Below are 57,671 nucleotides of genomic sequence, written 5' to 3' on the forward strand. Positions count from 1 at the left end.
TACATAGCAAAAAAATTATGTGAGTCTCGATCAAGCTCCATGGGTAAATAATCGGGTTCATTTTTTTGTATCATGCGAAGCAACGGTTCGAGCGATTCCAGTGTATTGTATTGGTTAACTTTAATATTATATTTTTTTACCAGAGAATCAGGATACATCCAATTCTCACGTACTGCTAATTCTTTGTTGGTGGGGACGCCGTAGATGAACCCGTCATCCATCTCAGCACCCTTCCAAAAGATGGGGTCTATTGTTAGGTACATTTCTTTGGCTAGATCCAAGAAATAGTCATTTAACTTCAGCCATACCCCACGTTTGGCATATTTAGCATAATCCGGAGCAAAAGCAATATCAAAAGGGCTGTCAGAGGAGATCATTGTATTCATGCGATCATCATATTCCTGCCAACCAATTTTATTGTAGGTTATGGTAATTCCAATTTTCTTCATTAATATCTCGTTAATTTTGTCGTTAACAAGGGCAAGATCCTTATCTGGATCACCGATTGTATAATAGATCAGATTTACAGTAGGTTCTGCATTAAAGCTAGTAGCGTTCAAATTCTGCTTGCTGCAGCCAGTTAACATTGTAATGGACAGCAGAATTATACCACAGATGAAGCAGCTATATCTATTCATGACCCCGGCCCCCTAAATCACTTTGCGATATATATCCAGCCTTAACTTTTCATCCGTAAACTTGAGGGAGAAGTACCAAAATGATTTTGAAATTGTGTATAAAAATAGTTCAGGTTGTTGTAACCAACAGAAAGGGCAATCCAGTGTATTTTCTCATTTGTCGTTTGGATGAGCTCTTGTGCACGATACATCCGATAGCTCATAAGATACTCTGAGAACTTCATACTTGTTTCTTTAATGAAGAGTTGTCCAAGATAGGTGCTGTTCATTTGAAACCGGTCTGCAACGGATTTTAATGAAATATTATGAGCAAATTCTGTTTTAATCATAATTAAAATACGATTGACCAGCTTGGATAAGGAATCGTAATGTACTCCCAGTACAGGATCAATACTCATGGTGTCAGCATTCACATCTCTAATCGTGCCATGTAAGTCCTCGATAATTATTTTTTCAATGACCTCCTGCAGCTTGATTCGATCCACAGGTTTTAATAGGTAATCCTTGACTCCGCAACGAATGGCTTGCTGGGCATATTGAAAGTCACTATAGCCGCTAATAATAATATATTTGGTTGGAAGGTTCACTTCATTTAACTTTTGGATAGCATCATACCCTAGATTTTTGCCGATACACACATCGATAATAGCTATGTCAGGAATTAAATCTACGGCTTTAAACACGGCATCTTCAGTGGAGTCACTTGTTTCTATATGTTTGAATCCGTAGTGCTCCCAATCAAGAATACGTTTCATACCTTCCAAAATCTGAGGTTCATCATCCACAATCAAAAGTTTGTACATATCTAATCACCTCTTTTTAGAAATCTGTACAGAGATTTTGACACCAGCTTCATCATTGTTTTCAATGCTAATCGAGAAATTCTCTTGATAGAAAAATTGTAATCGGGCATAGACATTATATAATCCAATGCTTTTGGTGGTATGGTCATTATTACTCGAAAGAATTCGCCTGATGGCAGTTAGCCGTTCTTCATCAATTCGTACCCCATTATCAATGAAATCCAGTCTATAGTAGTCCTCATCTTCCCAGCCTGACACGATAAATAGATTAAATTCTTTATTAATATTAAACCCATGGACAAAGAAATTTTCTGCCAAGGGCTGCATCCAGAACTTCACAGTAGGGAGCTCTAAAATTGAATCTTCAACATCGATTTGATAAAAAAAATGTTCAGGATATTTAAACTCCATAATTTTCAGGTATTTTCGTAACAACTCTAGTTCGCTACCTATTGAAATGATATTTTCTTTCTTAACAATTTCTCGATACAACGCTCCTAAGGTTGCAATCGCATCTGCGGTAGGCTCATTTTGATGAACCAATGCAGTAGATCGAATGACCTCCAAGGTATTATAAAGGAAATGAGGATTGATTTGATGCTGAAGCGCTTTCATTTCTGCTTCCTGCTGTTTTAACTTAAGCAAGTATTCATTTCGAATATATTTGTCTAATTGGTGTATCATATCGTCGACTTCTCGTGCAATCATACCATATTCATTCATACGATAACGTGCAGGTTTATTGGGGGTGAAGTCAGCTGTTTTCGCACGTTTGATTGATTGTATAATACGGTGTAGAAATCTTGAATCATCACGAAGATTGTAGACTACGAGCAGCAGTACACAGATCATAGCGGTAAAGACGATCATAAATATATTGAGCAAAACCGTGCTGTGCTGGCGTATAAGTGCAGCCAAGTCTACGGTACTAACAAATTGATAATTGTATTTGGTAGATGAAAAAGTAACAAAGAAAATAGGAATATATCCTTTATTTACGATAAAGCCATGATTTTTATTATTCACAACCGCTTGCTGGGTGATTTCTTTTATCATGGATTCATTGTTACCAATAGTGAATATCTCCCCGGTAGAGTTGATTACAGCCGCATTACCGAGTTGATAATTATTTGCGATACTGAATATTCGCTTGCTGCTAATCTGAAAGCGGATTTCCCCTGCTTCCGTAGCACTTTGATTTAGTTTTTTGCGAGAGACGAAGCCCTTCTGTATACTTTCATCGAAGATTTCGTCAGTATTTGGAACGCCAAACTGGAAGCTAGGAATGCCAAAACTATTAAAATGGATAACATTTCCGTAATCCTTGGTATGAACGCTGATCTGAGTAATGTCTCCCTGTGCCCAGCTGTATAGATATGTTTTAATATCCTCAGGAAAAGAGAGCAGTGATTGTGATGAATAGGGACTATTCTCCAGTCTTTTAGTCAGATACCCTTCAACGGAAGGGCTCATGAAATAACGGACGTCTTTCATCAGATCATGATTAAAATACAATCTTTGCATGTAAGCTTCAATCCGATCGGCATCATTCTGAAAGTTGTTTTCAATGCGGGAAAAGGCATTCGCAGCTTCAATCCGCGCGTCACCAATCCATTGATTAACAAGGATCGCGCTGGTCATAGTGCCCAGTGTTAACCCAATGGCTAGAATGAAGATAAGGTAAGCCCGAAATTTATTGCGATATATTTTAATGTGAAAAAAAGAACTCCTCCAAAACTTCATTCGTAATGCCCCCTAAGATCAGACACATAATATAGAGGAATAAGTCTCTCGTTGCTATGGTTGAGAGCGCTTATAATTCACTGTAAATATATATGAAGTGTAACATTAGTTCAAATAAATTTTAGTGGATTAAAGGGAAACACATGGTATATCAGCGCTGATATACCATGTGAAATAAGGTTTATTTAAAGTAATTGTTGATTTGTTCTTGAGCTACTTGCATGATTTTGTCCATTCCGGCATTTTTTAGCTCAGACAGCAATTTAGGGATTACCTTCTCAGGATCTGAAGCGCCTGTGAGCAATTCATATCTATACTTATCATATACAGCCTGGCAGTTAGCAACCTCTGTCTGTAGTTCACTAATATCCAGTGCGAAGCCCAATACGCTGGAGGACGCCGCTTGTTCGTTCAATTTCTTCACTTGTTCCCACTGATCTAGAGGAGCCCCGTTTGTGACAGCAAGATTGAAGAAAGTACCTTGTGAGTACGCTGCTAAAGGCCATGTATCGCTGATACGCTCGACTGATTTTTCTCCGTCAATGTTCTTATAGTCGACGCCTAATTCACCAAATGCAAGCATATTACGTAATTTTGGATCTGTATTCACTAGTTCCAGATATTTTAATGCTTCCGCTTTGTATTTGGAATTTGCCGAGATTGCATTCATCGAGCCTTGGATTGTACTTGTTGTATAGAGTGGTCCAAAAACTTGAGTCATGTCGTACTTGTCAATCCCTGCGGTGATTTGCCAGCCGGCTTCAGCACCAGGGAAGGCTTGTGCGGAGAAGAATGCTCTGTATTTATCGCCTTCAGTTTTGGTTGGTGCATCCGGGTTGACAATACCATCTTTGTACCACTGATGCAGCAGCTTTAAGTCGGTCATAACTTCCGGTTGTTCAAACACTGAAACCACTTTACGGGAAGCATCATCAACTTTTACGCCAATAGGATGGAAACCTAATGTCATATCATCATAATTGTTTAAAAGTCCTAAGAAGCCTTCGCTTTGGATCAACGACAACGGGTAGAAGCTTTTGCCTTCCCCAGCTTTCATATCATGAAATGGCTTATCTAAATCCTGCATCGTTTTAATGTTTTGATAATCGATATTATACTTTTGGACAAGCTTGTCGTCGAATACCCAATATTGAGTTAATGAAGAATCCTTATACGTTGGAACAGCGAAAGTTTTGCCACCTATTTTTACACCATCCCATACTTTTGTGGGGATGAGCTTGTAAAGTTCAGGGGCTTCGCTTTGTACCAGATCCGTAATGTCAGCGAACGCTCCCATAGTAACTTGCTTACTATACTTTGTGTTGTTGGTAAACATCATATCAAATGGTTCACCTGTATTCACGATTGTGTTGATTTTTGTATCCCACTCGCCCCAGCTAGCCACCTTGATATCCACTTTGACACCGATTTTCTCAGCGGTGTATTCGTTCATTTGCTCAACTGCTTTACTAAAGTTCTCAGGAACCTGTCCGCCGATCAACCACCATACCAATGTAGGGATTTCCTTGGTGGCTGGTGCATCAGTAGCAGTTGTGCCACTCTCGTTTCCATTGGTTGCTGTGGTCGCTGGCTTCGAGCTGCCACATGCAGCGAGTAGAGACAGCATTAATGCGAGAATACACATTGTTGAGGCAAACTTGAGGGTGTTCTTCACTTTAACTCCTCCTAGTGTGGAATGATGGATTGTACCGTATCAAAAGTACGGTTATATATCATAAACCAAGCTTTGCTTGACTTACTTCGGAACTAGCCTTTGACTGCGCCAATGGTAAGGCCGCTGATAAAGTATCTCTGAAAGAAGGGATATGCGCAGGCAACAGGCAAGACGATAAGAATAGCAACAGCCATACGGGCAGATTCTTTGGGCATTGTTGCGACAAGCTCTGCAAAGCTTACACCCATGCTTATTGAGTTTCGGGCAAGCGCATCGGCATTGGTCATTAAGCTGTTAAGCAGCGCTTGTAACGAATAGAGATTCTGGTTATCGATATACAGCATCGATTGAAACCAGTCGTTCCAATAACCGAAGCAGAGGAACAGCCCAATCGTAGCTAGAACAGGCAATGAGATTGGCAGGATAATTGAGGTAAAGGTACGTAACTGACTAGCCCCATCAATTTCAGCAGATTCGATCAGACCATCAGGGATCGTGCTCCTGAAAAAGGTTTTACAAATAATAACGTTAAAGGACGATACTGCGAGCGGCAGGATGAGCGCCCAAATCGTATTCTTCAATCCCAAGAAATTTGTGTTGATAAAGTAACTGGATACAAGACCTCCGTTAAATACCATCGGGATAAATACAACCCAGGTGAGAAAGTTCTTGAGCTTGTAGGCAGGACGTGAAATGACATATCCCATCGTTGTGGTGAGCAGTACACCAAGTACAGTACCTACGGCAGTTACAAGTACGGATACACCTAGAGCGCGTAAGATCATCGTTCCTTGTTTGGCGATATAAGCGTATGCATCTGCGGATAGAGCGGTTGGGAGAATGCTGTATCCCGTTTCACGAATATAGGATTCATCGGTAAGCGATATGGATAACACAACGATCACAGGCACGACGCAGGCAATTGCCAGCAGCGTAAAAATTAGGGTAAACAAAGCATTTACGCTTGTGCTTGTGCGGTTGAATTTCTCTAAGCCTGATTGATAGGTTCTCTTTGCCATGGTCTCACCTCCTAAATCATTGCACTATCGGAATCGATTTTTTTTACGATCCAGTTGGCACTCAGAATTGTAATACAGCCTAGAACGGATTGGACGAAAGCGGCAGCGGATGCCATTCCTACAGTGGCAGTTTTTAGTTGTTTAAATACCAACACGTCTATAGTAGTGGTCACATTGTACAGGGAGTTTGAGTCGCGTGTGACCTGATAGAATAGTCCGAAATCTGTGTAGAATATGCGGCCTACTGCCAGGATGAACATCATGACAATGACTAGCTTTAACATGGGCAAGGTAATGAAGCGTGTCTGCTGCCAGATGGAAGCTCCGTCAATTACTGCAGCCTCATAATAGGTGCTGTCGATCCCCGTGATGGTTGCCAGATAGATGATCATGCCATAACCAATACTCTTCCAGATGTTTAAAAAGATAAGAATGTAAGGCCAATATTGCGGTTCCATATACCAATTCATAGGCTCTTGTCCGATACCCACAAGAAATTGATTGAGAATTCCTTTATCGAAGCTAAAGAATGCCCAGCCTACAGCAGAGACGACTACCCAGGAAAGGAAGTAGGGCAGAAACATCATAGTCTGATAAACCTTGCCTGCTTTGCGGCTATGCAGCAAGCTGATCATAATCGCGAACATTACTGGCAACACGATGCCAAGAATAATGAAGATAATGTTATATCCTATCGTGTTGCGAAGAATGATCCAGGCATCACTTGATTTGAATAAGAATTCAAAGTTTTTGAAGCCGACCCAAGAACTATTTATTACGTTGCTAATAAAGTTGCCGCTGATTTTGAAATTTTTAAAAGCGATAATCATACCGAACATCGGTAAGAAAGAAAATAAGATATACCAGATGAATGTCGGCAAGGCGAGCAGGGTTAACTCGGTATCTTGCTTTCGCCAATGTATGCGCTTTCTAATTTTGCTCCGTTCAAGTTTGGTGCTCATATCATCCGCTCCTTCATGTGTTTCATACATGCTGCTGTTTGTAACCGCTTTCCTTGAATTAATTTTATAAAGTACAGTGAGATGCTTCCAGTTAAGAAACATGATTCTTCAGTCAACAAACGTTAGATTCAGGATGAATTCCCTCTTAAAGCGCAAAAAAAACATGTGCTATGGAGATTTATACATATTAGCTCTGTTGAGCAGCGGCGGCATTGTATTACAACAGAATTATGGGCGGAAAGCGCAAGAATGACATACTGTTTGAACATCAGCATAGCGGTGAAACGCATATCATCCCGCAGTACAACACGGAATTTTTGATAAGCGAGAATGACATATTTACGATTCACTCGATTCTATATAGTGTGTATGTAAGCGCTAACAAGAATTGCGACAGATTCAAATGTGATGTTCACTCTTTTATCAGAGTGCTCTCATCATTACTACTAGGAGGGGATGTCACGATGCAGGAAACGGAAAAGATGCATTTGCGAACTATAAATTCGCACAAAAATGTAAAGCGCAAGTTTAAGAGCCAAACATGGAAGAAGATCAGGCGGAATTGGGAGCTTTACATTTTTATCGCCCCCGCATTTTTTTACTTCCTTATTTTCAGTTATGGACCTATGTACGGTATTCAAATTGCTTTTAAGAATTACATACCGTCAAAAGGCTATTTTGGCAGTGAGTGGGTAGGCTTTGATCATTTCATTCGATTTTTTAACTCGTACTATTTCTGGGATTTGCTGTGGAACACGCTCAGTATTAGCTTGTATGAATTAGCCATTGGCTTCCCAATTCCAATTATTCTGGCGCTAGCGTTTAACGAAGTGAAGGATGGCTTCTTCAAGCGTCTTGTTCAGACCGTTACGTATGCTCCACATTTCATTTCTGTCGTTGTTATGGCGGGGATGATTATTACCTTCTTGTCTCCATCGAACGGAATGATTATTCATGCCATTGAAGGCTTAGGCTTTAGTGCGCCGCAGTTTCTGACAAGTCCTGGTTGGTTTAAGACGATGTATGTATTCTCAGGCGTGTGGCAGAGTGCGGGGTGGGGGACGATTATTTATTTGGCGGCACTCTCGGGCGTAGACCCAGGTTTGCATGAAGCGGCAATCATTGACGGGGCCTCTCGCTTCCAACGTGTTCGCCACATCAATATACCAACGCTTATACCGACCATGACCATTCTATTAATTCTGAATATGGGTGGCTTGTTAAGTGTAGGTTTTGAGAAAATATTGCTTCTGCAAAATTCGTTAAATATGTCAAGCTCTGACGTGATTTCAACCTTTGTCTATCGCTCTGGTCTTGTCGATGCGCAATATAGCTTCTCAACAGCTGTTGGTTTATTTAACTCTATTGTCAATTGCATCCTGCTCATTACGGTGAATCAGATTGTCCGCCGTACGAGCGAGAACAGTCTATGGTAGAAGGAGGTTGGAATTTATGGTATCAGGTATAAAACTATCTAAGCGAGACCGAATATTCCTAATTTGCATCTATACGTATGTGGCAATTGCATTGCTGGTAGTCGCATATCCCATCTTATATATTATTAGCGCATCCATCAGTGATCCGAAGATGGTTGCTTCCGGTGAAATGTGGCTTATTCCAAAAGGAATTACCTTTAAGGGGTATGAGATTGTATTTCAGAACTCGAAGATTTGGACGGGGTATGGAAATACGATTTTGTATACATTGCTAGGCACAACGATTAACTTGGTCGTTACGATGCCAGCGGCATATGCACTCAGTCGTAAGGACTTTGTAGGCCGTGGGTTTTTCATGGGGATGTTCATGGTAACGATGTTCATTGGAGGTGGTCTCGTCCCTACATACATGTTGGTGAAAGGGCTAGGCATGGTCAACACGGTGTGGGCACTGGTACTTCCTGGCGCAGCGTCAATCTGGAATATTATCGTCTCTCGTACCTTCTTCGCGAACTCCATTCCAGCTGAGCTTCAAGATGCGGCTCAAATTGATGGTGCGACGAATATTCGATTATTCCTGCGGATTGTTCTCCCGTTATCGATGCCAATTATCGCAGTTATGGCCTTATTCTACGGGGTAGGGCATTGGAACAGCTATTTCGGCGCCATGATCTACCTGAATGATGATGCGAAGTATCCATTGCAGCTTGTCCTTCGTCAGATTCTCGTTCTTCAGGAAATGCAATCTCAAGTAGGTGGCATTATCGATGCGACAGCTGCTGCAGCCCAGAACAACAAGGCAGAAATAGCTTCACTTGTGAAATATGGGGTCATTATCGTATCTACGCTTCCGATTATTGCTGTCTATCCATTCTTACAACGTTATTTCGTGCAAGGTGTCATGATTGGCTCTGTTAAGGGTTGATCTTAAGATACAAATAACAAAAGGGAGGTTTTTATATGAAGATTTATCGTAAAACTGGACTCATGTTGTTATGTCTTTCCATGTCAATTTCTATTTTTACTGCATGTGGATCGAGTAGCGATAAGGGGACGGCAAGCACAGAAAGCTCAGACACAGCCGCAGAGGTTCATAAGACGGGCTTTCCTATCGTGGATAATCCGATTGAGCTTTCTATTATGGCACCGGATGTAGGGCGACAGGATTGGAACAAGATGCCTGTTATTCAGGAATACGAGAAGATGACGAATATTAAGTTAAAGATTCAAAACGCCCCACAAGACAGCTTTGAGACGAAAAAGAATTTGGTATTTGCAAGCGGTACGCTTCCCGATATTTTCTATGCGGCGGATCTAAAAGGATCGGATCAAGTTACCTACGGAAGTCAAGGATTGTTGCTGCCTTTAGAAAAATACATTGATGAGGGCTACGCACCAAATTTAAAAAAAATTCTCGATGCAAATCCGGATATTCGCAAATCAATGACAACACCAGATGGACATATCTATGCACTACGCAATATTCAGCCATCTGCGGTATGGTATCGTGGACCGATGTGGTATAACGGGAAGTTCTTGAAGAAGTTCGGCATGGAAAACAAATTACCGCAGACAACAGAAGAGCTATACAACTATTTGAAGAAGGTTAAAGAGGAAGATGCGAACGGAAACGGTAAAGACGATGAGGTTCCTCTATCCTCTGTGAAATTAGATGATTTACGGATGTTCTTCCTCGGATTCTGGGGGATGTATAACGAGGATATCTACGTAGATAAGGAGAACAAAGTACACTTTCCACAAGCTGAACCAGCCTACAAAGAATATTTAACCTTCTTGAATCGCTTATGGAACGAGAATTTGCTGGATCATGAAACATTCTCTCAAACCGATGAGCAGAAGAAAGCAAAAGGGAAAAACAATCAAGTGGCCTTATTCTCCGATTATTTCCCATACTTCACGCTTGGTGGTGAACCGAGTGAAGATAACCCGATGATGCAGCCTGTATCTAGTGATATTGCCGGAACACCTGTATACGGCAAGCATCCTGGTATTAACACCATTGGCGGTTTCGCGATTTCAAACACAAACCCGAACCCGGAAGCAAGTATGCGCTGGATTGATTACCAATTTAGCGAAGAAGGGTATTCCTTCTGGGCGTATGGACCTGAAGGTACGTTATTTAAATACAAAGATAAAGCAACAGGCGAGAAAGAATGGCTGCCAGTTCCAGATGGTACGGATCGTGAAGAATACCGCGGTACAATCACGCCAAACTACGGGATTAATACACCAGGTTCCTATGAGAACAGCTATGTTTTAGGTCTTCGTACTAGCTTTGATGACTGGATTGACAAAGAAACAGCTACAAAGCTTACACCTATTGCAAAGGCTCCCTTCCCATCGGTATTCCTGACGGTAGACCAACAGACGGAAATCAAAACACTCCGTTCCGATTTGGATAAATACGTGAAGGAAATGGAAGCGAAATTCGTTACAGGCGCAGAGCCATTATCCAATTGGGACAAATATATCGCTCAAATGAAAAAAATGGGGTATGAGAAGCTCGAATCAACGTATCAACAAGCATACAACACATGGGCTGCTAGCAAATAATTTGTGAAGCTTATACATTCTCATATTTTGAAAAACTTCCCGGTCATGCTAGGCATGACCGGGAAGTTATGATGAACCCTAAGCGAGGAAGGATTATACGGTATCGTTAGGCTCAGTATTGGGATGATTACTATTCATCTGTCGATACTGGCCCGGGGTATAACCGGTTTCCTTTTTGAATTTTCGAATAAAGTTTGGTGTGTCGAGGTAGCCGACGCGCTGGATAATATCTTTTAACGGATCACTTGTTATTACGAGCTGTTCCTTGACCTTATCTAATCGTTTTTGCCAAATATATTGGACGAAGTTGATGCCGACCTTATCCTTGAATGAACGACTGAGATGGGAAGGTGAAATCGTAAACGCAGCAGAAACAGATTCAAGGCTAAGTGAATGATCAACATAGTGCTGATCGATAAAAGCAACGATATGATCCATGAGTGAATGTTCTTCTTTTTTATGCGTTTGTTCCACCTGTGTACAAATCTGTGCAGCTAATCGACAGAAATTTTGCTCTATAAGGTTTACAGGACCATTCATGAAATGGGGTGGAGCATACTGCAGCATGTTATCCATCTGTAACTCAACTGCAGCTTTGAGCATGATATTCAGCAGGTCGAACAATACGCATCGCATCAGCAGGGTAGATCGTTGTTTATTTTCAAGCCCATGGATGGCTGTGAGAATGATTTGTTTGGCGACTTCGAAGTTGCCCTGCTTCAAGCTTTGTGCAAGCTTTAATAGCTCGCTACTAGGGAGTAACACCGTTTGATCATGGGTACTGGATAGCTTTTCGAAATACACGGTGGTTCCATGCTCGGTCGATTTACGCAATTCGAAGGCGGAGCAAGCCTCAATAAAGGATTGATTAAGCTGCTGAGTACTCTCATAGCATTTACCTACGCCGATCATCGGGTGGATATCTATCATACCTAGCGTATATTCACGGATCGCATCCACGATGTGAACGATTTGTGCAGCGAGCGTTTCATCATCTTCTAGCTGTAAGCTCACAATAAGTGCGAGCTGATCCAATTGCGGGAGCTCTACACCGTATACTTGTGCAGCAAGCGCTGGAAATTCAAGATACGCAAGCTTGCGATGTACTTCTTGTCGTGCCTGAAGGTGCTGCTGTTCTAAGTCATCCCAACCCATCATCATGACAAAATGATGACTTTGGTCAAAGTGCAGATGAAAGGTATCGAATATTTCTGGCGTCATCATTTGTGCATAACCGTGCTTTAATAGCATGGAGAGAACATGGTTGCGTGCATAGGGTTCTTGTAGATCAATCTTGGAGCTATACTGCTGCAATGTCGTTCGTATATACTCGAGCTCATTTCCGGAGGCCGGTGTATCTGTTTTTTTGTTCGTGAAGCGAACCAGCTCTGCAATCGGAAGATATTGCATCCGAGCGAATAATAGAGCGATGGCCGTTCCTACAATGGCGATCACAATGAATAAAATAATGATGAAGCTCCGAACATTAAGCACGCTGCTGAAAAATTGATTACTTGCCATTAATGTCACATAAGACCAGCCATTGATATCCGATGTGACGGAAATAACCGAATGTTCTTCGTTGTTTATCGGTAGGCTATGAATGCCGGGCGGAAGCTCAGATAACTGTTGGATGTCCTGTTGACTAGCCGTATCTCCGTGGCCGCTATAGGATAAAACACGACCATGATTATCAAAAATATACGTTAATCCTCGATAGTTGCCTAAGACGGAATCGATCAGATGTGCTAACTCTTTCTCTTTAATAAGATACATGACAGAACCATACGGATCTGAGCTGTTTGGAATGATCGGCAGGATATAGGTTAATACGTTTTGCTCGAGTGATGAATTTTGATTTAGCATGTTTGTAAGTCGAATGGATGGGAATTTGGACGTGTTTAAAGCAGTCACAAGCTCATCATTCTTCCAGCTACCAAACTGAAAGGAGCTACGAAATACATCCAGGCTATACATGCCATGGTTGGAATAAATATTAGGGTCATGATGATAGTACAGAAATATATTCTCCACAATGGAATTGGAAGATTTGTAGCTATTTAGTGCCGCTATCGCGTCACGGCTCTCATAAGGATCCAGTATGCGATAATGAGCGAGACGATCGTCGTATGACATCCGTGATGCCATATCTCTTAAATCATCCATGCGTCCATCCACCACCGTTTTAATTTGGGTGAGCTGGTTAAAGTGAGAGTTTTCAATCTCCTTTTGCAAATTGTCCGTAGCATTTCGGTAAATAAAAACGATTACAAGTACGAGCGGAATAAGAAGGATAAGTAGATACGAACCGGTGAATTTCAGAAATAATTTCGATTTCAAATAGTTATGGTTCAACGTGATTCCCCCTTTTCATGGCATATACATGGTGATGTTCCTATCAAGCTATGAATATAGCAAGATATAGATCAGCGCGCGCTTGAATGCTTATTTATTTTCCATAATAGGATGTTTATAATGGTAATTTATTTTTATGTCAAATTATTTTATTGCTGGATTGTATTAAATCAATAGAATCGCAGCCTCATAGAAGCTGCATGGAGGTCGTGCAAATGAGTGACACCAATGTTGTCGAAGAGCAAATTGTTGTTGAAGGAGTACACAATTACAGCACAGAGGAGGAGTACGTTAAGCCGGAGGATTCGCAGCTATTAGATCAGCTGGAATGGTTTCAGGATCAGAAGCTTGGCTTGATGATGCACTGGGGACCGTATTCGCAGCTCGGACTTGTTGAATCGTGGGCACTTAGTGATAAGGATGGGGATTGGTCACGAGATGATATTGATTGGGGAGTGGATTCGGCGGAGCTGAAGCGGCAATACTTTGGGCTGAATAAAACCTTTAATCCGCTTCGCTTCCAACCTGAGAAGTGGGCAGAGGTTGCGGCAGAAGGTGGCTTTAAATATTTGAACTTCACAACAAAGCATCACGATGGCTTCTGTATGTGGGACACGAAGACAACAGACTATCGTATCACGGGTAAGGATTGTCCTTTCCATGCACATAAGTACGCGGATATCTGTAAGAACGTATTTGATGCATTTCGGGCAAAGGGACTTGGGATCTCCGCCTATTTCTCCAAAGCGGATTGGCACACACCAACGTATTGGGCGCCAGGCATGGAAGTGGGCGACTTCATGAATCGAGGTCCTTCGTATCCAACACAAGATTATCCGTGGCTATGGGAGCAATTCGTACAATACACACATGATCAGATCATGGAATTGATGACGAAATATGGTCGGATTGAAATGCTCTGGTTGGATGCGGGGTGGGTATGCCCACAGAATAAAAATAATCCACAGGATATTCGGCTGGGTGAAGTGGTGGAAAAAGCACGTCAGCATCAGCCATGGCTGTTAAGTGCAGACCGCACCGTTGGCGGACCATATGAGAATGTGGTTACGCCAGAGCAAACATTGCCTGAGCATCCAATGCATATCCCGTGGGAGAGCTGTATTACGATGGGGACTGCGTTCTCTTATCGGTATGAGGATCATTACAAGACGACACGTCAATTAATTCATTTGCTCGTTGAAGTTGTAGCCAAAGGTGGTAACTTGGCACTTAATGTCGCACCACAACCAGACGGCCGCTTGTCACCAACAGCGATGGATCGGATGAAAGGAATGGGCAGTTGGCTCAAAGTCCATGGTGAGGCGATTTATGGAACACGCATATGTGCGCCATACTCCGTTGGAAATACACATTTCACGAAAAAAGGCGATGTCATCTATGCTATCCATCTGTACTCAAAAGAGCAGGAACTCGTGATCAGTGAGATTTGTATTTCACTCGAGCAGGCTGTGACGCAAATAGATCTTGTTGGCGGACAAGAGAATCTAACATTCGAACGAACAACAACTGGATTGATCGTTCATTTACCAGAGAGCGAGCTTACGGGAATTGCCCCAATTGCACATGTATTTCGCATAAAATAACGAGTTGAACTATGGGAGGAAGAGCAGATGCAACAATGGTTCACCGATGCAAAGCTAGGAATTTTCATTCACTATGGGATTTATGCGGTACAAGGTGTTGCAGAATCATGGTCTTTCTATAACGGGAGAATGTCTTATGAGGACTACATGAAGCAATTGGATGGTTTTACGGCCTCCAAATTTGATGCGAAGTATTGGGCAGATCTAATTGCGAAGTCAGGAGCCAAGTATTCTGTTCTAACGACGAAGCATCATGACGGAGTAGCATTATTTGATACGAAGTTCAGTGATTTGAGCGTTATGAAGGCGACACCTGCCAAGAGAGATATTATTAAGGAGTGGTCTGAGGCGATTCGAGATCAAGGTCTTCGCGTAGGGATGTATTACTCCCTCATTGACTGGTCTCATCCTGATTATCCTTCAGTCTATGAGAATGGTGTCGTACCAGATGACTTGAGCCAGGTAAATCGTTTTTCAAGTCCGATGGATGGTGTCCAAGATCCAGAGCGATGGGAGAGATTTCTGGCATTTAACCGTAATCAACTAGGAGAAGTGTTATCGAACTATGGTCAGGTTGATCTGTTATGGTTCGATGGAGATTGGGAGCGAAGCGCAGAGCAGTGGGGGTTACCAGCATTCAAAGAGTATTTAAAATCTTTTAATCCTGATCTAATTATTAATTCACGCTTGCAAGGGTATGGGGATTATAAGACACCTGAGCAAGGGCTTCCGATTACGCGTCCGGAAGGTGCGTGGGAATTCTGCACGACGATAAATACGTCATGGGGTTATGTGCATACAGACCACAATTATAAATCATTGAATCAAATGATCCGAATGTTCTGTGACTGTATCAGCATGGGCGGCAATATGCTGTTAGATATTGGGCCCATGGAGGATGGCACGATTGATCCTAGGCAGGAAGCGATCTTGCTCGGACTAGGTGATTGGATACGTACACATGAAGAAGCCGTCTATGGAACACAAGAGGGGATTATGACACGCTACTATTTAGGTGGCAGTACATTGTCTCCGGATAAGAAAAATTTGTACCTCTTCGTTTACGATACGCCGAGGGAGAATATTTGCCTCAAAGGGCTGTGTAATCCCATTACCAAGATTACGGTGCTTCACTCAGGCAAGGAGCTTACCCATGAAATTCACGGTGGTGTGCCATGGTTTCACATACCAGGTACAACTTGGATTCAGATAACACCTGAAGATATGCATGATCAAGTGACGGTACTTAAATTGGAATTCGATGAAGAAATTGAGATGTACGGCGGCTCAGGCGCAGTTGTAACGCACAACTAAAGTACATTAACGGATAAAGGAGCATTCGCATGGTAAATCGAAGTGGAGTACCAGAGCCATACATTGTTTCATACGCCCCCAAACATTATCTATGCAGACGATCGACGGAATCACTTGTCTTGGATGGGAAGCTAGATAAGCCTTTTTGGCAGCATGCAGCATGGACAGAAAAGTTTGTTGATATTGAAGGAGATTTGCGTCCGATGCCAGGAAAGGATACGAGAGTAAAGATGCTGTGGGATGATGAGTATTTTTACTTTGGTGCAGAGCTGATGGAAGATCAGATCTGGGGAACGCTGACAGAACGTGATTCCGTTATTTTTTACGATAATGATTTTGAGATTTTTATAGATCCAACAGGAGATTCCCATCAATATTACGAGTTTGAGATTAACGCCTTGAACACGGTATGGGACTTACTGCTTGTGAAACCTTATCGTGACGGGGGTCCTCCAATTAACGGTTGGGATATCCAAGGCTTGAAGACGGCTGTTCATATCGAAGGTGAGTTAAATAACCCGCACGCTGACAATCGGAAATGGACGGTTGAAGTTGCAATTCCATGGAATAGTTTGAAAGAATGTGCTACGGATCGGCGATCACCATATGCTGGGGAGTTTTGGCGTGTTAATTTTTCACGAGTTGAATGGTGCACTGAGGTTGTCGATGACAAGTATCGTAAGGTTCTCAATCCTGACACAGGAAAACCTTATCCTGAGGATAATTGGGTGTGGTCACCACAAGGAATCATTAATATGCATTATCCAGAACTGTGGGGTTATGTTGTATTCGTGGATGAAGCGGGTCCATATCAGTTCGACGTCCCTCGGGATGAACATATCAAATGGGAATTACGGAAGCTCTATTATCGTGAGCGGAACTATTACGAAATACACGGCATGTTCTCATCTGATTTTAAAGCATTGTGTGAAGAAGATACTTGGACCATAGAGCCGAGCATTGAAACAACGACTAAAACTTTTCTGATATCTGTACCAACATCTGATAAGACCGCTCGACTTTATATTCGTGAGGACGGATTTCTATGGAAGGAGTAAGTGGACATGGAAGTGATTGAACGTAAGTTCCAGGAGAAGAAGAGTTTGGCTAAGGCACGTGCAAAGCAGTTATTTCAAATCTTTGAACAGGACTTGACGGAAGAAGAAATAATTGCACTTAAGTATCTCTATGCGTATATGCCAGTGAATGATTTGGCGGATTACAGTGGTGAGCTTTTCTTGAATCATGTGAGAACGACATTTAAAATTCGCCGAGATATGCCATGGCATGTACCCGATCATCTATTTTTACATTTTGTGCTTCCATACCGTGTTAATACAGAAAACATTGAAGAACACCGCCTTATTCTTCATGAACAATTAGCAGAACGAACACGCAAGCTTTCCATGTCAGAAGCAATACTTGAGGCGAATTACTGGTGTCATGAAGCAGCAACGTATGTTGGAAGTGATTTGCGAACGATTTCACCATTAACGATGATTCGAAATGCACGCGGTCGTTGCGGTGAAGAATCCACACTAGCTGTGGCGGCTCTTCGCAGTATAGGTATACCTGCACGTCAAGTGTATACGCCACGTTGGGCTCATTGTGATGATAACCATGCATGGGTGGAGGCATGGGCAGACGGTGAATGGTATTTTATTGGGGCTTGTGAGCCGGAAGCCCGTCCTAATCAAGGATGGTTTGGACCTCCTGCGCGAAGAGCAATGTTAATTAACACGCGTATTTTCGCTAATTATCGAGGTCCAGAAGATATTACGCTTGCAGATGAGTGGTTCACTGAAATTAATGTATTGGACAATTACGCTTCCACGCGGACAATTATGGTTCATGCTAAGGATGAATCCGGACAGCCTGTGCAGGACGCAGAAGTACAGTTCCAATTGTATAACATGGCGGAACTTTTCCCGATTGCCATCATTCCTACCAATGCTCAAGGGGAAGCAACCTTCAAAACAGGTCTCGGTGACCTCATGATTCGTGCGGCAAAGGGTGGTACTTGGGGGGAAATGAAAATTTCGGTGGCGGACTGTGAATGCGTTGAGCTTGTACTGAATCAAGAAAGTCAGCCCGCTGCAGGAACGATGGTCGATTATGATATAGTTCCACCTCCAGCGTGTGAAGGTGAGATGCTAGAGGAACTGTCTGAAATTCGTATCCAGCGACATAATGAACGTTTGGAGGAAGGAATCTCGATTCGTGCGAAATATGAAGCGACTTTTGTGACAGAAGAAGCAGCGAGGAAGCTTGGGGAAACACTGGGTCTCCCGGAAGATCGTGTATGGACAGTGCTTCAGAAGGCACGTGGTAACAGTGTAGAGATAGCCGCATTTCTGGAGGCAGCCACATCCGTGTATGGAGAATGGGCTTTACGGTTATTGGAATGTAGTAATGACAAGGATTTAGTTGACACATTTATTCCAACCCTTACAGATCATGTGGCTGGTTCGCTTGCTGTACGTGGTGAGCTCACAGAAGAAGTGTTCGTTCCCTACATTCTGCGTCCTCGTGTTCACTACGAGATGATTACACCGTATCGTACATTTTTCCAACAAGCCTTCACTTCAGATGAAGTGGCATTGTTCCGTCAGGACCCAACGAAGCTGGTTCAATTTATAGATGAAACGTGGGATATATGGACAGACCTTCCGAATCTGAAAGGGAAGGGAACGGCAGTGGGTACCTTTGAATTGCGCGTAGGCGATCGCAGTTCCCTGGATATCATGTTCGTATCCATTTGTCGTAGTTTAGGAATCCCAGCGCGAATTCATCCCATTGAATCCAAGCCGCAATTTATGGTGGATGATATTTTCGTGGATGCTCAATTTACCAAAGGTGTTGTTGGAGGCGGGATAGAATTAGCGAACGGCACTCTCATTCTTCATCGTGATCTGGGTGCAGGGACAGTCCAACCAACAGCTTCATACTATGAGAATTTCACATTAGCTCGGCTGGAGAGCGGTTTTTATAAAACCTTATGTTTCCCACATGGCGCAAATGACCTATATGATACACCACTTGAGGTTGAGCAGGGAGCATACCGTCTGACGACAGGCGTACGATTAAAGGATGGCACTGTGCTTATAAAGTTCACCTATTTCCATATTGTAGAAGGGGAAGAGAAGAAGCTGGTCATGAAGTATCGTCAATCCACATTGGAAATTCCAGTGTACGGCAAGGTGGAACGACTTAAACAGTTGACCTCATGGGCAGGAGTAGAGCAGACTTTCGCAGATCTTCTGTGTGGAAAGGGCGCCTATGTCGCTTGGCTGGAGCCGGAACGAGAGCCTTCAAAACATTTGCTTCGTGAACTCTCTGAGTTGAAGCATGAGTTCGATGCGCTAGATGCTCCCATCATTCTTATTGTTGGTGACAAGCAATGGACAGCTTCGTTTCATCCCGAGGACTATCCAGATCTTCCTGCAAATGCAGTGTTTGTCCGTGATTCAACGTATAATCTATTACCTGAATTATTTGCATCGTCCCAAGCGAGTGAAGCGGGCTTCCCGCATCTTATCATTGTGGATCGTGCAGATCAGATTCGTTACATGTCATCAGGATATAAGATTGCAGCGAGTAAGGAAGCGATTCAAATCTTAACCAGGGTGTGAAAGGATGGATCAATAAATGATTGTAGCAGGCTACGTGAGTGATTCCAAAGTATCTGAGTTAATGCGTGACCACTTGATGAAGTTAACGCATCTTAACGTTGCATTTGGTTATGTGAAAGATGATCAGATTACAACAGCACATTTGAAATGCACGAACCAGCTACAAGAGATGAAAGCGATGTATCCGAATCTGACGCTGGTGCTCTCCGTTGGCGGATGGGGGAATGGGGGCTTCTCTGAGGCTGCTTCTACCGAAGAAGGACGTCTGAAATTCGCAGCATCGGCTGTGCAAGTGGTAACAGATTTCCCGTTCGATGGAATCGATTTGGATTGGGAATATCCTTGTTACAGTGAAGCGGATATTGAATCGTCGCCGGATGATAAATGCAATTTTACACTGCTATTAAAGACGATTCGAGATGCACTAGATGTGAAAGGTACAGCGGATGGCAGGCATTACTTGCTTACAATTGCGGCAGGTGCTGATCAGTATTACATAGATGGCACCGAGATGGATCAAGTACAGCAATATTTGGATTTTATACAGCTGATGACCTACGATATGCGTGGCGGATTCCAGATTCTAACGGGACATCATACGAATTTATTTCATACGACAGGAGATTTGTATCGTATCAGTACAGAGGCATCGGTGAATATGTTCATTCAGGCAGGTGTTCCCCGAGAGAAAATCGTCATTGGTGTGGCGTTCTATTCCCGAATGTGGAAGCAGGTGCCAGATAAGAATCATGGATTTCTACAAATGGCGGGCACAACGGGTGGTTATGGCCCAGAATATACAGAGCTGTTTGCTAATTACATCAATCAGAATGGCTACGCACGGCATTGGGACGATGAGGCCAAAGCACCATATTTATTTAATGGAGACACGTTTATTTCCTATGATGACGTGGATTCGATCGCGCATAAATGTGAGTATGTCAAACGTGAAAAACTTGCGGGTGCCATGTTCTGGGAATATAGCTGTGATTGGACACACACGTTGCTTGATGCACTGTATGCAGGCTTATATGAGGGTACGAAGTGATGCTAACTGTTCAATTAGTTAAGAAACATGATACTTCAGTCAACAAACGTTAGATTCAGGATAAATTCCCTTTTAATGCGCTTTATTATGATTTAAAGTAGGGGTGCAAGAAGGGTTAGACATACTAAAAACGTTGTTGCAGATCACAATTGTATACATGGAAGGAGTTTATGAAATGAGCAAAATTATTGGTGAAGCACTATCAAATATTCCTTGGCAAGATAAGCCGGGTGGCTATAACGCTCCAGTGTGGCGATATACCCATAATCCTATTATTCAGCGAGATGCACAGTTAAACTCGAACAGTATTTTTAATTCCGCAGTTATTCCTTTTGAAGAGGGATATGCAGGGGTATTCCGTTGTGACTCCAGATCTGTAAGTATGGACATATTCGCTGGCTTCAGTCAGGACGGGCTTCAATGGGAGATTAATGAGAAGCCGATCCAATTCGAAGGCGCCGATTATATAACAAAGCGGGAGTATCGCTACGATCCACGCGTCTGTAGAATAGATGATCGTTTCTATATTTCTTGGTGTAATGGATACCATGGTCCAACAATTGGTCTCGCATATACGTATGATTTCAAAACCTTTCACCAATTAGAAAACGCTTTCCTGCCATATAATCGGAATGGTGTATTATTTCCGCGCAAAATAAATGGCAAATATGCGATGTTAAGCCGTCCAAGTGATACGGGGCATACACCATTTGGAGATATCTTTTTTAGTGAGAGTCCTGACCTGACGTACTGGGGGAAGCATCGTTACGTGATGGGTACGATCAATTCGGACGCTTCTGCATGGCAATCGAAGAAAATTGGTCCAGGGCCGATTCCAATTGAAACCGATCGCGGATGGTTGTTGATCTATCATGGAGTAATAAATACGTGTAACGGGTTCGTATATCGGATGGGTGTTGCTTTATTAGATTTACATGAGCCATGGAAGGTGTTAGCACGTTCACGGAATTATATTCTTGGACCAGAGACATTGTATGAGTGTGTAGGAGATGTGCCGAATGTGACCTTCCCTTGCGCAGCACTTTCCGATGGCGATACAGGTCGAATTGCAATTTACTATGGCTGTGCTGATACCGTAACAGGGGTTGCGTTCACAACTGTAGATGAGTTGTTCGACTATATGGATAAGTATCCGCTAGAGAATTAGTAGAGAAAGCGAAGCGTCATGGCTAGTTAGAATAACTATAGGGAGAGATCGAGATGTCGAGCAAACGACCTTGGAAAATATACGCAATCCATCATTCTCATACAGATATCGGATATACAGAGCGTCAAGAGAAAATTCAGCAGTATCATGTTAATTTCATTCGCCAGGTCCTGCATATTTTACGTGAAAGCAAATCGGGGCGTCGTCCGGAATGGCAAGGCTTTAAGTGGGTCTGTGAGACGTTTTGGCCGATTGAAACCTTTCTGAAGCAGGCGACAGAGCAAGAGAAGATAGAGTTCGCTGAAGGCGTGAGACAGGGAGATATCGGGTTGTCGGGGACTTATCTAAATATGACAGAATTAATTGGTAAAGAGCTGTTCCAATCGATGATTGCGCGAGTGTGTGATTACGGACGGTCCATTACAATTCCTGTAACATCGGCAATGACAGCAGATATTAACGGTTTCAGCTGGGGGTATGGTCAGGTATTGCTGGATGCTGGGATCCAGAATCTGTCCACCTGTATTCATACGCATCATGGAATGTTCCCTTGCTGGAAGAAGCAGCAGCCGTTCTGGTGGGAGATGCCTTCAGGGGACCGCCTGCTGACGTGGAGCGGAGAGCATTATGTGTTTGGAAATGATCTGGGGCTTGTACCTGGCATGGGTGGTAAATATACGATTAAAGATGAATTCGATATGAGCAATGGCGCGGATTTTGAAATTGCTGAACAACGGATCGAGCGTTATATTGATCGTCTGGTTCAGGACGGCTATGCATTCGATTTCTTTCCGGCGATGTTCTCAGGCTTACCTACGGATAATAACCCGCCAAATGCAGTGGCAATGGAGTTTATCCATCAATGGAACACCAAGCATGGGGACCGGATTTTAATTCAAATGGCAACGCTAGATGACTTCTTTGCAGAAGTCCGTGCCCATGCAGCACAGCACCCGGAAGATATTCCTGTCTATCGCGGAGATTGGCCCGATTGGTGGACGGACGGGGTTGGCTCGACACCAAAGCATGTACAAGTATTCCGTGAGGCGCAGCGGGTATATCAGAAGGTAAGAAGATTAGATCCTAATTATGACATCATTTCCCCGGAAGCTATTAAAGAAATGGAATATCAATTAACGATGTTCGCTGAGCACACATGGGGCTATCATTCTTCCATTTCGGAGCCTTGGAACCCGTTTGTTCAAGAGTTAGGCCTGCGTAAGGAGGCATTTGCTGCAAATGCCAGCACCGCTGCACATCGCGCGTTATACGAAATTCTTGAAGCCAAGGGAGATGCACTGCTTGCACCGGGTCGGCCGATGAAGTTCAAAATTTGCAATCCTTACAGCTATGTTCAGGAGGATCATGCTCATCTTATTCTCGAGGGTTGGTATTATGAGCAGATTAAAGAAGGGTTTGAGGTGCGTGATTTCAATACAGGTGAGGTGCTCCCATCTCAACTGCGTCTTGCGCATCGCGGGGTTATTGTAACCATTCCGGTCATGCTGGAGCCCCAGGAAGAAAAAGTGCTTCATATCGTAGCGGTTAAGCCAACAATCAAAACCGCATATATGAACGATTATGTGGCGTCGGATCGTGTATTGGATTTAGATGTTACCCATGGAGTAAAGGACTTCCATGTGACATCCACATATGCTGATACACCGTTTGTACGCATTGAATGGAAGAAGGGTGAAGGAATCACCTCTTGGAAGGATAAGCAGACTGGGCAGGAGCTGCTGCGTGCGGACCGGAATCATCATGCATTCACGCCGGTGTATGATGTTACGCCAGCCACAAAGGTGGTCGAGATGACGGAGGTTCGGCGTCTTATGGGCCGTAATCGGAAAGGTCCAAATGCGATTGTATCCACAGGATTATTGACAAGTGCAGAAATCATTGAACAGGGAACCCTTTATAGCATGATTCAATTGACCTATGAAGTCTCTGGTTGCGAGCATTATTCCTTGTTCTTAACCGTTTATGCAGATCGTCCTCGTGTGGATGTGGCGGTACGCATGCATAAGGAAAGTGTGTGGAAGCCTGAAAATTTGTATATTTCACTTCCGTTTGGCGGCGCATTGACAACTACAGCGCAGGATCTGTGGGTTGATAAGATGGATGCCCTAACTCGACTGCGTAAGGATCAATTGCCAGGCAGCTTGGCTGATTATACGGCTGTTGGTGAAGGTGCTGCGTATATTTCGAAGGAGCAAGGTGTTGTGATTGGGATGCCAGACACCCCGTTGATTCAACTAGGCTCCTTGGAGCATAAATATCGTCTCCTTAATGGCGATGCAAGACTGGAACAGGACCCTGCACACTTGTACGCCTGGGTGATGAATAACTATTGGGAAACCAACTTTGCAGCTACGCTTGGCGGCTTCTATGAATTCCGCTATTACATTACATGGGGCGAGAAGTTTAACAGCCCAGAAGTATCGTTCGACATGTGTCGGGGGATGAATGCAGGAATCCTGGCGTGGAGACAATTCTAGTTCATGTGAACGGGAGGAATTGTAAGCTATGAGATATAAAGATTCATCCTTGCCAATTCATGAGCGTGCTATAGATTTATTGGCTCAAATGACGTTGGAGGAGAAGATCGGGCAGCTCCTCCAGCCCTTTGGCTGGAAGGCGTATGAGAAATCAGAAGGCAAGATTCAATTGACAGAAGTATTTAAGGAAGCAATTGCAAAAGGTGGCGTGGGTTCTTTGTATGGTGTGCTGCGTGCAGATCCTTGGACAGAGGTAACACTGGAAACCGGGTTGTCCCCTTTGGAAGGCGCAGAAGTAACGAATCTGATCCAGCAATATGCGATTGAGCATACACGTCTGGGTATTCCGATTCTGTTAGGTGAGGAATGCTCTCATGGTCATATGGCGATTGGCAACACCGTCTTTCCCGTACCGCTTGCCATCGGAAGTACATGGAATGTGGAATTATTCCGGCAGATCTGCCAAACAGTAGCTGCAGAGACTCGCGCTCAAGGAGGGGCAGCAACCTACTCTCCAGTATTAGATATTGTACGTGATCCGCGCTGGGGGCGAACAGAAGAATGCTTCGGGGAAGATCCATATTTAAATAGTGAAATGGCAGTTGCTGCAGTGAGGGGCTTACAAGGCGATTCATTAAATACAAACCATACGATCCTGGCAACATTAAAGCATTTCGTAGCGTATGGCAGCTCGGATGGCGGCCGTAATGCTGACACCGTACGGATGGGAAAACGCGAATTGATGGAGAAGGATTTGCTGCCCTTCCAGAAGGCAATTGAAGCTGGGGCTAAGTCTGTTATGACCGCTTACAATGAGATCGATGGTGTTCCGTGTACTTCGAGTAAGGAGTTATTAACAGAGGTGCTTCGTGAGCAATGGGGCTTTGACGGCTTCGTCATTACGGATTGTGGTGCGATCAGCCAGCTTAAAGGCGGTCACCAGATTTGTGAGACAGAAGAAGAGGCGGCGACTCTTGCACTTAAAGCTGGTGTGGATATGGAGATGTCTGGTGAAACATTTGGCAGATATCTAATGAACGCATTACAGCTGCAGTTGATTGACATTTCCGATATTGATCTCGCAGTCGAACGAATTCTGCGTGCGAAGTTTGAATTGGGGTTGTTTGAACGTCCCTTTGTTGATCCGGTTACAGCACAGCGTGTCGTTGGACAACAGTTGCATTTAGAGATGGCGCGACAAGCTGCACGTGAAGGCATCATTCTTTTGAAGAATCATGATGAGGCTCTGCCGCTTTCTTCGTCACTTGGTAAGATTGCTGTTATTGGGCCGAATGCCAATAATATTTATAATCAATTGGGTGACTATACCTCACCACAGGAGCGTCATCACATCGTTACCGTTTTGGATGGGGTTCGTGCTAAATGTGCAGGACTCAGCGAAGTGTTGTATGCTCCGGGCTGCCGCGTGAAAGATCCATCGAAAGCAGGCTTTGAGATGGCAATGGAGGTGGCGTCAGCAGCGGATACCATTATTGCAGTTGTCGGGGGATCGAGTGCACGTGATTTCGGTGAAGGTACGATTGATTTGAAGACAGGCGCCGCCGTCATTACGGATCAATTTAGTCTTAGTGATATGGATTGTGGGGAAGGCTTCGATCGTGCAGAGCTGAACTTATGCGGTGTACAGCTTGAGCTGCTGCAGGAGCTGCACTGCTTGAACAAAAAACTGATTGTTGTCTATATCAATGGTCGCCCTATTGTCGAGCCTTGGGTAGATGAGCATGCTGATGCCATTCTGGAGGCTTGGTACCCGGGAGAGCAGGGCGGGCATGCGATTGCTGATATTTTGTTCGGAGACTATAATCCATCCGGCCGGCTTACACTATCCATTCCAAAGCATCCAGGGCAATTACCGATTTATTATAATAAGAAACGCTCCAGAGGTCATCGCTATCTCGAGGTGGACTTTCATCCACAATATGTGTTTGGCTATGGCCTAAGCTATACAAGCTATCAATACGATCATATTCGCTTGGATCAGACACAAATAGAGTTGGATGATTCTTGTACTGTATCCGTGGAGGTAACGAATATTGGCGATGTAGCTGGACATGAGGTTGTTCAACTATATATAAAAGATTGCACTAGCACAATCACACGCCCGGAACGAGAATTAAAAGGGTTTCAGAAGATTTATATTGAGCCTAGTGAGATGCGTATTGTTCAATTTCATATTACTCCGCGGGAGCTGCAGTTTGTCGGTTCTGATTTGCAGTGGATGGTTGAGCCCGGCAAATTTGAGATCATGATTGGATCGAACGTAGGAAATACCATTTCAACAAGCTTAGAGGTTATTCCTCGTAACTTGAGAAAGTAATCACGGGAGGGTTACCCAATTATGAAAGAGCATCGTTTACCTACTATTGAAATTAATAAGTTCCCGCTGCCTCAGGCGGTTCAGCAAGTCATGAAGGACGCTAGTGAGCGTCTGGCTCATCGTCCGAAGCTGCGTCAATTATTTCAGAATTGTTTTCCGAATACACTAGAAACAACAACTAAGCTGCTGGATGACGGAACAACATTTGTGTTAACTGGCGATATTCCGGCGATGTGGCTGCGTGACTCTGTTGAGCAGGTTATTCATTATGTTCCTTTTGCCAAGGAAGATGCTGAGCTTAGGCGGATTCTAGAAGGCTTAATACGCCGTCATATGTTTTATATTCAAATCGATCCCTATGCGAATGCCTTTAACGAGTCTGCAAATGATTGGCATTGGAATGCGGCGGATGAGACAGACAGCTCGCCTTGGGTATGGGAGCGTAAATTCGAGCTGGATTCCATGTGCTTCTCATTCCGCTTGGCCTATCTATATTGGAAAGAAACCGGGCGCACCGGGATCTTTGATGAAGTTTTCCGAACCTCACTACTGAAGATGTTGAACGTATGGCAGATTGAACAAGAGCACAAGGAGCAGTCAACCTACCGCTTTCAACGTCACAACGGCATCATGATTGATACATTACGTAAGAACGGTTTGGGGATGCCGGTAAATAATGTTGGACTGATCTGGTCAGGCTTTCGCCCCAGCGACGATGCATGTGACTTTCACTTCAATATTCCATCAAATATGTTCGCCGCTGTAACGCTTCGACAATTGCAGGAAATTGCTCAATATGTATATAGAGATTCAAATCTCGTAGCCAGAATGTCGGCAATGGAAGAAGAAATCCGGCATGCAATTGAACTTTATGGAATCATTGACCATTCCAAATACGGCAAAATGTACGCGTTCGAAACGGATGGTTTCGGTAACCATTTATTGATGGACGATGCAGGTACTCCGAGCTTAATGTCAGCACCCTATCTAGGTTACTGTGCGCCAGACGATCCGATATATTTGAATACCCGCAAATTTGCTCTGAGTGAGGATAATCCCTATTTCTTCAAAGGAGAGAAGCTCAGCGGCATTGGCAGTCCGCATACTAGCACAGGATTCGTATGGCATCTTGCTTATACGATGCAGGGCTTAACCACAGTTGATCCGCAAGAGATGCTCGAGATGATTGAAATCTGTGAGTCGACAGATGCTGGTACTGGATTTATGCATGAGGGATTTGATGTCAATGATTCAACCCAATTTACACGTGAGTGGTTCGCTTGGTCGAACAGCCAGTTCGCACAGCTTGTGTGGAAGGCATTGGAATCAGGCATATTGCCCTAAAGTGTATCACTATGAGCGGGATAGAGCTCACTAACTGTATAGGAGTGACAACTATGTTCGAGAAAAGACCAATTAACCCTATTCGGTACACTCAACAAATGAAGCCAGATACAGTTACGCCATATGCAAAAGCCGGAGTCCAGCGAGGATTTGAGGCAATACTGTCCCCGCTTCTACAACAAGCTGCAATGAATTCCACTAGTATTATTAATGTAGCTATTGACGGAACGCATGGTGCCCAATATCAGCACGTCCTGGCAAGGATCATAGATGTATTGGAACAAGAGGGGCATAAGACGGTTCTTATCGGAACCAATAGCTTTATGAAGACAAGTGAAGATCTGCGTACGTTCTTTGAAGCGAATATTACAGATAATCGTGCATTTGGTTATTTTTCGGATGCTAAAATTGCAGATTATTTCGTCCTAGAAGCACAAGACAAGATAGACAACTACAAACAACAGATTCAATTACCTGCCCAACAAATAACCTTCATCATCACGTTTGGACCAGGGGCCTATTGGCTCGGGAACGGCAACTACGATATTACCTACTTCTTGGATGTATCTCGTGAGTATCAGCAATTGGAACATAAATCACATTTATTGAATTTTGGCTTTAGTTGGAACCGAGATGTGGTGGAGAAATATAAAATCTGTCTATTCGTTGAATGGCCTGTGTTAGAAACTTACCGAAAAGAAGTATTGGATTCGATCCACTATTACGTGGATATGAATGAGCCCGAGTGTCCCAAGCTAACGACGGTCTTCACCCTACGCCAGATGATTGCAGATATCGCCAAGTCCCCTATGCGTGTGAAACCGTTCTTCGCGCCAGGGATATGGGGCGGTCAATATTTGAAGAAATTCGCGGAGCTTCCGAAGGAGTGGGCCAACTGCGCATGGAGCTTTGAACCGATTGCACCGGAGAACTCCATTTTGCTGAAATACAACGACGAAATAATCGAGGTACCCTTCCTCATAGTCATGCATTATGAGCATCCGGCCATTCTCGGGAATCGTATTGTCGGGCTGTTTGGCGATTATTTCCCGATTCGCTTCGACTACCTTGATACCATCGACGGAGATAGCTTGTCGTGCCAGGTACATCCCAAGCAGGAGTATATTCGTGAGACATTTAATGAATTTATGGCACAGCAAGAATCGTACTATATCATGGAGAATTTAGAGAATACATCTGTGTTCTTGGGACTGACCGAACAATCTACGAAGGAGGAATTCTATAACGCGGTACACCATGCACAAGAAAGTGGTGAACCCATTCAAATTACTGATTTCGTTAATCAATATGAAGCGAATAAGGGGGATTTATTCCTAATTCCTACAGGGACCGTTCATGCCTCTGGAAAGAATAACTTAGTACTCGAAATATCCTCTACGACATGGTGGTTTACGTTCAAAATCTACGATTTCCTTCGTAAAGGAATGGATGGCAAGCCACGTCCTATTAATATTGATCATGCCTTTGACAATATTGATTTCGATAAAAAAACGGCATGGGTAGAGGACAATTTGATTCCTAAGCCAAGCTTGCTGCAAAAGCAGGGCATTAACGAGGAGTATGTTCTTGGACAGCGTGAAGATCTACTGTTTTATGTTCATCGTGTACACTTGCATGATACATGGGAGGACCATACAAATAACGAAATGGTAATGTATAACTTGGTTGAGGGAGAAAAGGTTCGTATAGTATCCTGTGCAGACGAATCTATATATGTGGAGTTACAATACGCGGAATCATATATCCTTCCAGCTATGTTCAGTGCCTACAAAATTATAAATATCGGAAATAAGCCATGTAAGCTTGTGAAAGCTGGTGTATCCAAGGCATGGGATGTGAGTCTCCTTTGAAGCCTAAAGTCGTGATCGCTTTAGACGTGGGAGGAACCTTTATTAAATCTGGTTTGGTCGTGGATGGGGAATTGCTACAGGCTAGCTGCAAGCAGCATCCTGCCCTTGCTGATCAAGATGCCGATGTGATTATAGAGCAGTTTATTTCTATATTCGAAGATCAATATCAGTTCTATACCGGTACACTAGGGAAATCGGCCGACTGTACTTGGAATATCGGTCTCGCTTTTCCTGGGCCCTTTGATTACCAGCAAGGTATCTGTTATATTCAGGGGCTTAGTAAATATGAGGCGTTGTATGGTGAGAATATACAAGAAGTATTATATACCCGGTTCAATGCTTTACAACATACGGAATGGGCCAAGCACCTGCTGCAGGCAGATATTCGCTTTGAGAATGATGCCAAGTTGTTTGCCTTAGGTGTAAGCAAGTTATTTCCAAATGAACGATATATTTCGTTAACGATAGGGACAGGGTTAGGCTCCGCATTTATTGATCATGCATCGATCCTGAACGAAGGACCAGGCGTTCCCAAGGACGGTTGGCTTTTTGATAAACCTTTCCTAGAGAACTCCATAGACGATGCCTTCTCACGTCGCGGAATTCTTCGTCTGGCTGAGCAGATGAGAGCTCTAGAAAAAGGGATGGACGTGAAGGAACTCGCAGAACAAGCAAGAAACGGGAATAGCTTGTGCTGCAAGGTATTTGAAGAATTCGGTACACGATTGGCTGGGATGCTAAATTCCTATGTTATAGACTATCAGCCAAACCGCATTGTTATTGGCGGTCAAATTGCTAAAAGCATTGATTTATTTGGTCCCGCCTTGACGGCGGGATTGGCTGAATCATCTATTGTTATCTTTACTTCAGAAAATGTATATGAACATACACTTATTGGAATATCGAGATTATTTGACGATTCCTTCGGATTCAATTAAAACTGAACAATAACCAGGGCTGATTGGGCATCCAATCGGCTTTTTTTTGCTATCAAGTTTAATTTTCTATCAATCTCACTATCATCCGAAATCCTTCTCAAGGGATACACAGCCCTAATAATTATTGGTATACTTTAACAAATGATTCTACCTATGGATTGTTTAAGGAGGTTATGATCGATGAGATCGAGCGGAATTCTTCTTATTTTTATAACGCTTATAATAATCGGTTGCTTTAATCAGCTATCTAACGGAGAAGGCAAATTCACTACTACCATTAATGAACAAGAAGATGTGATAAACAGCCATGGAATGATTGTTAAGAATCTTAAGAAGCTGGATGCTTTTATCCAAAATAAAGCGGGTACGCAGCGTGTGGTTCATTACACAATTGAAGGTGATCCGATCTTTAATGACTTGAAATATACTGACCAAGGGATTGAAATGCGGCATGATAATTCAGAAGATACGTTTGGTAGTCCCCAAGTAACCACATACACTTGTCAGAAACTTGTTAGAAACGAAACGGATAAACTTCTGTCGTATACCTTAACGGGCTGCAAGGGCGAACAAGCAAAGATCGAGCTGCTACAGATTCCTTTTGACGTAACGAAACAAGATAAGTTTGAGTTTGTTTTAAAGTATGGCGTGAACTTAAAGAATGAGATCAACACCATTGATATGAAGCTAGGAAAAGATCTCCAGAATGGGGAAGTTGCCAGCGTTAGCGATTTTGGGCTTACTGAACAGGAACGTGGACAAATCTATAAAGAAATGGTTCTAGCGAATTACTTAGATGAAAAAGAATTATCTACTGAGTGTAATCGAAAACCTGCTGTAAGTTACGATTTAACGGTTCAGATCAATAATGGAGAGCGTCATTATCAGTGGACGGAATGTCAGAATACTGAAGATGATGCTCAGATGACTGAACTAGCTCAAGCGATCATTAAGATCGTGCAAGCCGGAAGCATTTATAAGCAACTGCCCGAGGTTAAGGGGCAATACGAATAATTTAAATAAGTTGAAAACTAAAACATTCTAAAAGGAAGAGTGGCGGAGGGAAAGTTTGGAACTGTAGGAGCGATAGCGTTCGCCTGAAAGCTTTCCGTAGGAAAGCTCGCTTCGGAAGCATGGGCTGTCACCGGATTTCAACCGTGAAACACGGTATATAATCAAGAAATCTGGGGACAACAGCGACCGGAAGTCCAAACATTCACCGCAGTCACGGTTACCTTCAAGAAATACCTTAAGTTTTTAACTAATCTTTATTCTCAGATCATTGGAGGCAGCATTCATGCACCGTATATTATTAATTGAAGATGACGAAGCGATTAGTGAAATGGTTAGGTCCTATTTAGTAAAAGAGGGCTATGAAGTGGAAACGGCGTTTGATGGTGAAGTAGCGGAAAGGACATTCCGTACTAACAATCCTTTTGATCTTGTATTATTAGATCTCATGCTGCCCAAGCGCAGCGGTACTGATATTCTCCAGACGATCCGTGCGACAAGTCTAGTTCCGGTGTTGATCATGTCAGCCAAGGACAGCGATGTGGATAAAGCGCTTGGACTTGGCTTTGGGGCGGATGATTATATTACCAAGCCATTTTCAATGATCGAATTAGCTGCTAGAGTGAAGGCTGCGATTCGACGAGCGGGTTATGCTACTCCCATCATCCAACCGGAAGCTCCAATTCCTGCAAACCAAAAGATTTCCATTGGTGGCCTGACTGTGGATTTGGATAATTTCTCTGCGCTAAAAAACGGGGAAGAAGTGAAGTTAACGTCTAAGGAATTTCATATTCTTAAGCTGTTCGTTACGCATCCGGGCAGAGTCTTCACCAAAGCGCAGATTTATGCTAGCGTATGGGCAGATGATTATTTCGGGGATGAGAACGTTATTAATGTACATATGAGAAGATTACGTGAAAAAATAGAAGATGATCCTTCCCATCCAGAGTTCATCAAGACGTTATGGGGGATCGGGTATAAGCTGGGAGAACAGCTATAATGAGTATGGCGCTTAGTGTGGTCATTGTACTCCTGCTCGTCGTCATTGGATGGCAATATCAGCATTCGCGTAAAGCTTCTAGAGACCTGAAATATATTCATGACAAGCTAAGCAGCATCATGGCCGAAGGTTCACACGAAAGACTGCTGTTATTTAGTGGTAATTTAGCGCTGCAAAGTGTGTTAATTGATCTAAATCGGCTGCTCGACGTTAACCATAAAGGAAGCATTGAGCGCGTGAAGCTGGAGAAGTCCATGCGTAATATGCTGTCGAACATTTCCCACGATCTAAAGACTCCGCTAACGGTAGTACTCGGTTATATTGAAACGATTCTGCAGGATGAGCATATGCCAGCTGAGGAACGGGAACGTATGATGAATACGATTCACCAAAAAGCGAATGAAGTGATCTATCTGATGAACAAGTTCTTTGACTTGGCCAAGCTGGAATCGGGGGATCGGGAAATCAATCTTTCACGTGTTGAGGCAGGCGAGGTATGCAGACGTAATATTCTCTCTTTCTATGATATCCTTAGCGCGAAGGGCAGTGAGGTGGAGATAGAGATCCCTGATGACTCGCTATATTTTATGGGGAACGAAGAGGCGCTTGACCGGATATTGTCCAATTTGTTATCGAATGCGATTACTTACGGGGATGCCGGAGGCGTATTAGGCTTGAAACTCTATAGTGATAAGAACAAAGTATACATAGATGTTTGGGACAGGGGAAAAGGCATTAGTGAAGTTCACCAGGATAAAGTATTCGAACGGCTTTATACACTGGAGGATTCGAGAAATCGATCGTATCAAGGGAGCGGTCTAGGTCTGACTATCACCAAAAGGTTAACGGAGCAGATGGATGGAACGATTACACTGGTTAGTCAACCGTTTGTGAGAACAGTATTTACCCTTTCTTTTCGCAGATTAAGCTTCTAAGGAGTGAAATTGTGTACAGCTTAAGATTTTCGTAAGAATTGAGTAATAAAAAAGAAAATTCTGCTGTGTACAATAAGAACTAAGGAAGACGAGACGAAAACAAAGGGGAGCGCGGAAATGACTACTATACTTCGGACTAGAAATTTAACGAAAATCTATCAAGGCAAAGAAGCCGTTAGCAATGTGAATATGAATATTAAAAAAGGTGAAATTTACGGGTTTCTTGGACCTAATGGAGCAGGTAAAACTACGGTCATGAAAATGATCACGAACCTCGTTAAACCGACGAGTGGCGAGATTGAATTTTTTAATGAAAAAATGACAGACCATTCTTATGAAATGCTGAAGCGGATGGGCTGCATCATTGAATATCCAGTGTTCTATGATAAGCTGACAGCCAAAGAAAACCTGATCCTGCATGGAGAGTACATGGGCTATTATGATCCGCAAGCGATTGGTGAAGCGCTGGAGCTGGTAAAGCTTACGGGTATCGAAAAAAAGCCGGTGAAGCAATTTTCGCTTGGAATGAAGCAGCGCCTTGGTATTGCCAGAGCCTTTATGACGAAACCGGAGCTACTCATTCTGGATGAGCCGATTAATGGACTAGACCCTGTGGGAATCAAAGAGATGCGTGAAGTGTTTCGGATGCTTAGCCGTGAATATGGAATGACGTTACTTGTATCTAGTCATATTCTGGGGGAAATCGAGCAGATTGCTGATACTATCGGTGTGATCAGGCAGGGTGCTCTGGTAGAAGAGGTGGCGATGGATTCCATTCGCGGTCAAAATACAGAATATATCGAAGTGGTTACGAATGAGATTAACAAAGCAGTGTACGTGTTGGAGCACAAGCTTGGCCTCAATAATTTCAAAGTTCTGGATCATATTACAGTAAGAATATATGACGGTGGAATCTCACAACGTGATCTGAATAAGGCGTTAGTACTAGCAGATGTGGAAATTGAAAGCATCAGCAAGAAACAACATACGCTGGAAGATTATTTTTTACAATTGATTGGGGGTGAGGGCGTTGCTTAAATTAATATCTTTGGAAATTCGGAAGAATAAGCTAAAAACTCTTCTCACTGGTGCTGCAATCGTCAATCTTGTAATTCTTGCTTTTATGATAATGGTTATATTCGTTGATCAAAATGAAAGTGAACCATCGTTTGCTTCTTATACAGATATGTTTGAGGGTGTGTTCGTTTTTATTAAGGCTGCTTATATTATTTTCGCTTCCGTTATTATTAGCAAGCTGGTGATTGATGAGTATAAGAACAACACCATTACTCTTCTCTTCATGTATCCTATCTCACGTAAAAAGCTAATGACTGCGAAAATATTGATAGTGTTCGCCTTCACATTTATTGCCATCATCGTGTCAGACATTGTGGTTGGCGCTATCCTAATAGGATTCAATTCTTTTGTAGAGCTTATTCCGGGTGAGTTAAGCCTTCCTATGATCACTTCAGAGCTGATCAAGTTGGGCGCAAACGCATTTTATGCAGCGGGTATCGCTCTGATTCCATTGTACTTTGGAATGAAGAAAAAATCAGTTCCTGCCACCATCGTCTCGGCTGTGTTAGTTACGTCCCTAATCTCTGGCGGATTTGATCAAGCACGCTTAGGTAATTTAGCGGCGGTGTCGATCTCGCTTGGCTTGCTAGGAGCAGGTATTGCTTATATGGCCATTCGCAATATTGATCATAAAGATATAGCCTAAGATATTTACAGAAATCCCTCTTAAGAATCTCAGTACGATGTGTAAGTCATCGTGGTTGGGTTCTAAAGGGGGATTTGGTGTTTATCTGCGACCGATTAAAGTATATTTGCTATAATGATCAAAATAAAAGAATTTAAAATTTGAGATGATTTCCGCTCATTTTAGGGTAATGATAATGGATGAGAGAGCCTGAGGTGAAATGAATTGTGGATAAAGACTGGACGTCCATTCTAACACGATTGCTTTCGGAAGAGAGCGCTTATAAATCGTTATATGACCATCATCCTAATTTGATATTTGTGTTGGATCGGCAAGGTCGCTGTGTAGGAACGAATCGTACGTTCTATCTAGAATCCAGTGCAGAAGCATCGTTCCAAGATATAGGTCTGACAGCACTTAAAAGAATATACCTTGTTGATGTAGCTAGTTTTGAGGCTGCCCTGCAAGGGAATTCGTCTAGCTTTGAATTGCATGATCTGAACAATCCCAAAGCGGACGCTTTGAAGGGAAACTTTATTCCTGTAACGATAGACGAGGGAATTGTCGGGGTATTCGCGATCATACAAGTGGATAACAGCAACTATCATCGTTATTCGGAAGGGTTACATGACTGGCTAAACGCATTAGCAGATTCTTTTCATGCTAAGTTATCTGTTGAGGCGGTACTGGAGTCAAACTCCAAACCTGCTTTTGCTGCTGAAGTCGAGAATAAGAGAGCAAATCTGATTCTGAACTCCGTCTCCGCTGGAATATTCGTAATAGATAATTTGGGGCGGACACTCTTTATTAACCGTGAGGGAGCGGATATGTTAGGCTACCAGCCTACAGAATTGGTGGGTCTAAAGCTTATGGAGTATATCCATCAAGTTCAAGGTGATGGTTCACGTTATTCAACCCCTGAATGTCAGATTAGTCTTACGATTGCAGATGGAATTATCCGCAGGAAAGACGATGAGATCTTCTGGCGTAAGGATGGAACGAGCCTCTTCGTCAATTATCGGGTGGCACCTCTTATGGATGGGGGAAAGATCTCAGGAGCAGTTATTGCTTTTAGTGATATCACGAATGCGAAAGAAATCATTCGCGCTAAGGAATCTGCAGAACAGGCGGCGCAAGCCAAATCTGATTTCCTAGCGATGATGAGTCATGAAATTCGCACACCGATGAACGGAATGATAGGGATGTCAGACCTTTTACTTGAAACAGATCTTGGAGAAGAACAGCGAGGTTATGTCGAGATTTTACGAAGCAGTAGTTACACGCTTTTACAGATCTTGAATGACATTCTTGATTTCAGCAAGATGGAAGCGGGTAAAATGCCACTGCAATCCGAATCGTTTGAACTTCGAGAGATGATATCGGACATCATTGATTTATTTACGCCTAAAGCCGAAGAGAAGAAGCTAGCCTTGCGGTGGTGGGCGGATACGAGTGTTCCAACCACGTTACTGGCTGATCCGATCCGTTTGCGACAGATTATTGTCAATCTGGTAGGCAATGCTCTGAAATTCACAGAACAAGGAAGCGTCACGCTATCGGTTAAGAACATTCTCCTTTCGGATTCAAAAGAATATTTATTGGAATTCTCTGTACGCGATACAGGTGTTGGGATTGCCGATAATAAACTCAATTTATTATTTCAATCCTTCTCACAGCTGCACCCGACCATCAATCGTAAATATGGCGGTACAGGGTTGGGACTCGCTATTTGTAAGCAGCTGGTTGAGCTGATGGGTGGGACAATCTTTGTAGAAAGTGAAGAGAATAAAGGTTCAACGTTCCGGTTTATGTTACCCTTCATAAAAAAAGAGGATGAGTAAAATTCAACTTCAGATCAGGAGTGGTAAACGCACAAATCCCCGGTCCATTGACTTACGAAGCAATGGCCGGAGATTAGCGTGAGATTTATTAATCTTGAAGCATATACATGAGACCTACAGTATGTGGACCGCAATGGCTACCAATAACACAACCCGCGTTTAGGATAGCGATCTCATTCACTTGAGTCTTCTCTCGTATCGCTGTCTCTAGATAGTGAGCATCTTCTTCCGCTAAGGTGTGAACAACGATGAGTAGCTCTTTATCCATCCGATCGACGTTAACCAAGGCGTTCTGGAGCATTTGTTCCACGGCTTTTTCTTTTTTGCCGCGAATTTTACTAGTAGGTACGATGCTGCCGTCTACAAGTCTAAGAACAGGACGGATTTTTAGCAGGCTACCGATGAAATTCTGCATACCTGAACAGCGTCCACCCATATATAAGTAATCTAGCGTATCTACCACGAATTCTGTTTCTACAAGATTGCGGCTCTGCTCCAGCATAGCTGCAATCTCAAAGGCACTGTGGCCTTTTTCAGCGGCTCTGACGGCTTTCATAACGAGAAGAGCAATGCCTCCACATAAGGTCTGTGAATCAATAACCTGTACACGCCCCTCAGGGAATTCCCCGGCGGCCAAAAGCGCATTCTGATATGTTGAGGATAGTGATGAGGAAAGGCTGATATATACAATATCATTTCCACTGCTAATTACCGGCTGAAAAGCGGCGATAAAGTCAGCTGGCGAAGGCGCGGCCGTCTTTGGCAATACTCCGCTTGCTGCGACACGGCGATACACTTCTTCTGGTGTGATATCTTCACCATCTTTGTAGGTTCCCTCTTCAAAGACTACGTAAAGGGGAACGATGCCGATATTAAAAGTATCCTTCCAGCCCTGAGGCAAATCGGAAGTGCTGTCTGAAAATATTTTTACAGTAGACATGAATTTCTCCTTCACCGATAATCGGACGACAATAGTCATTATTAAATCACATAATCTATTTATTATACCAAGATTGAGCCGATTCTCAAAATGAAATAGTAGAAATTCTGAAAGAAAAAAAAGACTATCCGGGATTCCGAATAGTCTTAGTAAGCATTAACTTTTTTTCATAACGGGTATCCAGATTTCGCAGCGATAATCCTCTGCATCAGGTCTTCCTGGAAGGTATAACTCAAACTCAGGTCCTCCAGTATGCTCGTAGCCTGTTGAAGGGAACCATTCCTGAAAGATCCGTGCCCAGGCTTGTTGAATAGCATCCGGCATCGGTCCTACCGAGGTGAATACAGCCCAACTCGCAGCTGGTATCGTCGTAGAAGCAAAACCCTGAGCATCCGTCTCTGGAGAGGCTTCGACAGCAATCCAATAGGAGAAGGTTTCTTTTTCATGATTGAAATCTTTACAAATACCAAGGATGTCCTTATCAACACCAATCTCAATCAGCTTATCCGACGTACCATCTTCGTTAGCTTCAATCCACAGCTGGGGGATACGGCGTAAATTCTCCCCATCTTTTGTTGTCATTTCCTCTACTAGTCCGATTACATTAAAGGCGTCCCTTGTTTCAATTCTGTAGTCCATTTCTTTATCTCCCTTCAGTGATAGATGGAAGGAGAGTCTAGGGAAGGCTTTGAGCTGTACCCCTGACTCCCGAGCAGCAGAAGGAGTAATTCCATGTGCTTTGCGGAATGCTTTGGCAAACGACTCGGGAGAGTCATATCCGTATTTTAATGCGACATCTAGCACCTTAACTTTAGAAATAGCGAGTTCCTGTGCCGCCAGAGTTAGTCTCCGTTTACGGATATAGTCTTTGACTGATACTCCGGTAAGCATGTAGAACATACGCTGGAAGTGAAAAGGGGAGGAATAAGCCACCTTTGCTATATCTTCTATATTAAAGGTTTCCTCCATTTTGCTCTCCATATAATCTAAAGCTTCTTTCATGCGGATAAGCCATTCCAAGCCTGCCATCTCCCTTTGAGTTCATACTATCATGCCACCCTTTGCAAATCCTGTTATTCCTTGCTCTCTAATGACAGGTTGCTGATGGAAGAATGATCTTAACAAAATCATCCTATATAGTATAACTCAGGAAGGTGGAGAGAGTCAGCTTTGTAATCTGTACACTCTTGCTTCGTAAGGACGCAGAATTTCTCGTGTTGGTGATTCATCTGGGTAATTTCCAATGATTAAATCAGTAACGGTGCTCAGCTCAGCAGAGAGATCAACGGTTTGTGGAGCCTCGTTGAAGTTCAGCAGGATCAGCCATTGTTCATCATCTAAAGTTCTGGTATAAGCATAAAGGTTCTCATGATCAGGCAGTAGTAGCTTATACTCTCCATATACCATAATCGGATTTTTTTTGCGTAAAGCAATTAATTCCTGGTAGTAGTAGAAGATTGAATCAGAATCCGCCAATGCTTGCTCCACATTAATTTCCTTGTAAATCGGATTTACTTTGAGCCATGGTTCTCCTTCTGAAAATCCAGCATTAGCAGATGCATCCCATTGCATTGGGGTACGGGCGTTGTCTCGGCCTTTGACATGGATAGCGTTCAGAATCGTTTCATGATCTGCGCCACCCTCCGTTACATTTTCACGGTACATATTCAGAATTTCGATGTCTTTATAATCTTCCAGCGTTGTGAATTTTACATTCGTCATCCCAATTTCTTCACCTTGGTAAATATAAGGGGTGCCTTTAAGTGTATGTAGTAAGGTAGCGAGCATTTTAGCAGATATTATGCGGTACTTCCCATCATCACCAAATCGTGAAACCATACGCGGCTGGTCATGATTGTTTAAGTACAGACTATTCCAACCCTTGTCAGCCTGACCGATCTGCCATTTATGAAGTATGTCGCGCAGTTTTGTTAGTGTCCATGGGGCTACATCCCATTTGCCTCCTGGGCCGGAATCTACGTCCATATGCTCGAATTGGAATACCATTTGAAGCTCTTCACGATCTTCGTCTGTGTAAAGAACGGCATCCTCTACCGAAGCCCCTGGCGTTTCCCCGACGGTCATAATGTCATAGCCCGAAAGGACCTTTTGGTTCATTTCATGTAAAAACTCATGGACCCGGGGGCCATTCATAAAGTAATCGCCACCCCAAGCAAGTTCCTCTGGAGCTTCTCCCTCGATTTGAAAGGAGGGTAGCCCTTCCGCTTTTGAAATCAAATTAATGACGTCCATCCGCAATCCATCGACACCCTTGTCGAGCCAGAAGGTAATCATCTTGTATAATTCCTCGCGCAGCTTCGGATTGTCCCAGTTGAGATCCGGTTGCTTACGTGAGAACAGATGTAGATAGTATTCACCAGTAGTCTCATCTAGTTCCCAAGCCGGACCGCTGAATATGGAGCTCCAATTGTTTGGGCGTTCGCCGTTCGGTCCACCTGGACGCCATATGTAGTAATCACGGTATGGATTATCTTTTGACGAACGGGACTCTACAAACCATTGATGTTCATCAGAAGAGTGGTTGATTACAAGGTCCATCATTAGCTTAATGCCACGATCATGCAGTCCAGTCAGTAGTTGCTCCCAGTCTTTAAGCGTGCCGAACTCATCCATAATATCTTCATAATCACTGATGTCATAACCATTATCATCATTTGGCGATTTATATACTGGTGACAACCAAACTACATCGACACCGAGCTTCTGCAAATAATCCAGACGTGAAATGATGCCTTGCAGATCTCCAATACCGTCACCATTACTATCTTGAAAGCTGCGTGGATAGATTTGATAGACGACAGCTTCCTTCCAAAAGGTTCTTTTCATTAATAATCACTCCTTATATAAGTTATCCATTTAGGAAAAAATTAAGAGACCCTAAAAAGCCATTAGCTTCAGGGTCTCTTGTGGTGTCGGTTTATACTGTGATGGAATTGCTGTCAGCAGTAATGCTGCTTAGTCCGTTCACGGTATATTCTTTGTCATAGATAGTAATAGAAGCTGGAATATCAGTTTCATTCGTAACCGTAACCTGTGCGTCCGAAACGCTTACTTTTAGACGGGAGCCGCGGAACATGATTTTGAAAGAGTACGCTGTCCAGTGACCTGGGTTCGATGGGCTCAGAGTCAGTCTGCCATCATGCACGCGTAATCCGCCGAAGCCATGTACGATTGACATCCAAGTACCGGCCATACTAGTGCTGTGTAAGCCGTCCTCGGTATCATTGTTATAGTTATCAAGATCCAGTCTTGAAGTACGCAAGTACATTTCATAAGCCTTATCCTTATATCCTAGTTCGCTGGCTAGAATAGAGTGGATACAAGGGGATAGGGAGGACTCATGAACAGTGATCGGCTCGTAAAAGTCGAAATTCCGTTTTTTGGTATCCAGATCGTAACGGTCCCCTAGGAAATATAATCCCTGTAGAACGTCCGCTTGTTTAATGAAGCAAGAACGAAGGATACGATCCCAAGACCATTTTTGGTTTAGTGGCAGGTTCTCAGCTGCCAGATCCTTGACTTGAATAATCTCTTTATCTAGGAAGCCATCTTGTTGCAAGAAGATACCCAGTTCTTCATCCGCAGGATAATATATTTTGGCAATGATATCATTCCATTTTGCGGTTTCGCTCTCTTGAAGTCCTAGTTTGTCAACTAGTTCTGCATAGCGTGTGGATTCGTTCTTTTTCAGATAATCCAGAGCTTCTAAGGTATATTCCATAGTCCAGGAAGCCATCCGGTTGGTGTACCAGTTATTATTTACGTTATTTTCATATTCATTAGGTCCCGTTACGCCAAGCATCACGTATTTGTCTTTACGATTTGCATAGTGAACACGTTCTTCCCAGAAGCGGGAGATTTCCACCAGAACTTCAAGGCCATATTGACCAAGATAAGCTTTGTCTCCTGTGTAGTTCACATAGTTGTAAATCGCATAAGCGATGGCACCGTTACGGTGAATTTCTTCAAATGTAATTTCCCACTCATTGTGACACTCTTCGCCATTCATTGTAACCATCGGGTACAATGCGCCTTTTGCGAAACCAAGCTTACGAGCATTTTCCTTAGCCTTCTCTAAATGCTTGTAACGGTAGATTAACAGGTTGCGAGCAATAGAGGAGTCTGCTGTACTGAGATAGAAGGGAACGCAATACGCCTCTGTATCCCAGTAAGTGCTGCCGCCGTATTTTTCACCTGTAAAGCCTTTAGGTCCAATGTTCAGACGGTCATCTTCACCATTGTAGGTTTGGTTTAGCTGGAAAATATTGAAACGAATCGCTTGCTGTGCCGAAACGTCACCTTCAATAATGATGTCGCTTTCTTTCCATTTCTCTCTCCAAGCTTCTATTTGTTCTGTCAGAAGGGTTACAAAACCAGCTTCCTTAGCAGCTTGCAAAGCCGTTTGAGCGGCATCGACTAATTGTCCAAGACCGTGATTACGCGAGGTAACGTTAGCAACATATTTATAAACGACGATTTGATCGCCAGATTGTACGGATACATTCATTTTGCTGGCTACATATTTCTCTTGTTCAATAGCTTCAGCATCAGCGTTGACTTTCTCACCGTTGACAAGGATATCAAAAGCCATAGCAGAGGTTACATGGAAATCGAGTTTTTTGGTCTTAAGGGTGAGGTGTCCACCTTCAGTGCCTGCTTGCTTCTCAACTTCATTCCAGAATTTCTCGTCATAGTTGGAATCTTTGTTCTTCACGTCACCGTCGAGATAAGGAGTGATCGTAATCTTGCCTGAGAAATTCACAGGAATGATGGAGTAACGAATAGCACCGATTTCTTGACGAGTCATGCTGACGAATCGGATACTCTCAACTTTAACTTCCTTACCATCTTCGAGTGTGGCGGTGAAGCAACGGGAAAGCGTGCCTTCCTTCATGTTAAGAACACGACGGAAATCGGAAACCGTACATTTTGCCAGGTCTAAAGGAATTCCTTCAATGTCGATGTTAATACCGATCCAGTTCGTGCTGTTCAGTACTTTAGCAAAATATTCAGGATAGCCGTTCTTCCACCAGCCGACCCGTGTTTTGTCAGGATAGTAGACACCAGCCATGTAGCTGCCTTGCAGGCTACTTCCACTATATTGCTCTTCAAAATTAGCTCGACCACCCATAAATCCGTTGCCAAGGCTAAATACACTTTCAGAGATTTCTTGTGTCTGTGGATCAAAGGATTCTTCAATAATGGACCATTCATCAATTGTTAAATATTGTTTCACGATAACCGGCTCCTTTAAATATGTTGTGGGGATATATAATGAACAAATCATTCTTCCATTAAAATTCCGGTGGTATAAGTGCGACTGCGAGGAATCTTTGGACTTTCGATCGCTGTTATAATCAGATTTCTATATTTTAGCCGCGTTTTGCGGATGAAATCTGATTATAAAGGCGAACGCTACGCTTCTACAGTTCCAAAATTCCTCTCCGTCCCCTCATCACCAGAAATCTAATGATTAATACTTAGTTCATTTAATTGTAGGTTAGATGCAGCAGGGCGAATCACATTAACACTTTCAGTTGATTAATGTTCGTTAAACTTTAAGCAAAAGATTTTTTAAGTTGTGACACACTCATATGAGCGAGCGATGGAACGACGATGTTCGCCGCATTGAGCGTTTCCGGTGAACCAATACCAACACTGAACATCCCAGCACGCGACGCAGCTTCAATTCCTGCTTCTGCATCTTCGAAGACAACACAGTGTTTAGGATCAGCGCCGAGTGCTTTAGCTCCTAAAAGAAAAACTTCCGGATCTGGTTTAGCAGCACTAGTGTGTGTACCATCGATGATTGCATCAAAGTAAGGGGTCAATCCGGTATTATTTAATATCGTCATTGCGTTCTTACTAGCAGAACCTAGGGCAACTTTGATGCCATTCTCACGGCACTCTTTCAGAAAATCAAGCGCTCCTGGCAAAATCTCTGAGCTGTCCATTTTCGCAATATATTCGACATAACGATTATTCTTCTGTTCCGCAAGCTTAGCTTTCTCTTCTTCATTGATAGTTAGTCCGCCGATTTCCAGCAAAATATTTAGCGAGGCAGTTCTGCTGACTCCTTTAAGGCGTTCGTTATCTTGTTCTGTGAAGAGAAACCCTAATCCATCTGCAAGCTCTTTCCATGCGATATAATGGTATTTGGCAGTATCAACGATAACACCATCCAAATCGAACAAGCAGGCTTTAATTTCCGTCATTGTAGTACCTCCTAAAAGTTGTCACAGTGTCGTGATCCATTGGTTAATCATATCTGAATTTGATTTCGATTGTATAAGCTTAGCTTAAGATAGTTAAGTTTATCCTTACCTCAGATTCGAATATTCACCCTAAAAGAACAGAATCAAGAAGTTTTAATAATTTAGCGCAAACGTTTGTACAGATTTCCAAAAAATAAATGAAGCGTTAATCGCTTCACTTATTCATTCGGTTTTGTTCTTAGCATGAGAGTACATGGATGACTCTCTCACGATCAAGCGATGTGGAATAACGAACCGGTTTGTATAACCAACATCGTGGTTCGGACTCTTGATATTCTGGATAAGTACCTGAGATGCAGTGTAGCCAAGATGATAAATTCCAATATCAATACTACTGATCGGAGGGCTGGATAATTCAGATAATGGAATATTGTTAAAACTCACAATAGCGAGATCGTCAGGCACTTTGTATTTCAGTTCATTCAATCCGCGTAAAATTCCGAACGATACCATATCATCCACTGCAACTAGAGCAGTAGGCCGATTAGGCAAATTCATGAAAAAAGACATCGCTCTATATCCGCTATCCTGTAGAAATTCACCTTCTACAATCCATTCATCACGCATTTCAAGACCGCTATTCAGCAATGCTTTACGGTATCCTGCGAGACGATCGCGAGAAACAATTAGATTCGGCGGTCCACTTACGAAGCCAATACGTTCATGACCCATTGAAATGAGGTGGTTTGTAGCATCATATGCTGCCATCACATTATCGTTATCGACAGATAAAATATTCTCATATCGATCACTTCGGCCTACCAATACGAATGGATAATCGTTACTCTCTAGAAAATCAATAACAGCATCATCTGTACGAGAGTAAAGCAGAATAACACCATCTACTCGCCGGCCCTTTAGAAGTCTTGAAACGGCTTCCAATTCTTCCTTCTCGTTTGCTCCGGAGCTAATTAACACGTCGTAGCCGGAACGGCTAGCTTGTGTAACGATCCCCCGGATTAATTCCATAAAAAATAGATTTGAGAACAGCTCTTCAGCTGGTTTAGGAAGACTGAAGCATATGCTGTTTGTAGTTTTCGACACTAGACTCTTAGCCATCATGTTAGGTGTATAGCCCATATCTTCCATAATAGCTTTAACCTTGCGGGAAGTTTCCAGGCTGATTCTGGGGTGATTGGACAATACCCGGGATACCGTGGAGGGAGATACTCCCGCTTTCTTGGCCACATCCTTAATGGTAACTGTCATAGAAACCTCCTTATGGAACCGTTTGCTTTACACAGTAATATTAATCTAAGAGTTCTAAATTGTAAATAGATAAAGTCATTTGGAAGGGCAATATTGCTACTTTTGGAAAGAGTATTAGAAATTTATGTGTGAAATTGTTTGTTTTCACCAAAAAAGTATGAATGATTTAGCAAGATTGATCTTAATATGTATAAAAGATATCCAATTTCTTCGAAAGGAGCAATTCGTAAATGCAAACGTGTGGCTTGAATTTTTTTTGAACAATTTGATGAAGTATATAATAAATTCAATTCGAGGAATGGAATTAGAGAGACTTTCAAAAAAACATATAAATCCTAATGGGATTATCAAGTATGTTTTTCTTTATTTTTACTTTTATGAAAAATCGAGTTTGTTCAATACATAAAAATACTGGTTGACAATACCATAAATACAGCATTAGTATGTAAATCAAAATATAGCAAGCGTTTACATTGGCTGAATTTGGGTCAGAATTCGGCGTACTAAAGAATGAGTTTTATGTACTTAGGTTTATGCACGGCTTATTGCAAACGTTTGCACTAGATTTCATGGATTTTGTGATGTCTTTTACTTTGACAAGGATGGTGATGCTGTTAATCCGGTTTGACGAGCCGCACACATAGACCTTCTCCAACTACAGAAGGAAGACACATGATTTCATAACCTCAGAATAATTGGCGGGGTTCGAGAAATTATGTATCCGCTTGCACAAAGGGAATTCATAATTATGGGAGGTTTTACAGAATGAAAATAACTTTATGGGGTAAGAGGACGTTCGCGATCTTCATGATCGTAGCTCTTGTGTTCTCCAGTCTCGGCTTACACCCAGTTAAGGTTTCTGCAGAAACGACAAAGGTGGTTTTGGTCGGTGATTTGCAATCACAGTTTATTTCTACTGGGGCGGAAAATCCCGGCAAGGATTGGGATGAGACATCAGTAGTCACCCAAATGACTTACTCAGGCGATGGTCTTTATTCTTTTACTGGGACACTGCCAGCGAAAGAATATAATTACAAGGTTGCTCTGAACGATAGCTGGGATGAGAACTATGGATTCGCAAAGTATACAAACCCTCAAGGGAAAAATGATGGAGAGAATATCCACATAAAGTTAGAAGAAGAAACGACTGTAACCTTTTATTATAATGACATCACTCATAAAATAGCTGATTCTACGTACTATACGCCAATTGCTGCGGATAAGCTGCCAAGACTGACAGGAAACCTTCCAGCAGAGGCATTGTCCACGTTATCAGATCCTGATTTTGATGGTGTGTACAGTACAGTTGTTACTGTGCCGCAGGGAGATTACACATATAAGGTTTCTGTTCCAGGAGCCACAGAAGCAGAGGATATTTCTTATCCAGAAAGCGATCTAACGTTGAACCTACCGCTAGATCTTCCGGTAACCTTCAAGTACAACACTGGAGATCATAGTGTAACTGCAGAATATAAAATTCCTTCGGGACCTGTAGAGGTTACACCTGTTCCAGCAGGGCATATTCGTGTTCACTACAAAGCTAGTGATTACTCTGATAAGGGATTGTGGCTATGGGGTGATGTTGTAAGCCCTTCTGTTGATTGGGCCATGGGTGCGACCCCTTTTCCTGATGGACAAATGGATTCCTATGGAGCATATGTTGATGTGCCGATTAAGGATGGAGCTCAGAAGATCTCATTCATCGCGCTTAAGCGTGCAAACGGGGAGAAAGACGGAGGAAACAAGAATTTCTCGATTAGTACTCCACAAACTAATGAAGTATGGATCACAGAAGGCTCTGATGTAGTTACGCCTTATGAACCGGTTAAGCTTCCGGTAAATACCGTTCGAATCCACTATATGAGATCTGATACTAATCATGATCAGTATGGATTATGGCTGTGGGATGACGTGTCCACACCTTCGGATACACTTGGTTCTTGGCCGACTTCTGCGACTCCTTTCAAAGCGGATCAAAAGGACAATTCCGGTGCTTATGTCGATGTTCCACTTATAGGGGGTGCCAAGAAAATTGGCTTTATTGTAATGAAGCCTTCGAACGGAGATAAAGACGGGGACAATAAAACCTTCAGCTTGTTAGATCGTTATAATCAGCTGTGGGTTAAAGAAGGGGACAACAATGTATATGTTTCACCGTTTGGTGAAACACCTATCGGTTTAGTATCCGCTGAAGTGTTGTCGACGAGCAAAATCCTTCTTGGCTTCACGTTAACTGACGGCTTGGATGCAGCAGTATTAAAGAATGAGATTACCGTTAAAGATAAAGACGGTGCTTCTATTCCTGTGTCTGCTGTAACCATTACTAGCAAAACTTCAATTGAAGTCGATACAAAAGACTTTGATTTCAATAAAGTTCCGCTTAGCGTTACTTATTCAGGAAAAACGGTCTCAGCTGTTAGTGGTTGGAGAATGCTTGATGAAATGTACAATTATACAGGAGACGATCTAGGGGCTACGTATAACACTGACAAAACAGCTACGTTAAAATTGTGGGCACCTAAAGCTAGCTCGGTTATCGTCAATGTGTACGATAAGAATGACTCCAACGTGTTCGTGGGTAGTGTGGACTTAACGAGCGGTGCGCAAGGAGTCTGGTCGGTGGACTTAAAGCCGACTGATTTGACTGGTACTACCACGAACGATGTAAGAGGATTCTTTTATCAATATGAAGTGACAAATGACGGTGTAACCAATAAGGTCCTTGATCCTTATGCTAAATCAATGGCGGTATTTACAGTGGATACCACAGGTGCTGCTGGTGCTGGCGGGGATACAGTCGGTAAAGCGGCTATCGTTGATTTAAGCCAGACGAACCCGGATACCTTTGGCTATGCAGATATTAAAGGCTACGAAAAACGCGAGGATGCAATCATTTATGAAGTCCACGTTAGAGACTTTACATCCGATGTATCGATCAATGATAGTCTGAGTGGCGAAAGATGGGGCTCTTATAGCGCCTTTGAAAAGAAGCTCGATTATATTAAATCTCTCGGTGTAACTCATATTCAATTGCTTCCTGTAATGGCTTGGTATTATGGGGACGAAACGAAGATGGGGACTAGAGAAACAGATTATTCCGCAAAAAACAATGAATACAACTGGGGATATGATCCTCACAACTACTTCTCTCCAGACGGTGCTTATTCGCAGAAACCTGCTGATCCTGAGGAGCGGATTAAAGAACTAAAAGGTTTGATTGACGCCGTACATGAAGCTGGAATGGGTGTCATTCTGGATGTAGTGTACACACATATGGCTAAAAAAGAATTCTTAAATGACATCGTACCTAATTATTACGCATTCCAAGATGCAAACGGCAACTTTATCGGAGGTTTCGGAAACAATCTGGCTACCAACCATAAAATGGCTGAGAAGCTGATGGTTGATTCCGTGAAATACTGGTTTGAAGAGTACAAGATTGATGGAATGCGCTGGGATATGATGGGCGATGCGACAGCACAGGCTGTTCAGAATGCTTATGATGCCGCGGCAGAAATTAATCCGAAGGCACTTTTTATCGGTGAAGGCTGGAGAACATTCGGTGGTGCTGCAGCTGATCCTTCCCTCGCTGGAAAGGGGGCAGATCAGGACTGGATGGATAAAACGGATAGCGTAGGTGTTTTCTCTGACGAATTCCGTAATGAATTGAAATCTGGTTATGGTTCCGAAGGTCAACCTAGATTTATTACAGGCGGAGCGCGTCCAATAGCGACAATCTTTAACAATATTAAAGCGGAGCCATCAAATACGCCTGCCGATGATCCAGGTGATATCGTTCCGTACATCGAAGCGCATGACAACCTGACGCTGCATGATGTTATTGCACAAACGATCAAGAAAGATCCTAAAATTGCAGAGAATGAACTTGAAATTCAGAAACGGATTAGACTTGGAAACATGCTTATTCTAACCTCCCAAGGTACTGCCTTCATTCATGCGGGTCAGGAATATGGGCGTACCAAGCAGTGGAAGGGAACTACGGTTCCTCAGGAAAAATTCACAGAATTGTTTGACGTCAACAACCAATCCTTTGGTTATTTCATTCATGATTCGTATGATTCTTCGGATGCAGTCAACATGTTTGATTGGACTAAAGCAACGGATGAGTTAAAGTTCCCAGTACAGAACACGACAAGAAAATATACGTCAGGTCTGATGGAATTAAGAAAGTCTACCGATGCATTTCGATTGGGCGACAAGAATCTGGTTGATTCCAATGTTAACCTAATTCCTGCTCCAGAAATGAAGAAGGATGATCTTGTTATTAGCTATTCCAACAAAGCAACAGATGGCACGGGCATATATTATGTCTTTATGAATGCCGACAGCACAGAAAGAACTCTGACCTTATCAGAGGATTTGACGAGTGGTCAGGTGCTTGTTGACAGTGATGAAGCTGGTGTCACTGCGATTCCAGTTGACCGACAGTCAGGTTTTGATTTAACAGCAAATTCAATTAGGATTGATCCTTTGACTGCAGTGATTATTCAAAAGGATGCTGCGCCAGTAAAGCTTACCTCCCTGGAAACAGATAGTGCAAGCTACACGCTGGCAGCAGGAAATACGCATCAAACTGCTGTTTTTGCAAAGTACGATGATAACAGCAGAAGTAATGTTACGCAATTAGCTGCTTACACTTCTAATAAACCCCAAGTGGCTACAGTAACCAATAAAGGTCAAGTGAAGGCAATTGGTAATGGAACGGCTACAATTACCATTACTTATGGCGGTATTTCTACAACTGTTACCGTAAAGGTTACTGATAAGAGATATGTCCAATTTACTTATACCCGTAGCGACAAGGATTATAAGGATTGGAATATCTGGGTCTGGAATACAGGAGTTAAAAATGACCAGATTGATTTTACAACCTTTAAGAATGGTTCAGCGAGTGTTCTGATTGAGGTTGCTGAGAATGCGACAAGTGTAGGGTTCGTCCTTCGTAAAGGTACCGATTGGTCGATTAAGGATCCCTATGGGGATGACCGTATCATTCCGCTGACGCCTGGTGAATTATTCACTAAAGTGAACGTAACTAGCGGGGTGAAGGCGTTTGATATCAAACCAAGTATTAGCGGTCCTATCCTTAAGGATGGAACGATTACTTTTAGATATCGCGATGATGCCTTGTTCCGTAATGGAAATATGGAAGCGATCACGGCTGCTAAAGTAAAAGTGAATGGCACTTCGTATCCAATGACTTATGATTCCGCTAACGAGTGGTTCACTTACACGTTGACTGATTTAGTAGAAGGTACGTATAAGTATACTTTCTTGATCACGAAGGACGGTGTCACTACTGAATTTACGGATCCTAAGAATACGGTAAATGATGAATCTGTTGTTGTATATCATATTCCTGACGTTAAGATTACGACATCCGTCAATCCGGAAACCGTTACATCTAATCAGAATGCGGTTGTAACCATCAATGCAGTGACTTCAGAAGAGGTAACATATTCAGACGGATACATGGATTTAACCAATCTTGGAGGACCAAGCAAAGTTAAGCTGGATACGGAGCTGATGAAACAGACAGTTGCTGTGAAGGACACGGTGTCAGCGGGGATCAAGAATATTCCGATTACGCTCGTGGACCAGTACGGGAATGCACATAAGGAAAATGCTAAACTCGAGGTAAAAGCGAGAACCTACACAGGTGATAAGCTGGATTTTGATTGGGATGAGGCTCGTATATACTTCGCGCTTACAGACCGCTTCAAAGATGGAGATCCAACGAATAATGAGAATGTAGATAAAGATCAACTGGAAGCATACCACGGTGGTGATTTCCGAGGAATGATCGACAATCTCGATTATTTGCAAGAACTTGGTATTAACACGCTTTGGATTACGCCAATTGTAGATAATATTGATTTTAATAAAGGTGATGGCTTCAAACAATACGGATATCATGGCTATTGGGCCAAGGACTTTACAAAGCTCGACGAGCATCTTGGTGATATGGAGACCTTCAAGGAATTGATCGAGAAGGCACATGACAAGGGTATCAAGATCATGGTCGACGTTGTACTCAATCATACGGGTTACGGTCTTAAGGCTACGGATAACGAACCGACGATTACAACTGAGGATAAAGCACGTTTTGAAGGAATGCTTCGTACGGATGGTGTATCCGCGGATACAGATCCAATTAAAGGCGAGCTTGCAGGGTTGCCGGATTTCAAAACGGAAGATCCAGCCGTTCGTGAAAAAATTATCGCTTGGCAAACAGGGTGGTTAGATAACGCACGGACGGAACGTGGAGATACGATTGACTATTTCCGTGTGGATACAGTCAAACATGTAGAAGATACAACTTGGAAAGCATTTAAAAATGCACTGACTGTAATTGATCCAAACTTCAAAATGACCGGTGAATATTTCGGCGGAACCATTGATAGCAATGGTGGAATGCTAGGAACAAGTCAAATGGACGGTCTGCTTGATTTCGGGTTTAATGATGCAGCGAAAGATTTTACTGATGGTAAAGTTAACAGTGTTAATTCCTATTTGCAGGAACGAGAGTTAAAGATTGATAACACGAAGATGATGGCTCAATTCCTGAGCAGTCATGATGAAGATGGTTTCTTGTCCAATTATGTGGATGGAGACAAAGGCAAGCTGAAAATCGCTGCCGCTCTGCAAATCACAGCCAAGGGACAGCCAGTCATTTACTACGGAGAAGAACTGGGGAAATCGGGAAAAAATGCCGGAGACATGTCTAAAGGTGAGTTCAGTGAGAACCGTAAAGATATGCCATGGGATCAGTTGACTGCAGAGAAGCCACTTCATGATCATTATCAGAAGCTGTTGAATATCCGTGCAAAATACTCCAAAGTGTATTCGAAGGGTACGCGGACGAAGGTAGCAGGTTCAGACGATTTAGGTTATTTAGCCTTCAACAAGTCTTACGATAATGAGAACGTCGTGACGGTTATTAACACTAAGACAAGTGAGGTATCTGCAACGATTCCGGTGCCGTTTGCTGCCAATTTATCTGTAAAGGATGAGTACAGCGGTAAGACATACACGGTATCCGAAGATCAAAAAGTAATCATTGATCTACCAGGTAGAGATGATGGTGGAACGGTTATTTTAGCAGAAGTATCGGATGTAAAACCGACACCAACACCGACACCAACGCCAACACCAACACCAACACCAACACCAACACCAACAAAGACACCAGAAGCAACACCGACACCAACAGTGACACCAGAAGTAACACCAACACCAACGGTGACACCTGAAGCAACGCCGACGCCTGAAGTGACAAGTTCACCAACTTCTGAAAGCGTGGTAGGTAGCCCAACAACTCCTTCCAATGCCCAAATTGTCAGTGAGGATAGCTTGAAGAATGGTAAAGATGGAAAGGTGAAAATCGATATTGCTGCAGGTAAGACAGCAGTGTTGTTGCCGTTGCAAGCTGCAAAAACGTTAGGATCGAATGATCTAGTATTTAAAGTGGGTGATCTGTTCGTTACTATCCCTAACAAACTGTTAAGTGCAATTCCAAGTTTAGCTCCAGCCGCGGAAGGTTCTCAGATCTTATTGGAGCTGAAACCATTGATCCAGTCTGCTACGAAAGCATTAGTAGATGGTTTAAACAAAGAAGGGGCAACCGTAACTTCGCTATCCGATGTGTTTGAACTGAGACTTAGCATTCTAAAGAAAGATGGTACCCTAATTGTAGTTAAGAAGTTCGATGAGCCGATTACGATATCGTTTAAGATTAATGCTCAATCGAATAAAGATCTACAGGGGATCTACTATTTAGGCGATAATGGCGAGCTTGAGTACGTAGGTGGACAGCTGAATGGAGACGTGATATCTACACAGGTCACGCACTTTAGTAAATATGCCGTACTAGAGATTGTGAAGTCGTTTGAGGATGTTCCAACTACTTATTGGGCATTCCATGCCATTCAGTCTCTAGCTGCAAAACAAATTGTTTCAGGGGTTACCACAACCGAGTTTAATCCGAAAAGCAATGTTAGTCGTGCGGAATTTACCGCATTACTAGTTCGTGCACTTGGTTTAAATGCGGATGGGCAAATTAAATTTTCGGATATTAAGTCAGATGCATGGTATTCATCATACGTAGCAACAGCTTCTAAGCTGGGCATTGTTAGTGGTCGAAGCAATGATACTTTTGCGCCGAATGCTTCCATTACCCGTGAGGAAATGGCTATCATGGTGATCCGTGCGCTTGAAGTGAAGTCTGATAAGAAGATCGAGCCAGCAGTGGGTGTCACGTCATTTGCAGATGCATCTAGCATTAGCAAGTGGGCAGATAGCTACGTGAAGACAGCAGCAGGTCTAGGGCTTCTGCAAGGCAGAGAGAACAATCAATTTGCTCCAAAAGGGTGGATGACCCGCGCCGAAAGCGCACAGATTATTTATACACTACTGAGCAAGTAAACTGGACTTCGGTGTGCTGATTGTTAGTGCACCGAAGTATTAGTAGTTAGCTAGTAATGTGTAAGTCATTTAGCAATCTCATCTCAAATATAAAACAGGGTATCCCACAGCTATCATAGCTAGTGAGGTACCCTGTTTTGTTATGTTTTATACGGCCAAAGGCATTTAAATCTAGTTGATTGCTTTAAGTATAGCGAAACCATAAGCAGGCATCTTCACGTTCAGCTTGCCACGCTCAGCACGCACTGTATCGGCCGTGAACAAGTTCTCCCAATTACGCTCGTCTACGTCAATACGGAACGTCTGAGCGGTCTCTTCGCTGTTGATCAGTACAACTATAGTCTCAAGATCTAATCGGCGCTCATAGGCTATCTTACTGCCTTGTCGACCTGCCTCCAAGAAAGTAAATGTTCCCGTACGAAGTGCAGGTTGCTCATTGCGTATTTGAATGAGCTGACGGTAGAATTCGAACAGATCAAGATCCTGCTTCTCAGGGTTCCATTCCATGCATTTACGACAACCTGGGTCACCCTCACCGTCCATTCCGAACTCGTCGCCATAATAGATACAAGGAGTACCCATAAAGGTGAACTGGAATAGTGCAGCTAACCGCATTTTATTTTTGTCCCCCGCAGCCAGCGTAAGCAAGCGAGGAGTGTCATGACTATCTAACAGATTGAAGGCAACTTCACTTGCTTGCAGTGGGTAGCGCGATAACTGTCTACCAATAGAGTTAGCAAACCCCTCTGCATCAAGGTTACCATGAACAAAAAAGTCTAAAACGGCATCAGTGAACGGATAGTTCATGACAGCATCGAATTTATCACCCTCCAACCACGGAGCAGATTCATGCCAGATTTCTCCAAGGATGTAGGCCTCAGGATTAGCGCGTTTTACCACCTTGCGGAATTCACGCCAGAAATCATGATCTACTTCATTGGCGACGTCAAGGCGCCAACCATCGATTCCAACTTCTGTAATCCAGAATTCAGCGACCTTTAGTAAGTACTCTTTAACTTCAGGATTCTCGGTATTAAGCTTTGGCATATGTGGTTCAAAGGCAAAAGTATCATAAGTAGGAATGCCTTTGACAACCTGAAGCGGAAACTCACGAATATGGAACCAGTCTTTGTAAATGGAGTCTTCTCCATTTTCCTGAACATCTAAAAATGGAGCGAAGGTTCCACCGGAGTGATTGAATACAGCGTCTAACAGAACACGAATTCCACGTTTATGGCAGAGATCGACGAGTTTTTTTAACGTTGCAATATCCCCGAAATGCGGATCAACTTTCATGTAATCTTCTGTATCGTATTTATGATTAGTAGTTGCAGTGAAGAGTGGTGTGAAATAAATAGCATTGATGCCAAGCTCGTTAAGGTGATCCAGATGATCGATAACCCCTTGCAGGTCGCCGCCAAAAAAGTTGGTTGGTGTTGGCTCTGCTCCCCATGGCTGAACATCTTTTGGATCAAGACTAGGGTCGCCATTTGCAAAGCGTTCAGGGAAGATCTGATAGAAAACAGCGTCCTTTACCCAAGCGGGTGGAGTGAACACATCAACGGGGTTAATAAATGGGAACTCGAAAAGCTTGTTTGGATTTTCTGGCCGGTTCGTTTGAAAATCATTTTCGGTCATCCAAACTTTCTCGTTATCCTTTTGCAGTAAGAATCCGTATTTCAATCGGCGATAAATGGGAACTGAGGCACATTCCCAATAATCAAACATAGCGTCAGAGGTGAAGAGGGTCATGGGAATGAGTTCTTTTGTGGTATCCCAAGTGTACTTATCCCCTGCAAAAGCAAATACTTCTGTTAAATCCCCTTTTTTAGCGCGGAGACGCAAGTGAATCGTACTCTCATTATAGGCATAAGACCAATTTAACCGCGGGCGATGGTACACAGCTTCCAGTAACATGAATAAGTCCTCCTAAAGTTTTGTAAGCGATACATCCCTGATCAGCTTCGGCAAAACTACATCGAAAGCATACGCTTAAGTTTTGTGAGCGATACTTTTCCGAACAATTGATCACAGCACGTGGGGTTTAGAATGTCGCTATTGTTATTGGTTGCACAGTTTTTTATGCAACATGCGCAAATGATGAGGCAAACTTGCACATAACAAAGAGGCACAACCGCCGCGAAGTAGCTTGTCCGAGGTTGTACCTTTCATAAGTAACATTGCCTTTTAGTTATATAGAACAGGAGGCAGACAATAGATGCAATGATTCATGTTGGGTAGCCTCTTAACGATTTGGATTATAGCATGGAATAAAAGGGCTTTCAATACTCTTGTTCAAACCATTGCACAAATTTTCACTTGAGTATATGAGCGTTTCTACTGCCCGATAATTGTAAATCTATTGGAAAAGTGAATTTGTGGCATATCAGGGGCAAATAAAATAGCAATTCCATTTTTAAACACATGAATAATCGATTAATTAAAAGATATCATGTGAAAAACGGAGATAAACGCCTATAGTGTTTATCAATTAATGAAAAATGGTCAAATATGGTATGTGCAAACGTTTTTAAAAACAAACGATACTGTTGTATGATGTATTCATGAATGAAGCGCTTTCTTGCACTGCGAAATGCAGCTCTAGAAGGAGCGAGCTAAAAGAATAACTTTTTTTTTAGCTTTTCTGAAATCGTTTGCGCAAATTTCTGGCTCTACTATTTTATCATCTTATGCTTTTTTAAAATTGGGAGGGGTTAAAGTAATGAAGTTGAAAAAAGTGATGGTTATCACCGCTGCTGTCTCTATGGCACTGTCCGTTACAGCTTGTGGTTCGAACAACAATGGGAATGCCGGGGGGAACAATGCAGCAAAAGCTACTAATGCTGCTAACAACACTACAGAGACTGCTGCGCCAGAGACCACAAATGCAGCAGCAACAGAAGAGATTGTACCTGAAGATGGAGCGACTCTAGTTGTATGGGAAAGTAAGGAAGAAAGACCATTCGCAGATGAGATTGCTAAGCAGTTCACAGCGAAATATAACGTTCCAGTCAAGATTGAAGAGTTGGCACCACCAGATCAAGTAACTAAACTTACGCAAGATGGTCCTTCAGGATTAGCAGCAGACGTTGTTCTTATCCCTCACGACAACTTAGGTAAAGCGGCAAGTGCGAGCTTGGTTCTTCCTAATGACGTCTTCGGTGAAGAAACAAAAGCTAGCAATACTGAAGCTTCGATTATCGGATCTTCGTACGAAGGTGAATTGTATGGCTACCCAAGAGCAGCAGAAACTTATGCATTGTTCTACAATAAATCACTCGTTAAAGAAGCACCTAAGTCTTTCGACGATGTTCTTGCATTCAGCAAAACAT

36 protein-coding genes (2 of these 36 running past the window's edge) are annotated in these 57,671 nt (G+C 42.9%); 22 read left to right on the forward strand and 14 right to left on the reverse strand.

Going from position 1 to position 57,671, the window contains the following annotated elements; genetic code table 11:
* From L1028_RS00485 to L1028_RS00510, 6 genes are all read right to left on the reverse strand, one after another.
* Nucleotides 1-638, reverse strand: partial view of an ABC transporter substrate-binding protein gene (locus L1028_RS00485; RefSeq protein ID WP_234529895.1) — the 5' end (the start) only. 856 nt of this gene lie to the left of the window's left edge; the window shows 638 of its 1,494 coding nt (coding positions 1-638); the start codon lies at nucleotides 636-638; its stop codon lies off the left edge, out of view.
* Nucleotides 639-679: 41 nt separating this feature from the next.
* Complete coding sequence (locus L1028_RS00490) at nucleotides 680-1,441, reverse strand: response regulator transcription factor (RefSeq protein ID WP_234529897.1); 762 nt, start codon at nucleotides 1,439-1,441, stop codon at nucleotides 680-682.
* A gap of 6 nt (nucleotides 1,442-1,447) precedes the next feature.
* On the reverse strand, nucleotides 1,448-3,184 hold the full coding sequence (locus L1028_RS00495) for a sensor histidine kinase (protein WP_234529899.1): 1,737 nt from the start codon (nucleotides 3,182-3,184) through the stop codon (nucleotides 1,448-1,450).
* Between the two features lie 181 nt (nucleotides 3,185-3,365).
* On the reverse strand, nucleotides 3,366-4,859 hold the full coding sequence (locus L1028_RS00500) for an ABC transporter substrate-binding protein (protein ID WP_234529902.1): 1,494 nt from the start codon (nucleotides 4,857-4,859) through the stop codon (nucleotides 3,366-3,368).
* A 92-nt stretch (nucleotides 4,860-4,951) separates the two neighbouring features.
* On the reverse strand, nucleotides 4,952-5,878 hold the full coding sequence (locus L1028_RS00505) for a carbohydrate ABC transporter permease (RefSeq protein ID WP_234529904.1): 927 nt from the start codon (nucleotides 5,876-5,878) through the stop codon (nucleotides 4,952-4,954).
* A gap of 11 nt (nucleotides 5,879-5,889) precedes the next feature.
* Entirely contained in the window at nucleotides 5,890-6,840 is a 951-nt protein-coding gene (locus tag L1028_RS00510) for an ABC transporter permease (RefSeq protein WP_234529906.1), read from the reverse strand.
* Nucleotides 6,841-7,322: 482 nt separating this feature from the next.
* Here L1028_RS00510 and L1028_RS00515 point away from each other — a divergent pair, with 482 nt between their 5' ends.
* Genes L1028_RS00515 through L1028_RS00525 form a run of 3 tightly spaced genes read left to right on the forward strand, consistent with a single transcriptional unit; the run spans nucleotide 7,323 to nucleotide 10,850 of the window.
* The gene (locus L1028_RS00515) at nucleotides 7,323-8,276 is read left to right on the forward strand and encodes an ABC transporter permease (protein ID WP_234530295.1); all 954 of its coding nucleotides are present in this window, start codon (nucleotides 7,323-7,325) and stop codon (nucleotides 8,274-8,276) included.
* Nucleotides 8,277-8,292: 16 nt separating this feature from the next.
* Entirely contained in the window at nucleotides 8,293-9,201 is a 909-nt protein-coding gene (locus L1028_RS00520) for a carbohydrate ABC transporter permease (protein WP_234529908.1), read from the forward strand.
* A gap of 35 nt (nucleotides 9,202-9,236) precedes the next feature.
* Nucleotides 9,237-10,850 (forward strand): extracellular solute-binding protein, encoded by a 1,614-nt coding sequence (locus tag L1028_RS00525; protein WP_234529911.1) that lies wholly within the window; start codon nucleotides 9,237-9,239, stop codon nucleotides 10,848-10,850.
* A 93-nt stretch (nucleotides 10,851-10,943) separates the two neighbouring features.
* Here the strand turns inward: L1028_RS00525 and L1028_RS00530 are convergent, their stop codons facing one another.
* A complete protein-coding gene (locus L1028_RS00530) occupies nucleotides 10,944-13,205 on the reverse strand; it encodes a helix-turn-helix domain-containing protein (RefSeq protein WP_234529913.1) in 2,262 nt (753 codons plus the stop codon).
* 215 nt (nucleotides 13,206-13,420) lie between these two features.
* Here L1028_RS00530 and L1028_RS00535 point away from each other — a divergent pair, with 215 nt between their 5' ends.
* The 17 genes from L1028_RS00535 to L1028_RS00615 all read left to right on the forward strand — a co-directional run bounded on the left by L1028_RS00535 (nucleotide 13,421) and on the right by L1028_RS00615 (nucleotide 37,449).
* Entirely contained in the window at nucleotides 13,421-14,809 is a 1,389-nt protein-coding gene (locus L1028_RS00535; protein WP_234529914.1) for an alpha-L-fucosidase, read from the forward strand.
* A gap of 27 nt (nucleotides 14,810-14,836) precedes the next feature.
* A complete protein-coding gene (locus L1028_RS00540) occupies nucleotides 14,837-16,123 on the forward strand; it encodes an alpha-L-fucosidase (RefSeq protein ID WP_234529916.1) in 1,287 nt (428 codons plus the stop codon).
* A gap of 29 nt (nucleotides 16,124-16,152) precedes the next feature.
* Nucleotides 16,153-17,181, forward strand: a complete 1,029-nt coding sequence (locus L1028_RS00545; RefSeq protein ID WP_234529918.1) for a carbohydrate-binding family 9-like protein — start codon at nucleotides 16,153-16,155, stop codon at nucleotides 17,179-17,181.
* Nucleotides 17,182-17,187: 6 nt separating this feature from the next.
* Complete coding sequence (locus tag L1028_RS00550) at nucleotides 17,188-19,755, forward strand: transglutaminase domain-containing protein (RefSeq protein WP_234529921.1); 2,568 nt, start codon at nucleotides 17,188-17,190, stop codon at nucleotides 19,753-19,755.
* Between the two features lie 16 nt (nucleotides 19,756-19,771).
* Nucleotides 19,772-20,803 carry a glycoside hydrolase family 18 protein gene (locus L1028_RS00555; RefSeq protein WP_234529923.1) on the forward strand — a complete coding sequence of 344 codons (1,032 nt, stop codon included), beginning with the start codon at nucleotides 19,772-19,774 and terminating at the stop codon, nucleotides 20,801-20,803.
* Between the two features lie 175 nt (nucleotides 20,804-20,978).
* A complete protein-coding gene (locus L1028_RS00560) occupies nucleotides 20,979-21,971 on the forward strand; it encodes a glycoside hydrolase family 130 protein (protein WP_234529925.1) in 993 nt (330 codons plus the stop codon).
* 53 nt (nucleotides 21,972-22,024) lie between these two features.
* Nucleotides 22,025-24,469 (forward strand): glycoside hydrolase family 38 N-terminal domain-containing protein, encoded by a 2,445-nt coding sequence (locus L1028_RS00565; protein WP_234529927.1) that lies wholly within the window; start codon nucleotides 22,025-22,027, stop codon nucleotides 24,467-24,469.
* A 28-nt stretch (nucleotides 24,470-24,497) separates the two neighbouring features.
* Nucleotides 24,498-26,807, forward strand: a complete 2,310-nt coding sequence (locus tag L1028_RS00570) for a glycoside hydrolase family 3 N-terminal domain-containing protein (RefSeq protein WP_234529931.1) — start codon at nucleotides 24,498-24,500, stop codon at nucleotides 26,805-26,807.
* A 21-nt stretch (nucleotides 26,808-26,828) separates the two neighbouring features.
* Entirely contained in the window at nucleotides 26,829-28,151 is a 1,323-nt protein-coding gene (locus tag L1028_RS00575) for a glycoside hydrolase family 125 protein (RefSeq protein WP_234529932.1), read from the forward strand.
* A 53-nt stretch (nucleotides 28,152-28,204) separates the two neighbouring features.
* A complete protein-coding gene (locus L1028_RS00580) occupies nucleotides 28,205-30,022 on the forward strand; it encodes a class I mannose-6-phosphate isomerase (protein ID WP_234529934.1) in 1,818 nt (605 codons plus the stop codon).
* The gene (locus L1028_RS00585) at nucleotides 30,019-30,960 is read left to right on the forward strand and encodes an ROK family protein (RefSeq protein WP_234529936.1); all 942 of its coding nucleotides are present in this window, start codon (nucleotides 30,019-30,021) and stop codon (nucleotides 30,958-30,960) included. The genes L1028_RS00580 and L1028_RS00585 overlap by 4 nt, the downstream gene beginning before the upstream one ends.
* Nucleotides 30,961-31,140: 180 nt before the next feature.
* Complete coding sequence (locus tag L1028_RS00590) at nucleotides 31,141-31,974, forward strand: DUF4362 domain-containing protein (RefSeq protein WP_234529937.1); 834 nt, start codon at nucleotides 31,141-31,143, stop codon at nucleotides 31,972-31,974.
* Nucleotides 31,975-32,257: 283 nt separating this feature from the next.
* On the forward strand, nucleotides 32,258-32,971 hold the full coding sequence (locus L1028_RS00595; RefSeq protein ID WP_234529939.1) for a response regulator transcription factor: 714 nt from the start codon (nucleotides 32,258-32,260) through the stop codon (nucleotides 32,969-32,971).
* Nucleotides 32,971-33,906, forward strand: coding sequence for a sensor histidine kinase (locus L1028_RS00600; RefSeq protein ID WP_234529941.1), 936 nt, complete (start codon nucleotides 32,971-32,973; stop codon nucleotides 33,904-33,906). Before L1028_RS00595 ends, L1028_RS00600 begins: the two co-directional genes overlap by 1 nt.
* A gap of 117 nt (nucleotides 33,907-34,023) precedes the next feature.
* Nucleotides 34,024-34,944: an ABC transporter ATP-binding protein gene (locus L1028_RS00605; protein ID WP_234529943.1), complete on the forward strand. Its 921-nt coding sequence runs from the start codon at nucleotides 34,024-34,026 to the stop codon at nucleotides 34,942-34,944.
* On the forward strand, nucleotides 34,928-35,629 hold the full coding sequence (locus L1028_RS00610; RefSeq protein ID WP_234530297.1) for an ABC transporter permease: 702 nt from the start codon (nucleotides 34,928-34,930) through the stop codon (nucleotides 35,627-35,629). The genes L1028_RS00605 and L1028_RS00610 overlap by 17 nt, the downstream gene beginning before the upstream one ends.
* Nucleotides 35,630-35,835: 206 nt before the next feature.
* A complete protein-coding gene (locus L1028_RS00615; RefSeq protein WP_234529945.1) occupies nucleotides 35,836-37,449 on the forward strand; it encodes a PAS domain-containing sensor histidine kinase in 1,614 nt (537 codons plus the stop codon).
* An 88-nt stretch (nucleotides 37,450-37,537) separates the two neighbouring features.
* Here the strand turns inward: L1028_RS00615 and L1028_RS00620 are convergent, their stop codons facing one another.
* From L1028_RS00620 to L1028_RS00645, 6 genes are all read right to left on the reverse strand, one after another.
* Nucleotides 37,538-38,389, reverse strand: a complete 852-nt coding sequence (locus tag L1028_RS00620) for a DegV family protein (protein ID WP_234529946.1) — start codon at nucleotides 38,387-38,389, stop codon at nucleotides 37,538-37,540.
* Nucleotides 38,390-38,545: 156 nt separating this feature from the next.
* On the reverse strand, nucleotides 38,546-39,409 hold the full coding sequence (locus tag L1028_RS00625; RefSeq protein WP_234529948.1) for an AraC family transcriptional regulator: 864 nt from the start codon (nucleotides 39,407-39,409) through the stop codon (nucleotides 38,546-38,548).
* A 144-nt stretch (nucleotides 39,410-39,553) separates the two neighbouring features.
* Complete coding sequence (locus L1028_RS00630; RefSeq protein WP_234529950.1) at nucleotides 39,554-41,236, reverse strand: glycoside hydrolase family 13 protein; 1,683 nt, start codon at nucleotides 41,234-41,236, stop codon at nucleotides 39,554-39,556.
* A gap of 91 nt (nucleotides 41,237-41,327) precedes the next feature.
* Nucleotides 41,328-43,646, reverse strand: a complete 2,319-nt coding sequence (locus tag L1028_RS00635; protein ID WP_234529952.1) for a glycoside hydrolase family 65 protein — start codon at nucleotides 43,644-43,646, stop codon at nucleotides 41,328-41,330.
* 322 nt (nucleotides 43,647-43,968) lie between these two features.
* Complete coding sequence (gene pgmB / locus L1028_RS00640; RefSeq protein ID WP_234529954.1) at nucleotides 43,969-44,625, reverse strand: beta-phosphoglucomutase; 657 nt, start codon at nucleotides 44,623-44,625, stop codon at nucleotides 43,969-43,971.
* 222 nt (nucleotides 44,626-44,847) lie between these two features.
* A complete protein-coding gene (locus L1028_RS00645) occupies nucleotides 44,848-45,894 on the reverse strand; it encodes a LacI family DNA-binding transcriptional regulator (RefSeq protein ID WP_234529955.1) in 1,047 nt (348 codons plus the stop codon).
* Between the two features lie 765 nt (nucleotides 45,895-46,659).
* Here L1028_RS00645 and L1028_RS00650 point away from each other — a divergent pair.
* Nucleotides 46,660-54,339 (forward strand): pullulanase, encoded by a 7,680-nt coding sequence (locus L1028_RS00650; RefSeq protein ID WP_234529958.1) that lies wholly within the window; start codon nucleotides 46,660-46,662, stop codon nucleotides 54,337-54,339.
* A gap of 171 nt (nucleotides 54,340-54,510) precedes the next feature.
* Here L1028_RS00650 and L1028_RS00655 read toward each other — a convergent pair whose 3' ends face one another.
* Nucleotides 54,511-56,256, reverse strand: a complete 1,746-nt coding sequence (locus tag L1028_RS00655) for an alpha-glycosidase (protein ID WP_234529960.1) — start codon at nucleotides 56,254-56,256, stop codon at nucleotides 54,511-54,513.
* Between the two features lie 805 nt (nucleotides 56,257-57,061).
* On the opposite strand from L1028_RS00655, the gene L1028_RS00660 reads away from it, so the two are divergent.
* A protein-coding gene (locus L1028_RS00660) for a sugar ABC transporter substrate-binding protein (RefSeq protein ID WP_234529963.1) crosses the window boundary here: on the forward strand, nucleotides 57,062-57,671 show its 5' portion. It continues 725 nt past the right edge of the window; 610 of the gene's 1,335 nt are visible here — the first part of the coding sequence; it begins with the start codon at nucleotides 57,062-57,064; the stop codon falls past the right edge of the window.

It is taken from the genome of Paenibacillus pseudetheri, assembly GCF_924513355.1.
Taxonomy (GTDB): domain Bacteria; phylum Bacillota; class Bacilli; order Paenibacillales; family Paenibacillaceae; genus Paenibacillus_AQ; species Paenibacillus_AQ pseudetheri.

Excerpts from the sequence above, each read along its gene's own strand:
- L1028_RS00490 (WP_234529897.1), bottom strand. The coding sequence starts at position 1,441 with ATGTACAAACTTTTGATTGTGGATGATGAACCTCAGATTTTGGAAGGT.
- L1028_RS00495 (WP_234529899.1), bottom strand. The coding sequence starts at position 3,184 with ATGAAGTTTTGGAGGAGTTCTTTTTTTCACATTAAAATATATCGCAAT.
- L1028_RS00505 (WP_234529904.1), bottom strand. The coding sequence starts at position 5,878 with ATGGCAAAGAGAACCTATCAATCAGGCTTAGAGAAATTCAACCGCACA.
- L1028_RS00510 (WP_234529906.1), bottom strand. The coding sequence starts at position 6,840 with ATGAGCACCAAACTTGAACGGAGCAAAATTAGAAAGCGCATACATTGG.
- L1028_RS00515 (WP_234530295.1), top strand. The coding sequence starts at position 7,323 with ATGCATTTGCGAACTATAAATTCGCACAAAAATGTAAAGCGCAAGTTT.
- L1028_RS00520 (WP_234529908.1), top strand. The coding sequence starts at position 8,293 with ATGGTATCAGGTATAAAACTATCTAAGCGAGACCGAATATTCCTAATT.
- L1028_RS00525 (WP_234529911.1), top strand. The coding sequence starts at position 9,237 with ATGAAGATTTATCGTAAAACTGGACTCATGTTGTTATGTCTTTCCATG.
- L1028_RS00535 (WP_234529914.1), top strand. The coding sequence starts at position 13,421 with ATGAGTGACACCAATGTTGTCGAAGAGCAAATTGTTGTTGAAGGAGTA.
- L1028_RS00540 (WP_234529916.1), top strand. The coding sequence starts at position 14,837 with ATGCAACAATGGTTCACCGATGCAAAGCTAGGAATTTTCATTCACTAT.
- L1028_RS00545 (WP_234529918.1), top strand. The coding sequence starts at position 16,153 with ATGGTAAATCGAAGTGGAGTACCAGAGCCATACATTGTTTCATACGCC.
- L1028_RS00550 (WP_234529921.1), top strand. The coding sequence starts at position 17,188 with ATGGAAGTGATTGAACGTAAGTTCCAGGAGAAGAAGAGTTTGGCTAAG.
- L1028_RS00555 (WP_234529923.1), top strand. The coding sequence starts at position 19,772 with ATGATTGTAGCAGGCTACGTGAGTGATTCCAAAGTATCTGAGTTAATG.
- L1028_RS00560 (WP_234529925.1), top strand. The coding sequence starts at position 20,979 with ATGAGCAAAATTATTGGTGAAGCACTATCAAATATTCCTTGGCAAGAT.
- L1028_RS00565 (WP_234529927.1), top strand. The coding sequence starts at position 22,025 with ATGTCGAGCAAACGACCTTGGAAAATATACGCAATCCATCATTCTCAT.
- L1028_RS00570 (WP_234529931.1), top strand. The coding sequence starts at position 24,498 with ATGAGATATAAAGATTCATCCTTGCCAATTCATGAGCGTGCTATAGAT.
- L1028_RS00575 (WP_234529932.1), top strand. The coding sequence starts at position 26,829 with ATGAAAGAGCATCGTTTACCTACTATTGAAATTAATAAGTTCCCGCTG.
- L1028_RS00580 (WP_234529934.1), top strand. The coding sequence starts at position 28,205 with ATGTTCGAGAAAAGACCAATTAACCCTATTCGGTACACTCAACAAATG.
- L1028_RS00590 (WP_234529937.1), top strand. The coding sequence starts at position 31,141 with ATGAGATCGAGCGGAATTCTTCTTATTTTTATAACGCTTATAATAATC.
- L1028_RS00595 (WP_234529939.1), top strand. The coding sequence starts at position 32,258 with ATGCACCGTATATTATTAATTGAAGATGACGAAGCGATTAGTGAAATG.
- L1028_RS00600 (WP_234529941.1), top strand. The coding sequence starts at position 32,971 with ATGAGTATGGCGCTTAGTGTGGTCATTGTACTCCTGCTCGTCGTCATT.
- L1028_RS00605 (WP_234529943.1), top strand. The coding sequence starts at position 34,024 with ATGACTACTATACTTCGGACTAGAAATTTAACGAAAATCTATCAAGGC.
- L1028_RS00620 (WP_234529946.1), bottom strand. The coding sequence starts at position 38,389 with ATGTCTACTGTAAAAATATTTTCAGACAGCACTTCCGATTTGCCTCAG.
- L1028_RS00630 (WP_234529950.1), bottom strand. The coding sequence starts at position 41,236 with ATGAAAAGAACCTTTTGGAAGGAAGCTGTCGTCTATCAAATCTATCCA.
- pgmB (WP_234529954.1), bottom strand. The coding sequence starts at position 44,625 with ATGACGGAAATTAAAGCCTGCTTGTTCGATTTGGATGGTGTTATCGTT.
- L1028_RS00645 (WP_234529955.1), bottom strand. The coding sequence starts at position 45,894 with ATGACAGTTACCATTAAGGATGTGGCCAAGAAAGCGGGAGTATCTCCC.
- L1028_RS00650 (WP_234529958.1), top strand. The coding sequence starts at position 46,660 with ATGAAAATAACTTTATGGGGTAAGAGGACGTTCGCGATCTTCATGATC.
- L1028_RS00655 (WP_234529960.1), bottom strand. The coding sequence starts at position 56,256 with ATGTTACTGGAAGCTGTGTACCATCGCCCGCGGTTAAATTGGTCTTAT.